The 56232-nt window shown below is 72.5% G+C and carries 51 protein-coding genes, 2 tRNA genes and 3 pseudogenes (2 of these 56 running past the window's edge); 17 read left to right on the forward strand and 39 right to left on the reverse strand.

Annotated features, from left to right (window positions below):
- The 4 genes in view from OOK31_RS30205 to OOK31_RS30220 are tightly spaced (at most 51 nt apart) and all read left to right on the forward strand, a layout consistent with a single transcriptional unit that may run on beyond the window.
- A protein-coding gene (locus OOK31_RS30205) for a metal ABC transporter substrate-binding protein (protein WP_267090559.1) crosses the window boundary here: on the forward strand, window positions 1-420 show its 3' portion. Its footprint begins 576 nt before the window's first position; the window shows 420 of its 996 coding nt (coding positions 577-996); its start codon lies beyond the left edge, outside the window; the stop codon is at window positions 418-420.
- Between the two features lie 26 nt (window positions 421-446).
- The gene (locus tag OOK31_RS30210; RefSeq protein ID WP_267090860.1) at window positions 447-1247 is read left to right on the forward strand and encodes a metal ABC transporter ATP-binding protein; all 801 of its coding nucleotides are present in this window, start codon (window positions 447-449) and stop codon (window positions 1245-1247) included.
- A complete protein-coding gene (locus tag OOK31_RS30215) occupies window positions 1247-2110 on the forward strand; it encodes a metal ABC transporter permease (RefSeq protein WP_267090560.1) in 864 nt (287 codons plus the stop codon). Before OOK31_RS30210 ends, OOK31_RS30215 begins: the two co-directional genes overlap by 1 nt.
- Window positions 2111-2161: 51 nt before the next feature.
- Window positions 2162-2590, forward strand: coding sequence for a transcriptional repressor (locus OOK31_RS30220; RefSeq protein ID WP_323183433.1), 429 nt, complete (start codon window positions 2162-2164; stop codon window positions 2588-2590).
- Here OOK31_RS30220 and OOK31_RS30225 read toward each other — a convergent pair.
- The 5 genes from OOK31_RS30225 to OOK31_RS30245 form a co-directional block, all read right to left on the reverse strand.
- Window positions 2587-3111 carry a YcxB family protein gene (locus OOK31_RS30225; RefSeq protein WP_267090861.1) on the reverse strand — a complete coding sequence of 175 codons (525 nt, stop codon included), beginning with the start codon at window positions 3109-3111 and terminating at the stop codon, window positions 2587-2589. The genes OOK31_RS30220 and OOK31_RS30225 overlap by 4 nt on opposite strands.
- A 29-nt stretch (window positions 3112-3140) precedes the next feature.
- Entirely contained in the window at window positions 3141-3962 is an 822-nt protein-coding gene (locus OOK31_RS30230) for an isoprenyl transferase (protein ID WP_267090561.1), read from the reverse strand.
- Window positions 3963-3973: 11 nt separating this feature from the next.
- On the reverse strand, window positions 3974-4720 hold the full coding sequence (gene recO, locus OOK31_RS30235; RefSeq protein WP_214950820.1) for a DNA repair protein RecO: 747 nt from the start codon (window positions 4718-4720) through the stop codon (window positions 3974-3976).
- Window positions 4721-4818: 98 nt separating this feature from the next.
- The gene (locus OOK31_RS30240; protein ID WP_267090562.1) at window positions 4819-6453 is read right to left on the reverse strand and encodes a nucleobase:cation symporter-2 family protein; all 1635 of its coding nucleotides are present in this window, start codon (window positions 6451-6453) and stop codon (window positions 4819-4821) included.
- 604 nt (window positions 6454-7057) lie between these two features.
- Window positions 7058-7753, reverse strand: coding sequence for a TerB family tellurite resistance protein (locus OOK31_RS30245; protein ID WP_267090563.1), 696 nt, complete (start codon window positions 7751-7753; stop codon window positions 7058-7060).
- Window positions 7754-7919: 166 nt separating this feature from the next.
- Between OOK31_RS30245 and OOK31_RS30250 the strand changes: the two are divergent.
- Window positions 7920-8315: pseudogene (locus tag OOK31_RS30250) on the forward strand (SDR family NAD(P)-dependent oxidoreductase); the annotation flags it as partial.
- A gap of 85 nt (window positions 8316-8400) precedes the next feature.
- Window positions 8401-8709, forward strand: coding sequence for an SDR family oxidoreductase (locus OOK31_RS30255; protein ID WP_267090564.1), 309 nt, complete (start codon window positions 8401-8403; stop codon window positions 8707-8709).
- A gap of 80 nt (window positions 8710-8789) precedes the next feature.
- Here the strand turns inward: OOK31_RS30255 and leuA are convergent, their stop codons facing one another.
- Window positions 8790-10553: a 2-isopropylmalate synthase gene (gene leuA / locus OOK31_RS30260; protein WP_267090565.1), complete on the reverse strand. Its 1764-nt coding sequence runs from the start codon at window positions 10551-10553 to the stop codon at window positions 8790-8792.
- Window positions 10554-10919: 366 nt separating this feature from the next.
- On the opposite strand from leuA, the gene OOK31_RS30265 reads away from it, so the two are divergent.
- The 4 genes from OOK31_RS30265 to OOK31_RS30280 all read left to right on the forward strand — a co-directional run bounded on the left by OOK31_RS30265 (window position 10920) and on the right by OOK31_RS30280 (window position 13949).
- Window positions 10920-11999: a M4 family metallopeptidase gene (locus OOK31_RS30265; protein ID WP_267090566.1), complete on the forward strand. Its 1080-nt coding sequence runs from the start codon at window positions 10920-10922 to the stop codon at window positions 11997-11999.
- A gap of 10 nt (window positions 12000-12009) precedes the next feature.
- Window positions 12010-12282: a protealysin inhibitor emfourin gene (locus OOK31_RS30270; RefSeq protein WP_267090567.1), complete on the forward strand. Its 273-nt coding sequence runs from the start codon at window positions 12010-12012 to the stop codon at window positions 12280-12282.
- Window positions 12283-12322: 40 nt separating this feature from the next.
- Window positions 12323-13135 carry a GNAT family N-acetyltransferase gene (locus OOK31_RS30275; RefSeq protein ID WP_267090568.1) on the forward strand — a complete coding sequence of 271 codons (813 nt, stop codon included), beginning with the start codon at window positions 12323-12325 and terminating at the stop codon, window positions 13133-13135.
- Window positions 13136-13208: 73 nt separating this feature from the next.
- Complete coding sequence (locus OOK31_RS30280; protein WP_267090569.1) at window positions 13209-13949, forward strand: bifunctional 2-polyprenyl-6-hydroxyphenol methylase/3-demethylubiquinol 3-O-methyltransferase UbiG; 741 nt, start codon at window positions 13209-13211, stop codon at window positions 13947-13949.
- 122 nt (window positions 13950-14071) lie between these two features.
- Here OOK31_RS30280 and era read toward each other — a convergent pair whose 3' ends face one another.
- The 4 genes and pseudogenes from era to OOK31_RS30295 form a co-directional block, all read right to left on the reverse strand.
- Complete coding sequence (era, locus tag OOK31_RS30285) at window positions 14072-15013, reverse strand: GTPase Era (RefSeq protein WP_267090862.1); 942 nt, start codon at window positions 15011-15013, stop codon at window positions 14072-14074.
- Between the two features lie 516 nt (window positions 15014-15529).
- Window positions 15530-15937 (reverse strand): annotated as a pseudogene (locus OOK31_RS39460) (DUF916 domain-containing protein); the annotation flags it as partial.
- Window positions 15934-17217, reverse strand: coding sequence for a beta-xylosidase (locus OOK31_RS30290; protein ID WP_267090570.1), 1284 nt, complete (start codon window positions 17215-17217; stop codon window positions 15934-15936). The pseudogene OOK31_RS39460 and the gene OOK31_RS30290, both read right to left, overlap by 4 nt.
- Window positions 17218-17342: 125 nt before the next feature.
- On the reverse strand, window positions 17343-18401 hold the full coding sequence (locus tag OOK31_RS30295) for a GlxA family transcriptional regulator (protein ID WP_267090571.1): 1059 nt from the start codon (window positions 18399-18401) through the stop codon (window positions 17343-17345).
- A gap of 71 nt (window positions 18402-18472) precedes the next feature.
- Between OOK31_RS30295 and OOK31_RS30300 the strand changes: the two genes are divergently transcribed.
- Window positions 18473-19771, forward strand: a complete 1299-nt coding sequence (locus OOK31_RS30300; RefSeq protein WP_267090572.1) for an MFS transporter — start codon at window positions 18473-18475, stop codon at window positions 19769-19771.
- Window positions 19772-19774: 3 nt separating this feature from the next.
- Here the strand turns inward: OOK31_RS30300 and OOK31_RS30305 are convergent, their stop codons facing one another.
- The 12 genes from OOK31_RS30305 to hrcA all read right to left on the reverse strand — a co-directional run bounded on the left by OOK31_RS30305 (window position 19775) and on the right by hrcA (window position 31696).
- On the reverse strand, window positions 19775-20140 hold the full coding sequence (locus OOK31_RS30305) for a cytidine deaminase (protein ID WP_267090573.1): 366 nt from the start codon (window positions 20138-20140) through the stop codon (window positions 19775-19777).
- 179 nt (window positions 20141-20319) lie between these two features.
- Window positions 20320-20673 carry an MmcQ/YjbR family DNA-binding protein gene (locus tag OOK31_RS30310; RefSeq protein WP_267090574.1) on the reverse strand — a complete coding sequence of 118 codons (354 nt, stop codon included), beginning with the start codon at window positions 20671-20673 and terminating at the stop codon, window positions 20320-20322.
- Window positions 20670-21977 carry a hemolysin family protein gene (locus OOK31_RS30315; RefSeq protein WP_267090575.1) on the reverse strand — a complete coding sequence of 436 codons (1308 nt, stop codon included), beginning with the start codon at window positions 21975-21977 and terminating at the stop codon, window positions 20670-20672. Before OOK31_RS30315 ends, OOK31_RS30310 begins: the two co-directional genes overlap by 4 nt.
- Window positions 21974-22471, reverse strand: a complete 498-nt coding sequence (gene ybeY, locus OOK31_RS30320) for an rRNA maturation RNase YbeY (protein ID WP_267090576.1) — start codon at window positions 22469-22471, stop codon at window positions 21974-21976. The genes OOK31_RS30315 and ybeY overlap by 4 nt, the downstream gene beginning before the upstream one ends.
- Before the next feature lie 13 nt (window positions 22472-22484).
- Window positions 22485-24602 (reverse strand): PhoH family protein, encoded by a 2118-nt coding sequence (locus tag OOK31_RS30325; RefSeq protein WP_267090863.1) that lies wholly within the window; start codon window positions 24600-24602, stop codon window positions 22485-22487.
- 140 nt (window positions 24603-24742) lie between these two features.
- Window positions 24743-25840, reverse strand: coding sequence for a PfkB family carbohydrate kinase (locus tag OOK31_RS30330; RefSeq protein ID WP_267090577.1), 1098 nt, complete (start codon window positions 25838-25840; stop codon window positions 24743-24745).
- Window positions 25841-26172: 332 nt separating this feature from the next.
- A complete protein-coding gene (locus OOK31_RS30335; protein WP_267090578.1) occupies window positions 26173-27075 on the reverse strand; it encodes a ribonuclease Z in 903 nt (300 codons plus the stop codon).
- Between the two features lie 3 nt (window positions 27076-27078).
- Window positions 27079-27438 carry a histidine triad nucleotide-binding protein gene (locus tag OOK31_RS30340; protein WP_267090579.1) on the reverse strand — a complete coding sequence of 120 codons (360 nt, stop codon included), beginning with the start codon at window positions 27436-27438 and terminating at the stop codon, window positions 27079-27081.
- A gap of 127 nt (window positions 27439-27565) precedes the next feature.
- Window positions 27566-28309, reverse strand: coding sequence for a 16S rRNA (uracil(1498)-N(3))-methyltransferase (locus OOK31_RS30345; RefSeq protein ID WP_267090580.1), 744 nt, complete (start codon window positions 28307-28309; stop codon window positions 27566-27568).
- Complete coding sequence (locus OOK31_RS30350; protein WP_267090581.1) at window positions 28306-29397, reverse strand: nitronate monooxygenase; 1092 nt, start codon at window positions 29395-29397, stop codon at window positions 28306-28308. The genes OOK31_RS30345 and OOK31_RS30350 overlap by 4 nt, the downstream gene beginning before the upstream one ends.
- Before the next feature lie 145 nt (window positions 29398-29542).
- Entirely contained in the window at window positions 29543-30679 is a 1137-nt protein-coding gene (gene dnaJ / locus OOK31_RS30355; RefSeq protein ID WP_267090582.1) for a molecular chaperone DnaJ, read from the reverse strand.
- Window positions 30680-31696, reverse strand: coding sequence for a heat-inducible transcriptional repressor HrcA (gene hrcA / locus OOK31_RS30360; protein ID WP_267090583.1), 1017 nt, complete (start codon window positions 31694-31696; stop codon window positions 30680-30682). It lies immediately after the preceding gene.
- A 170-nt stretch (window positions 31697-31866) separates the two neighbouring features.
- On the opposite strand from hrcA, the gene OOK31_RS30365 reads away from it, so the two are divergent.
- The 3 genes from OOK31_RS30365 (at window position 31867) to OOK31_RS30375 (ending at window position 34145) form a co-directional block, all read left to right on the forward strand.
- A complete protein-coding gene (locus OOK31_RS30365; protein WP_267090584.1) occupies window positions 31867-32598 on the forward strand; it encodes an MBL fold metallo-hydrolase in 732 nt (243 codons plus the stop codon).
- A gap of 28 nt (window positions 32599-32626) precedes the next feature.
- On the forward strand, window positions 32627-33439 hold the full coding sequence (locus OOK31_RS30370; RefSeq protein ID WP_267090585.1) for a DUF3097 domain-containing protein: 813 nt from the start codon (window positions 32627-32629) through the stop codon (window positions 33437-33439).
- Between the two features lie 94 nt (window positions 33440-33533).
- A complete protein-coding gene (locus OOK31_RS30375; RefSeq protein WP_267090586.1) occupies window positions 33534-34145 on the forward strand; it encodes an ADP-ribosyltransferase in 612 nt (203 codons plus the stop codon).
- An 18-nt stretch (window positions 34146-34163) separates the two neighbouring features.
- On the opposite strand, the gene hemW is transcribed toward OOK31_RS30375, so the two are convergent.
- The 3 genes from hemW to lepA all read right to left on the reverse strand — a co-directional run bounded on the left by hemW (window position 34164) and on the right by lepA (window position 39472).
- A complete protein-coding gene (gene hemW, locus OOK31_RS30380) occupies window positions 34164-35396 on the reverse strand; it encodes a radical SAM family heme chaperone HemW (RefSeq protein ID WP_267090587.1) in 1233 nt (410 codons plus the stop codon).
- A 79-nt stretch (window positions 35397-35475) separates the two neighbouring features.
- On the reverse strand, window positions 35476-37368 hold the full coding sequence (locus OOK31_RS30385; RefSeq protein WP_267090588.1) for a long-chain fatty acid--CoA ligase: 1893 nt from the start codon (window positions 37366-37368) through the stop codon (window positions 35476-35478).
- Between the two features lie 238 nt (window positions 37369-37606).
- On the reverse strand, window positions 37607-39472 hold the full coding sequence (lepA, locus tag OOK31_RS30390) for a translation elongation factor 4 (RefSeq protein ID WP_267090589.1): 1866 nt from the start codon (window positions 39470-39472) through the stop codon (window positions 37607-37609).
- Between the two features lie 224 nt (window positions 39473-39696).
- On the opposite strand from lepA, the gene rpsT reads away from it, so the two are divergent.
- Entirely contained in the window at window positions 39697-39963 is a 267-nt protein-coding gene (gene rpsT, locus OOK31_RS30395) for a 30S ribosomal protein S20 (protein WP_267090590.1), read from the forward strand.
- A gap of 189 nt (window positions 39964-40152) precedes the next feature.
- Here the strand turns inward: rpsT and OOK31_RS30400 are convergent, their stop codons facing one another.
- Complete coding sequence (locus OOK31_RS30400) at window positions 40153-40722, reverse strand: TetR/AcrR family transcriptional regulator (RefSeq protein WP_267090591.1); 570 nt, start codon at window positions 40720-40722, stop codon at window positions 40153-40155.
- 92 nt (window positions 40723-40814) lie between these two features.
- On the opposite strand from OOK31_RS30400, the gene OOK31_RS30405 reads away from it, so the two are divergent.
- The gene (locus OOK31_RS30405; RefSeq protein ID WP_267090592.1) at window positions 40815-42248 is read left to right on the forward strand and encodes an MFS transporter; all 1434 of its coding nucleotides are present in this window, start codon (window positions 40815-40817) and stop codon (window positions 42246-42248) included.
- A gap of 220 nt (window positions 42249-42468) precedes the next feature.
- On the opposite strand, the gene holA is transcribed toward OOK31_RS30405, so the two are convergent.
- Window positions 42469-43461: a DNA polymerase III subunit delta gene (gene holA / locus OOK31_RS30410; protein WP_267090593.1), complete on the reverse strand. Its 993-nt coding sequence runs from the start codon at window positions 43459-43461 to the stop codon at window positions 42469-42471.
- A 61-nt stretch (window positions 43462-43522) separates the two neighbouring features.
- Between holA and OOK31_RS30415 the strand changes: the two genes are divergently transcribed.
- The gene (locus tag OOK31_RS30415) at window positions 43523-43765 is read left to right on the forward strand and encodes a hypothetical protein (RefSeq protein ID WP_267090594.1); all 243 of its coding nucleotides are present in this window, start codon (window positions 43523-43525) and stop codon (window positions 43763-43765) included.
- A 29-nt stretch (window positions 43766-43794) separates the two neighbouring features.
- On the opposite strand, the gene OOK31_RS30420 is transcribed toward OOK31_RS30415, so the two are convergent.
- From OOK31_RS30420 to OOK31_RS30475, 12 genes and pseudogenes are all read right to left on the reverse strand, one after another.
- Window positions 43795-44655 (reverse strand): YceI family protein, encoded by an 861-nt coding sequence (locus OOK31_RS30420; protein WP_267090864.1) that lies wholly within the window; start codon window positions 44653-44655, stop codon window positions 43795-43797.
- A gap of 172 nt (window positions 44656-44827) precedes the next feature.
- Window positions 44828-47158, reverse strand: a pseudogene (locus OOK31_RS30425) (ComEC/Rec2 family competence protein); the annotation flags it as partial.
- Between the two features lie 29 nt (window positions 47159-47187).
- Window positions 47188-47763 (reverse strand): ComEA family DNA-binding protein, encoded by a 576-nt coding sequence (locus OOK31_RS39465; protein WP_323188271.1) that lies wholly within the window; start codon window positions 47761-47763, stop codon window positions 47188-47190.
- 980 nt (window positions 47764-48743) lie between these two features.
- The gene (locus OOK31_RS30435; RefSeq protein ID WP_267090596.1) at window positions 48744-49589 is read right to left on the reverse strand and encodes a DegV family protein; all 846 of its coding nucleotides are present in this window, start codon (window positions 49587-49589) and stop codon (window positions 48744-48746) included.
- Between the two features lie 181 nt (window positions 49590-49770).
- Window positions 49771-50532, reverse strand: coding sequence for a hypothetical protein (locus OOK31_RS30440; RefSeq protein WP_267090597.1), 762 nt, complete (start codon window positions 50530-50532; stop codon window positions 49771-49773).
- A 155-nt stretch (window positions 50533-50687) separates the two neighbouring features.
- On the reverse strand, window positions 50688-53558 hold the full coding sequence (gene leuS, locus OOK31_RS30445; RefSeq protein WP_267090598.1) for a leucine--tRNA ligase: 2871 nt from the start codon (window positions 53556-53558) through the stop codon (window positions 50688-50690).
- 283 nt (window positions 53559-53841) lie between these two features.
- A tRNA-Ala gene (locus OOK31_RS30450) sits at window positions 53842-53914 on the reverse strand.
- A 152-nt stretch (window positions 53915-54066) separates the two neighbouring features.
- Window positions 54067-54300, reverse strand: coding sequence for a hypothetical protein (locus OOK31_RS30455; RefSeq protein WP_008738908.1), 234 nt, complete (start codon window positions 54298-54300; stop codon window positions 54067-54069).
- A 143-nt stretch (window positions 54301-54443) separates the two neighbouring features.
- Window positions 54444-54516 (reverse strand) — tRNA-Ala (locus OOK31_RS30460).
- A 169-nt stretch (window positions 54517-54685) separates the two neighbouring features.
- The gene (locus OOK31_RS30465; RefSeq protein WP_267090865.1) at window positions 54686-55306 is read right to left on the reverse strand and encodes a histidine phosphatase family protein; all 621 of its coding nucleotides are present in this window, start codon (window positions 55304-55306) and stop codon (window positions 54686-54688) included.
- A gap of 74 nt (window positions 55307-55380) precedes the next feature.
- Entirely contained in the window at window positions 55381-55827 is a 447-nt protein-coding gene (gene rsfS, locus OOK31_RS30470) for a ribosome silencing factor (protein WP_267090599.1), read from the reverse strand.
- Window positions 55828-55946: 119 nt separating this feature from the next.
- Window positions 55947-56232, reverse strand: partial view of an LCP family protein gene (locus OOK31_RS30475; protein WP_267090600.1) — the 3' portion only. The gene runs 1367 nt beyond the window's last position; 286 of the gene's 1653 nt are visible here — the last part of the coding sequence; the start codon falls outside the window, past its right edge; the stop codon is at window positions 55947-55949.

The following is a 56232-nucleotide window of genomic DNA, read 5'->3' on the forward strand; positions in this document are numbered from 1 at the left end:
TACCGCAAGAACACCGACGCGCTCGTGGGCCGGCTCGACGCGCTGGACACGGAGTTCAAGAACGGCCTGAAGGACACGGCCTCCAAGACCTTCATCACCACCCACTCCGCCTTCGGCTACCTCGCGGAGCGCTACGGCCTCGACCAGGAGGGCATCTCCGGCGTCGACCCCGAGGCCGAGCCCAGCCCGGCCCGGATGAAGGACCTCCAGGCGGTCGCGAAGAAGGACAATGTCTCCACCGTCTTCTTCGAGACGCTGGCCAGCGACAAGACGGCCAAGAGCCTCGCCCAGGACACCGGCCTGAAGACCGACGTCCTCGACCCCCTCGAGGGAATCAGCGACAAGTCCCAGGGCGCTGACTACTTCGAGGTCATGCGGTCCAACCTCAAGAACCTGCAGAAGGCACTCGGAGCCAAATGATGACAGCAGCAACGGAGGCGCGAGCCATGGAGTCCGCGACAGCTGAAGCCGCCACGGCGGCCGAGCAGCCCGTCATATCCCTGCGCGGGGCCACGGCCTCGCTCGGCTCGCGCCCCGTGCTGCGCGGGATCGACCTCACCGTGCGCCGCGGTGAGGTCGTCGCCCTGCTCGGCGCCAACGGCTCCGGCAAGTCCACGGCCGTCCGCGCCGTGGTCGGCCAGGTGCCGCTCAGCGGCGGCACCCTCTCCCTCTTCGGCACCGACCTGGCGCGCTTCCGCCAGTGGTCGCGCATCGGGTACGTCCCCCAGCGCACCACCGCCGCCAGCGGCGTCCCGGCGACCGTCCGCGAGGTCGTCTCCTCCGGCCGCCTCGCCCGCACCCGCTTCGGTCTCCTGCGCAAGGCCGACCGGGCCGCCGTCGACCGCGCGCTGGCCCTGGTCGACATGGACGGGTACGCCGACGCCTCCGTCAACGCCCTCTCCGGCGGCCAGCACCAGCGCGTGCTCATAGCCCGGGCGCTCGCCGTCGAGCCCGAGATCCTGATCATGGACGAGCCGATGGCGGGCGTGGACCTGGCCAACCAGGAGGTGCTGGCGAACGCCCTGCGCACCCAGGTGGCCGCCGGCGCGACCGTCCTGCTCGTCCTGCACGAGCTGGGTCCCCTGGAGCCGCTGATCGACCGGGCCGTCGTCCTGCGCGACGGCTGCGTCATGCACGACGGCCCGCCCCCGGAGGCCGTGGGGCAGCACGCCCTGCCCGGCCACGACCACGTACACCCCCACGCGGCGCACGACGCCGAACCCCTGCGGACGGGACTGCTGAGCTGATGGGCCTCCTCGACTACCCCTTCATGGTGCGCGCGCTGATCGCCGCCGCGCTGGTCGGCGTCACCGCGCCCGCGATCGGCACCTACCTCGTCCAGCGCCGCCAGGCGGTCATGGGCGACGGCCTCGGGCACGTCGCGATGACCGGTGTGGCACTCGGTTTCGTGCTCCGGACCAGCCCGGTATGGATGGCCACCCTGGTGGCGGTCGTCGGCGCCGTCGGCATGGAGCTGATCCGCTCGCGCGGCAAGACCAGCGGCGACGTGGCCCTGTCAATGCTCTTCTACGGCGGCCTCGCGGGCGGCGTGATGATCATCAACGTCGGGGGCGGCTCCCAGGCCAGCCTGCTGAGCGCCATGTTCGGCTCGATCACCACCGTCGCGTCCGAGGACGTCACCGCGATGGCGATCCTCGCCGCCTTCGTCCTCGCCGTCACCATCGGCCTGCGGCGCCAGCTGTTCGCCGTCTGCCAGGACGAGGAGTTCGCCCGGGTCACGGGCCTGCCGGTGCGCGCGCTGAACCTGCTGCTCGCGGTCACCGCCGCCGTCACCGTCACCGTCGCCATGCGCATCGTGGGCCTGCTGCTGGTCAGCGCCATGATGGTGATCCCGGTCGCGGCCGCCCAGCGGCTCACCCGCGGTTTCGCCGCCACCCTGGGCCTGGCCGTCGCGATCAGCCTGGCCGTGTCACTGACCGGCACGGCCACCACCTACTACGTCAACGCGCCCTCGGGTGCCATGATCGTGCTGATGGCCATCGCCGTCTTCATGGCGATGACGGCCCTCTCGGCGCCGCTGGCCCGGCGCCGGGCGAAGGCCGCCCGCGCGGCCGAGGAGGTCTGCACCCGCGACGACGTGAAGGTCTAGGGTCCGCGGCCGCCTGGCACAATGGGCCGAGGCCGAAACGAGGAGGAACCGGTGGCGACTGCGCCTGGCGAGATGAATACCGCGCCAGTACGAGGACGATCCACCCGGCAGCGGGCCGCCGTGGCGGCGGCGCTGGACGAGGTGGACGAGTTCCGCAGCGCCCAGGAGCTGCACGACATGCTCAAGCACCGCGGTGACTCCGTGGGCCTGACCACCGTCTACCGCACCCTCCAGTCCCTCGCGGACGCCGGCGAGGTCGACGTGCTGCGCACCAGCGACGGCGAGTCCGTCTACCGGCGCTGCTCCACCGGCGAGCACCACCACCACCTGGTCTGCCGCAAGTGCGGCAAGGCCGTCGAGGTGGAGGGCCCGGCCGTGGAGAAGTGGGCCGAGTCCATCGCCGCCGAGCACGGCTACGTGAACGTGGCCCACACCGTGGAGATCTTCGGCACCTGCGCGGACTGCGCGGCCGCCGGCTAGCCGATCCTGGTCAGGTTCCGGTCGAGAACCGACCGGATCCGGTCGATGTCGGCGGGGACCAGGGCGGCCCGCTTGGGGAGCCAGCCGATGTCCCCGGTATAGAAGACGAGGACGAACAGGTTCCGGGTCTCGGTCCAGCCCGTGTACTGGGCCCACCGATAGGTCACCGCCGTCCCGTCGGGGCGGTGGTTGCTCGTGCCGAGCTCCGTGACCACGCACCGGTACTCCGGGTGCTCCGAGGCCCAGGCGTACATCCGGCGCGCCACCCGCCACCGGTCGAGCAGCAGGCCGAGGGCGCCGCAGAGCACCCCGACCCCCACCGCGAAGGCAAGACCGGCCGGGTCCGTCTCCCTGCCGCGCTGGAGCACGATCAGCGCGGCGGGCACAAGGGGAAGCAGCACCAGGTACAGCAGCAGCTGCTTGCGCCCCCCGGGTGCCCTGACCGCGCGCCGGCGCAGCACTTCCCGTACGTCACGGCGCTCCGCGGTGTAGTACAGCTCCACCGCCCGGTCATCAGTCATGTCCACGGCGGCAGAGCGTACCGGCAGGCTCAGCCCGTGCCGCCCTCGCCCTGGTTCGGGACGGCGCCGCCGAAGCGGCGGTCGCGCTGGGCGTACTCCAGGCAGGCGTCCCAGAGGTTGCGGCGGTCGAAGTCGGGCCACAGCACGTCCTGGAAGACCATCTCGGCGTACGCGCTCTGCCAGAGCAGGTAGTTGGAGGTGCGCTGCTCACCGCTGGGGCGCAGGAACAGGTCCACGTCCGGCATGTCCGGGTAGTAGATGTACTTGGCGAAGGTCTTCTCGTTCACCTTCGACGGGTCCAGCTTGCCGGCCGCCACGTCGCGGGCGATGGCCTGCGCCGCGTCCGCGATCTCCGCGCGGCCGCCGTAGTTCACGCAGAAGTACAGGGTCATCGCGTCGTTGTCGACGGTCTGCTCCTGGGCGACCTGGAGCTCCTGGACGACGGACTTCCACATCTTCGGCATGCGGCCGACCCAGCGGATCCGGATGCCCAGCTCGTTCATCTCGTCGCGGCGGCGGCGGATGACGTCGCGGTTGAAGTTCATGAGGAAGCGGACCTCGTCGGGCGTGCGCTTCCAGTTCTCCGTCGAGAAGGCGTACAGGGAGAGGTTCTTGACGCCCATCTCCAGGCAGCCCTTGAGCACGTCGAGCACGACGCCCTCGCCGACCTTGTGCCCCTCGGTGCGCGGCAGGCCCCGCTCCTTGGCCCAGCGGCCGTTGCCGTCCATGACGACGGCGACGTGGTTCGGGACCAGCTCGCCGGGGATCTTCGGCGGGCGCGCACCGGACGGGTGCGGCTCGGGAACCTTGTACTCGCGGCGAGAGCGTCCCAGAATCCCGCGTCGTGCCATGTGCCCAGCTCCTATTTCTCGACGTAACGCAGGGAGCGTAGCCCGCGTTCCAGATGCCAGTGCAAATAGGCGGAGACCAGCCCGCTGCCCTCCCGCACGTGGCGTGCCTCGCAGGCGTCCGCATGCCCCCAGTCCCCCGTCAGCAGCGCGCTGAGCAGGGCGATGGCCTCAGACGAGGGTACGACGGAGCCCGGCACCCGGCAGTCGCCGCATATGACCCCGCCCGCTCCGACGGAGAAGTGCCGGTTGGGGCCGTGGATCCCGCACTTCGCGCAGTCGTCGAAGCTGGGCGCGTAGCCGTTGACGGCGAGGGAGCGCAGCAGGAAGGCGTCGAGGATGAGGTTCGGCGCGTGCTCGCCGCGCGAGAGGGTGCGCAGGGCGCCGACGAGCAGCAGGTACTGCTGTACGGCGGGCTCGCCCTCGTGGTCGGTGAACCGCTCGGCGGTCTCCAGCATCGCGGTGCCGGCGGTGTAGCGGGCGTAGTCGGTGACGATGCCGTTGCCGTACGGGGCGATGATCTGGGTCTGCGTGCAGAGCGGCAGGCTGCGGCCGATCAGCTCGTTGCCGCGGGCGAAGAACTGCACGTCGGCGTGGGAGAAAGGTTCCAGCCCGGCGCCGAACTTGGACTTGGTGCGGCGGACTCCGCGGGCGACGGCCCGCACCCGGCCGTGGCCCCGGGTGAGCAGCGTGATGATGCGGTCCGCCTCACCCAGCTTCTGGGTGCGCAGCACGATGCCGTCGTCGCGGAACAGACTCATGGGCCCATTGTCTCCTGCGCGGGACCCCGTCCGGGGCCGCACAGCGCTCGCCCCCGCCCGGACCGTGGTCCGGACGGGGGCGGCACCCCTTGGGAGGATCAGGAGGCGGGAGTTCCCGCTTCGTCCGCCTTCGCGGCGGCGGCCTTCTCGGCGGTGGCCTCCTCGGCACCGGCCGTGGCCGCGATGGCGACACCGACGGCGGCCTCGGCGACCGTCTCGGCGTCATCCGCCGTCTTCGCCTCGGCCTGCGCGGACGCGTCGGCCGCCTCGGGTGCCTCGGACGCCTCGGACGCCTCGGGTGCCGGCGCGGTCTCGTCCGGGGCGGCAGCCGCCTGGGCGGGCAGCTCGACCGCGACGACGGCGGTCTGGGCGTCGTCCTTCGCCAGGCCGTTGAAGACCAGGTTGAGGACGATGGCCGCGGTGGCACCGAGGGTCACACCGCTGTTGAGGAGCGAGGCCGTGTCCGGGCTGACGTGCTTGTCGAAGTAGACCGGCACGGTGGCCGGGAAGAGCGCGAAGGCCAGCGAGACGCCGACGATCAGGGCGTTCTTCTCCTCCTTGAGGTCCACCTTGGCGAGGGTCTGGATACCGGCCAGGGCGACCATGCCGAACATCACGGTGGCGGCGCCGCCGAGGACGCCCGGCGGGACGGAGGCGACGATCGCGGCGGCCTTGGGGATCAGACCGAGGACGATCATGAACACACCGGCGGCGACGACCACGAAGCGGCTCTTGACCTTGGTCATCCGCACCAGGCCGACGTTCTCGGCGAAGGCCACGTACGGGAAGGAGTTCAGGACGCCGCCGAGGGCGGTCGCGGCGCCGTCGGCACGCAGGGCGCGGGCCACGGTCTCGCTGTCGACGTCCTTGCCGACGATGTCGCCGACCGCGTACGTGTCACCGGTGGTCTCGACCATGGTGATCAGCATGACGATCAGCATCAGGACGATCGGGAACCATTCGAACTTCGGGGCGCCGAAGTGGAAGGGCGTGGTGACGCCGATCCAGTCGGACTGGCCGACGCTGGCGAACTTGGCGTCGCCGAGCAGGAACGCGGTGGCGGTACCGCCGACCAGGCCGAGCAGGATGCCGATGCTGCGCAGGAACGGTCCGCCGAACTTCATCAGGACGAGGATGAAGAGCATGGTGCCGCCGGCGTAGGCGAGCTGCGTCGGGACGCCGCCGTCGCCCACGGTGGGGGCGCCGCCGACCGCGTCCTTGAGGCCGACCGGGATCAGGACGATGCCCAGGACCGTGATCACCGTGCCGGTGACCACCGGCGGGAAGAGCCGCATGACCGCCCGGAACGCCTTGGGGGGCAGCCAGGCGAAGGCGAAGGTGGCGATGCCGGCGGTGATGACGGCGCCGTAGATGACCAGCAGGGCGGCGGTCCCGCCGCCGGCGCCGAGGCCGATGGCGATCATCGGGGAGACGGCCGTGAAGGTCACGCCCTGGATCAGCGGCAGCCGCGCGCCGACCCGGCCGATGCCCCAGGCCTGGATGATCGAGGCGATACCGCAGGTGAAGAGGTCTGCGTTGATCAGGTAGACGAGCTGTTCAGGGCTCAGCTTGAGTGCGCTGCCCACGATGATCGGAACGATCACCGCGCCGGCGTAGAACGCGAGTACGTGCTGGAAGCCGTACAGCGCGAGCTTGGGGAGGGGGAGCACCTCGTCGACCGGGTGCGTGCTCTGCTCTCCGTTGGCGGAAAGCCGGGCGGCGACACGTGCCATCTCTGCCTTGCCCTTCAATGAGGTAGGTAACCGAGAGGAATCTGGTTGTCCCTGGTCGAAGTGGGTCGCTAACCCGTTGGTTCGCCAGGGTTGTCAGTGAGAACACGGAGATCGAAGCCGCACCGTGTTTCCGGCGGCGTCTCCTCGTGTGACCGGAATTGAACGCCTGTGGGTGGGCTCACAGATATCGTCGACTTCTACAAAGTGTTGACGTTCCGGGACATCCGATCTGGAGGTTTCTCCAGTGGTGAAGGCGCGGGAGTAGGAGTATGTGCCAAGGCTCCGAAATTGCCGGTTCCGCCTGCGCGCATGCGAAGTCCCGACCCCTCGACCTGCCCGGATGGCGCGTTCCGGCCTTCGGCCGCGCAAACAGAAGGGCATGGTTTCAGCCGTCCGCATGCTGGATGGCTGGATCTGGAGGGGCCACCTCCAACCTCTTGCACGGCTCCCGGAGCGCCCCGGTTCACCCCCGTGAGGCCGGATCGTTACCTCGATCCCGGCCGGTTCCGTACCCCGGGCGGGGCTCCGGGGCCCGGGAACGGGTCCGGGCCCGGCGGATTCCCCCGCCGGGCCCGGACCTGCGTACGCGTGACGACGTACGCCCCTAGGGCGCGCGTACCGCCGACAGCAGCCCCGCCACCTCGTCCGAGCCCATCCGCAGCGCCGCGCCGACGGTGGCCAGGACCTCGCGCTCGGCGGGGATGTACGGCCCGTCCGCGAGGGCGATCCGGGCGCCCTGGAGCAGGATCGACTCCCGGCCCGGCCCCGCCAGGTGCGGGGCGAGCGGCTCCAGCGCCTCGTGCAGCTCGATCGACAGCGCGGCCCCGCAGCACTCGGGCCCGTCGTACAGCCCCAGCCGGCCCTCGTCGGTGGCCAGCGCCTCCACGAGGGACTCCAGCTGCTCCTCCGAGCAGTCCTGGAAGCCCGCGGCCCGTACGGCGGACGCGGCGGCCTCCAGGGCCCCGCGCGAGGAGGTCCCGCCGGCCGCGAGCACGGCCAGCGCCACCGTGTGCACGGCGTCGCGCAGCAGCGTCGAGAAGCGGGTGGTGGTCAGATGGTCCAGCACGTCGGTGTCGAAGCGCTCGCGGCACGCCTGGCACTCGACGACGGGCCCGGCCTCGCCGCGCGGCAGCAGCGGTACGCCGAGCACGGTGAACCTCCGGCGGCCGGTGCGCCGACGGTAGTTGCGGTCACCGCCGCAGCCGGGGCAGAAGAACTCCCCGTCGCCCACGGTGCTCCAGGTGGTACGGATGCCCCAGACCGTCAGCTTCCGGCCGTCCCCACCCCGAACTGGCAGCACGTCGCACCTCCGTAACCTTCCGGCAACATCGCCGGGTTGGCGTGATGTTAGCCACATCGGTGAGGCCGCGTCAGTCGTGTGACAAGACAACATCGGGCGGGGCGCGGACTTGGCCGAAGTGCGCCCCCGGCTCCGCGCGGCCCGCGCCTTCCCTAACCTCGGCCGCATGAACGACACGTCCTGCCTGGTGACCGGTGCCGCGAGCGGCATCGGCCGGGCCACCGCCCTGCTGTTCGCGCGCTCCGGGGCCCGGGTGACCGCGTCCGATGTCAACGGCCCCGGCCTGGAGGCCCTGCGGGGGCAACTGGCCGACGAGGGGCACACGGTCACCGTCGTGACCGGTGACGTCTCCGATCCGGGGGCCAACCGCGCGATGGTGGAGGCCGCGGTCGGCGCGTACGGGCGGCTCGACGTCGCCGTGGCGAACGCCGGGGTGCTCCCCCTTTCGGATGTAAGGGAGACCAGCCCCGAGGACTGGGACCACGTCATGGCCGTCGACGGCCGGGGCATGTTCCTCACCTGCAAGTACGCGATCGAGGCGATGACCGCGCAGCCGCGGCCGGGCGGGGCGCTGGTGTGCGTGTCCTCGATCTCGGGGGTGGCCGGACAGGCGCGCCAGGCAGGGGGCACCTCCCACGCCGAAGGCTGTGGGGGACTACGGGCCGGCGAAGTTCGTGGCCTCGGGGCTGACGAAGCACCTCGCGGTGGAGTGGGCGGCGCACGGGATCCGGGTCAACGCGGTGGCACCCGGGACCATCCGTACGGAGCGGGTGCTGGCGCTGGACGGGGAGCCGGGCGGGCCGCAGTACCTGGCGGAGATCACGGCGGCCCATCCGATGGGCCGGCTCGGCGAGCCGGACGAGGTGGCCCGGGTGATCGCCTTCCTCGCCTCGGACGCGGCCTCGTTCGTGACGGGGGTGGTCCTGCCGGTGGACGGCGGCTACCTGGCCCGCTGAGGGGCCCTGGGGGCGCTCCGGGAACGGCGGAGCCCCGCCGCTGCCGTTCCCGGAGGGGCGGGGCTCTCACACGTACGGGGTCAGCGGCCCGCGCGGTTGACGGCGGAGATGACCGCCTTCAGGGAGGCGCGGGTGGTGTTGGCGTCGATGCCGATGCCCCACAGGACGCGGCCGTCGATCGCGCACTCGATGTACGAGGCGGCGACGGCGGAGGCGCCCTCGCTCATCGTGTGCTCGGTGTAGTCCAGCAGGCGGGCGTCGACGCCGATGCCGGCCAGGGCGTCGAAGAAGGCCGAGATCGGACCGTTGCCGGTGCCGTTCAGGACGGTGTCCACGCCGTCCACGACCGCCTCGACGGTCAGCGTGTCCGTGCCGTCCTTGTCGGTGGTGGTCTGGCCGGAGCGCAGCTGGATGCGGCCCCACGGGTTCTCGGGGTTGGGCAGGTACTCGTCCGAGAAGACGTCCCAGATGGCCTTCGGCGTGACCTCGCCGCCCTCGGCGTCGGTCTTGGCCTGGATGATCCGGGAGAACTCGATCTGCATGCGGCGCGGCAGGTCCAGCTTGTGGTCGTTCTTCAGGACGTACGCGATGCCGCCCTTGCCGGACTGCGAGTTGACGCGGATGACCGCCTCGTAGGAGCGGCCGACGTCCTTCGGGTCGATGGGCAGGTACGGGACCGCCCACTCGATGTCGTCGACGGTCTTGCCCTGGGCGGCCGCGTCGGCCTCCATGGCGTCGAAGCCCTTCTTGATGGCGTCCTGGTGGGAGCCGGAGAAGGCGGTGTAGACCAGGTCGCCCGCGTAGGGGTGGCGCGGGTGGACCTCCATCTGGTTGCAGTACTCGCTGGTGCGGCGGATCTCGTCGATCTGGGAGAAGTCGATCTGCGGGTCGATGCCCTGGGAGAACAGGTTCATGCCCAGGGTGATCAGGTCGACGTTGCCGGTGCGCTCGCCCTGGCCGAACAGGCAGCCCTCGATGCGGTCGGCGCCGGCCATCAGGGCCAGCTCGGCGGCGGCGACGGCGGTGCCGCGGTCGTTGTGCGGGTGCACGGAGATGCAGATGTGCTCGCGGCGGGTCAGGTTGCGGGCCATCCACTCGAAGCGGTCCGCGTGCGTGGAGGGCGTGGAGCGCTCGACGGTGGCGGGCAGGTTCAGGATGATCTCGCGGCCCTGGGACGGCTGCCACACGTCACAGACGGCCTCGCAGACCTCCAGGGCGAAGTCCAGCTCGGTGTCGGTGAAGATCTCCGGGCTGTACTGGTAGCCGAAGGTGGTCTCGGGGCCCAGCAGCTTCTCGGCGTACTCGATGACCAGGCGGGTGCCGTCGACGGCGATCTGCTTGATCTGCTCCTTCGAGCCGCGGAAGACCACGCGGCGGAAGGTGGGGGCGGTCGCGTTGTACAGGTGCACGGTGGCGCGCTTGGCGCCGACCAGCGACTCCACGGTCCGCTCGATCAGGTCCTCGCGGGCCTGGGTCAGTACGGAGATGGTGACGTCGTCCGGGATCGCGCCCTCTTCGATGATGGAGCGCACGAAGGCGAAGTCGGTCTCGCCGGAGGAGGGGAAGCCGACCTCGATCTCCTTGTAGCCCATGCGCACCAGCAGGTCGAACATCTCGCGCTTGCGGGCGGGGGTCATCGGGTCGATCAGCGACTGGTTGCCGTCGCGCAGGTCGGTGGAGAGCCAGCGGGGGGCCTTGGTGACGCGGGCGTCCGGCCAGGTGCGGTCGGAGATGTCCACCTGCTCGTACCGGCCGTACTTGTGGATCGGCATCCCGGAGGGCTTCTGGGTGTGGGTCGCGTTCGTGATGGGCGTGGGGCGACCGACAAAAGGCTGCTGGCTCATGGCGTTGGGCTCCTCGCGTGTCCGCGTGTAGTTCGCTGGGACGGCCGACGGCGGTCGTAAAAACCGCAACACCAAACTCCGCGGGGAGGGGGTCGGCCTACGACTACAGACCCTCGCCGCGGCAGCTAAGGAGAAGCAGCCCGAAACGCATGATGGGCCGAGCCTAACCGAGCCGCGCCGTATCGCGAGGACCTGTTTCAGTATGCAAGACCCCCACGTCCGATTTGCACCCTTTGTGAGCTACGCCTCCATCCCTCCGCCCAGGTCCGGTCGATCCGTCAACGCGGCGTGACGGCTTTCAGACAGTCGAATGAATCATGGTTGCGGGTAGTGACATCGCGGTGACCCACTGCCAGATTTCCGGGCATGGATGCCTTCCTCACCCCTGACCGCACCCGCCTCCACCCCGTCTTCTGCACCGTCGTGCCCCCGCACCTCCTCGACAAGGCCGCCCGCTCCGGGAACACCGCGCGGGCCGACGCCGCCCAGCGCACCCTCGAACAGGACGCCTCCCTGCGCACCCGCCGCCGGATCAGCACGGTCCGCGGCATCGCCCCGGCCGCCCTGGACGCGCCCGGCCCCGACGGGCCCGCACGGACCGTCTACGACGCGCAGCACCGCACCCGGCTGCCCGGGAAGAAGGTCCGCGCGGAGGGGCAGGAGCCCGTCAAGGACGCCACCGTCAACCGCGCCTACGCCGGGCTCGGGGCCACGTACGAGCTGTTCCTCAAGGGCTTCGGGCGGCGCTCGATCGACGGCTCGGGGCTGGCCCTGGACGCGAGCGTGCACTACGGCGAGGACTACAACAACGCCTTCTGGGACGGGCAGCAGATGGTCTTCGGCGACGGGGACGGCGACCTGTTCCTCGACTTCACGGTGTCGGTGGACGTCATCGGGCACGAGCTGACCCACGGGGTCACCCAGTACACCGCCAACCTCGACTACCACGGCCAGTCCGGGGCGCTCAACGAGTCCATGTCGGACGTCTTCGGCTCGCTGATCAAGCAGTACTCGCTCGGGCAGACCGCCGACCAGGCGGACTGGCTGATCGGGGCCGGACTCCTCGGCCCGAACGTGAGCGGCGTGGCGCTGCGCTCCATGAAGGCGCCCGGCACCGCCTACGACGACGACGAACTCGGCAAGGACCCGCAGCCGGCCACGATGGACGACTACGTGCAGACCTCCCGCGACAACGGCGGCGTGCACATCAATTCCGGCATCCCCAACCACGCCTTCTACATCGCGGCGAGCGAACTGGGCGGCAAGGCCTGGGAGCGGGCCGGGCAGATCTGGTACGACACCCTGACGGGCGGGGAGCTGGGCTCGGACGCCGACTTCGCGGACTTCGCCCGGCTGTCGACGGCGGCGGCGGTCGCCCGCTACGGGGACGGCGGCGCGGAGCACCAGGCCCTCCAGAAGGCGTGGTCGGCCGTCGGCCTGGGGTAGGACTCGGGTCATGCGCATCGAAGTGGTGAGGACGGGCGGTTTCGCGGGCATCGAGCGCCGGGCCGAGGTGGACACCTCGGGCCGGCCCGACGAGGACGAGTGGCGGGCGCTGGCCCTGCTCGCGCTGCGGCCCGACCCGCGGGGCGCGGCGGGCCCGGGCGGGGTCCGGGACGGCTTCTCGTACCGGATCACGGTCGACGGCCGGACGGTGTCCTGCCACGATCCGCACCTGTCGGACGCCCAGCGGAGCCTGGTCTCGCGCGTCCTCAAGGAGGGCGCGTAAACCAGGTGTCCGGGCGGGGCGGCTTTGCTTGGATGACCGGATGACGACTACGACGATCCTGGCCGCACTGGAGCAGTACTACGACACCGTCCCCCGCCGGGGCGGCGCGCGCGGCGAGGACTTCGGCCCGCTGACCCTGTTCGTGCAGGAGGGTCAGGGCTGGCAGTACTACGCGCGGCCCGCGCTCGGGGGCGGTGCGGCGGCCGCCTCCGACGTGGAGCGGGTCCTGGCCCGGCAGCGGGAGCTGAAGGTGCCCGAGTCCTTCGAGTGGGTGGCCGAAACCAGCCCCTCCCTGCGGGCCGCGGTGGAGGCGGCCGGGCTGCACGTGCACGCCCACCCGCTGATGGTGCTCGACGCGGAGGCCGAGCCGCTCCCGCCGCACCCGGAGGTGCACGTCCTCGACGCCCGGGACCCGCTGCTCCGGGCGGCGGTGACGGTGCCGGCGCTGGCCTTCGCCGATCCGGGGACGGCCCTGGGCCAGGCGGGCCCCGCCGAGCTGGCGGTGGCCGCGGCGGATCCGAACGCGGCGGAGCGCCGGGACCGCGTGGCGTCGATGCTCGCGGACGGGCGTACGGGGATGGCCGCGGCCGTACGGGACGGGGTGGTGCTGTGCGCCGGCCAGTACAACCCGGTCGGGGACGTGGCCGAGATCGTCGGGGTCGGCACCCTGCCCGCCGCCCGGCGCCAGGGCCTGGCCCTCGCGGTGACGGCGGCGCTGGTCGCCGACGCCCGGGCGGCCGGGGTGCGGACGGTGTTCCTGTCGGCCGGTGACGAGGCCGTGGCCCGGATCTACGCCCGCGCCGGGTTCCGCCGGGTGGGGACGGCCCTGATCGCGGAGCCGCCGGCCGCGTAGCCGCAGCCTTGGCCGGTTTGCCGGAACGGCAAGGATGTTTGCCCGGCGGGCGCGGGTGGGCGGAGCATCGGCGGTGTCCGTACGGGTACCCGTCGAGGAGGCCACCACCGTGTCCGACCACCAGCACCAGGCACACCACCAGCACCAGCCGCACGAGCACAGCGAGCACGACCACGCGCGCCACCAGCCGGACCCCGACCAGGCCCCGCAGGACTACTGGGACGGCCGCTACCTCGAGAGCGACCGCATGTGGAGCGGCGAGCCCAACCCCGCCCTGGTGCGCGAGGTGTCCGAGCTGCCGCCCGGCCGCGCCCTGGACCTGGGCTGCGGCGAGGGCGCCGACTCCGTCTGGCTGGCCCGGCAGGGCTGGCGGGTGACCGGTACCGACATCTCCGGGGTCGCCCTGGAGCGGGCGGCCCTGCACGCCGCCGAGGCGGGGCTCGCCGACCGGGTGGAGTGGCAGCGCCACGACCTGGCGGAGTCCTTCCCGGAGGGGGAGTTCGACCTGGTCTCGGCCTGTTTCCTGCACTCGTTCGGGGATTTCCCGCGCGAGAAGATCCTGCGGGCGGCGGTCACGGCCGTGGCCCCCGGCGGGGTGCTGCTGGTCGTCGGCCACGGCGGCTGGGCGCCCTGGCAGGAGGACAAGCCCGAGCTGGACTTCCCGACCGCGGACGAGGTCCTCGCGCAGCTGGAGCTGCCGGACGGCGCGTGGGAGGTCCTGGTGGCCGAGGAGTACGAACGGACCCAGTGCCGGCCCGACGGCCGGCCCGGGACCCGCACGGACAACACCCTGAAGGTCCGGCGCCGGGCCTGAGCCGTGGTCCACGGATCCTGCCGGTCAGGCCCGCGCCCGCCGGACGGAGTCCGGCGCAGCGCCCCCGAAGCCGGAGCGGCCCGCCAGGGCCGATCCGTGCGAGGGGCGCGTCAGGAAAGGGGTCAGAAGCCGAGCTTGCGCAGCTGCTTGGGGTCGCGCTGCCAGTCCTTGGCGACCTTCACGTGCAGGTCGAGGAAGACCGGCGTGCCGAGCAGCGCCTCGATGTGCTTGCGCGACTTCATGCCGACCTCCTTCAGGCGGGCGCCCTTGGGGCCGATGATGATGCCCTTCTGGCTGGGCCGCTCGATGTAGACGTTGGCGTGGATGTCCAGCAGCGGCCGGTCGGCGGGCCGGTTCTCCCGCGGGATCATCTCCTCGACCACGACGGCGATGGAGTGCGGGAGCTCGTCGCGCACGCCTTCGAGGGCGGCCTCGCGGATCAGCTCCGCGACCATCACCATCTCGGGCTCGTCGGTGAGGTCGCCCTCCGGGTACAGCGGCGGGCTCTCCGGCAGCATCGGCGCGATCAGGTCCGCGAGCAGCTGGACCTGGGTGTCGCCGACCGCCGAGACGGGGACGATCTCGGCCCACTCGAAGCCCAGTTCCTGGGCGAGCTGGTGGACGGCGATGAGCTGCTCGCCCACCACCTTGGACTCGACCAGGTCGGTCTTGGTGATGATGGCGATCTTGGGGGTCTTCTTGATCCCCGCGAGCTCCTTGGCGATGAACTTGTCGCCGGGGCCGAGCTTCTGGTCGGCGGGCAGGCAGAAGCCGATGACGTCGACCTCGGCCCAGGTGGTCCGTACGACGTCGTTCAGGCGCTCGCCGAGCAGGGTGCGCGGCTTGTGCAGGCCGGGCGTGTCCACCAGGACGAGCTGCGCGTCCGGGCGGTGCACGATGCCGCGCACGGTGTGGCGGGTGGTCTGCGGCCGGTTGGAGGTGATCGCGACCTTGGTGCCCACGAGCGCGTTGGTAAGGGTCGACTTGCCCGCGTTGGGACGGCCGACGAAACAGGCGAAGCCCGCGCGGTGCGGGGCGGTGGGCTCGGGGGAACGATCGCTCATACGGGCCATTCTCCCCGATGCGGGTCCCAGCGCCGACCAGACTGCCGCCAGGAGGGCCGATACGAGTGCCAGAGCGGGTCCGAGCCGGGGGTTCGCGGCATGGTCGACGCCCGCGGAGGCCCGGGCTCCGGAGGCTTCGGCGCGCACCGTGAGCCGGGTCCGCTCCAGGGCGGGCGGCCGGTCCCAGCGGGTGCTGAGCCGGACCTCCCGGCCGGGGAGCAGCTCGGCGGGCAGTCCGGTGAGATCGCGGCGCAGGACGGTGCGGCCGAGGGTGCCGGAGGCGGTGAGGGTGGCGCGGGGGCGGAGGGTGACGTTGCCGAGGTTGCGCAGGGTGTACGAGACCACCGCGCCGCCGTCGGCGCCCGCCTCGGCCCGGACGTCCTCGACGGCGAGGGCGGGGGCCGTCGGGCCGGTGACCCTCAGGTACACGCGGGCGGCGACGGCCTGCCGTACGTCGATCCCCGGGCCGGTGGCGGGCGCCTCGGGCCGCTCCTCCAGGGCCACGACGGCGCCGGGGTGGTCCCCGGGTTCGGCCCGGTCGGGGACGGTGACGGTGAGGCCGACGTCGACCGCTCCCCGGGCCGGTACGGTGACCCGTTCCTGCGCGAGCCGCGCCCAGGCGGCGGTGGCGCGGCGCGGCTCGTCGGGGCCGCGGAGGGCGAAGCCGCCGTCGCGGGCGGTGTTGTGGGCGTCGGCGGTGTAGAGCCGGAAGGTGCGGGGCCGGTCGGTGCGGTTGGCGACGGTGACGGTGTCGTGGACGGCGGTGCCGGGCGCTGCGGAGAGGTAGAAGTAGGGGCGCTGTCCGACGGCGGTGGCGGCGGGGAGCACCGACCACTGGCCGTTGTCGGCGGCGGCGGCCCTGCCGGCGGGCCCGAGCAGGACGAGACCGAGCAGGAGCACCTGCGCGAGGACGGCCCGGCTCACGACAGGGTCAGGGTCAAGGTGGCCGTGTAGGCGCCCGGCGGGGTGTAGGGCGGGACCCGCAGGGTGACGGCGGCGTCGAGGGTGAAGGTGCCCCCGGTCAGCGGGGCGTCCGCCGTCGAGGCGAGTACGGCGCCGTCCGGGCCGACCGTCCCGGCGCTGCCCGCCGTGCAGGCGCTCGGGCTGCCGGCCGCCGCCACGCAGCTGGGGGTCCAGGCCAGTGAGCCGGCGGGGATGCGGACGCCGCCCGGGCCCGTGAAGTCGGTGACCTTGCCGACCAGCGACCAGCCCGCGGGCCCGCCCCGGGCGTCCTTGACGGTGACGGTGCCGATGCGGCCGGGGGCCGCGCCGCCGTCCCCGTACGGGACCGCACCGAGGGTCACGGCCTCCCCGGTCTGGGTCATGGCCAGCGTGCCCGGCTCGACGGTGGCGGTGACCCGCCGGGCGGCGGGCACCGCCGGGGCCGGTCCGACGACGGTGTACGCGGCGGGGCCGGTGCCGCGCTGCGCGGACCAGTCGGTGCCCTCGTACGCCACCACCCCGGTCGTGGCCCGGTCGGTGACGGGCAGTTCCGCGGTGAGCTGCCCGAGCCGGTCGGCGGTGGCGGTCACCCGGTCGGCGGTCCCGGCGGCGCCGGCGCGCCCGGTGACGGTGACGGCGGCGCCCGGTACGAAGCCGGCGCCGGTGACGTGGACCCGGGCGCCCGGTTTCCCGTGGGCGGCGCCGAGCGAGATGCCGCGCAGGTTGGCGGTGGGCAGCGGGGCCGCCTCGATCCGCGCGGCGGCGGGGGCGCCGTCGGCGGTGCACACGGTGTCCAGGTCGGCGAGGTGCGCGGTGTGCAGGGTGTAGCCGCCGGGGGTGAGGGTGATGCCGCCGGGCGCGGTGACGGTGAAGGTGCCGGTCATGGTGACGGCGGGCAGGGCGGCGCCCGCCGGGACGGGCTCGTTGCGCGCGGCGCCGACGACGGTGACCTCGCCGCTCTGCGCGCCCCCGAGCAGGATCCGGCCGGCCGGGGTGAGGACGTCGGCGGGGAGTTCCCCGCCGACGGGGTTCGGGGCCGGGGTGCGGGTCACCTGGTAGGTGACGGTGACGGTGTCCCCGACGCGGGGCGCCGGGTCGTCGACGGTGATCCGGGCGGTGGTGGGCCCGTCGGCGGGCGGGAGCCCGGCCTCCTGCGGCGGGAGGCAGTGCGTGGGGAACTCCACCCGCCCCGGAGGCGTTTCCCCCTCGGCGGAGGCCGGCGCGGCGAGCGCGCCCCCGGCCGCGGCGGCGAGTACGGCCATGCCGACGGCCGCCGACCGACAACTCCTGCTGCGCGCCCGTGTCCGCACTGCCCGCCCCCCGCTGCCGCCTCGCCCGGGACCCGGCCCCGCGCCGGGGGCCATTGACGAGCGGGCGGCGGGAGAAGTCAATGCACGGAACCCGCACGAACTGATGGCCCATCAGAAGATGTCGGGGTGCCGCCCCCGCCGCCCCCGCCGCCCAGCGCCGCCGCCTCCCGGAAGGTCCGCCGGTAGGCGGTCGGGCTCACGCCCAGCGCCGCCCGTACGTGCTTGCGCAGCGACTGGGCGGTGCCGAAGCCCGTCTCCCGGGCCACCACCTCCATCGCCAGCTCCGTGCGCTCCAGCAGCTGCCTGGCCCGCTCCACCCGCTGCGCGGTGATCCACTCCCCCGGGCTGACCCCGGACTCCTCACGGAAACGGCGCGTGAAGGTCCGTACCGACACGCACTCCTGCCGGGCCAGGTCGCTCAGGCGCAGCGGCTCGTGCAGCCGGTCCAGCACCCAGGCCCGGGCCGCCGTGGTGCTGGCCTGCTGCGTCTCGGGCACCGGGCGTTCGATGAACTGCGCCTGCCCGCCGTCCCGGTGGGGCGGTACGACGGTCCGCCGGGCCACCTCGTTGGCGACGGCCGCGCCGTGGTCGCGGCGGACGATGTGCAGGCACAGGTCGATGCCGGCGGCAACCCCGGCGGAGGTCAGGACGTCCCCGTCGTCGGTGTAGAGGACCCCGGCGTCGACCAGGACGGCCGGGAAGAGCCGTTGGAAGTGCTCGGCGGAGGCCCAGTGGGTGGTGGCCCGCCGGCCGTCCAGATAGCCCGCGGCGGCCAGGACGTAGCCGCCGGTGCAGATGGAGACCAGCCGGGTGCCGGGCCGGATGTGCGCGAGGGCGGCGGCGAGCTCGTCGGTCAGCGTGCCGTGTTCGTGCACCGGGCCCAGCTCGTACGAGGCCGGTACCACCACCGTGTCGGCGGTCGCCAGCAGCTGCGGGCCGTGCTCGACGTGGACCGCGAAGTCGGCGTCGGTGCGCACCGGTCCGGGGGCGAGCCCGCAGGTGAGGATCTCGTAGAGCGGGCGCCCGGCGGGGTCCTTGGCGCGGCCGAAGATGCGGTGCGGGATGCCGAGCTCGAAGGGCAGCAGGCCGGTGAGGGCCAGGACGACGACGCGGTGGGGCTCCGGGGAGGACTCCATGGCCCGATCGTAGCGAAGCATGACGGTCAGGCCACTGTCGTACGGGTGCCCGTGGGCCGGAAGCTGTCGGCGTGACGCAGACAGCCCCCACCTCCACGGCCGCTTCCCCGCAGGCCCCCCGCCGGCCCGGCCGCATCCACCGGGCGTGGTTCGCCGCCGCGGTCGGCTTCGTGACGATCATCGGCGCCGCCGCCTCCGCCTCCCTCCCGGGACTGCTCATCGAGCCACTGCACGAGGAGTTCGACTGGTCGCGCGGCACGATCGGCTTCGCGGTCTCGGTGAACCTGGCCCTCTACGGGCTCACCGCCCCCTTCGCCGCCGCGCTGATGGACCGTTTCGGCATCCGCAAGGTCGTCGCGGTGGCCCTGACCGTCATAGCGGGCGGCTCGGCGGCCACCGTGTGGATGACGACGTCCTGGCAGCTGGTGCTGTTCTGGGGCGTGCTGGTGGGCCTCGGCAGCGGTTCGATGGCGCTGGCCTTCGCGGCGACGGTCACCAACCGCTGGTTCACCGCCCGGCGCGGCCTCGTCACCGGCGTCCTGACGGCTGCCGGAGCCTCCGGGCAGCTGGTGTTCCTGCCGCTGCTGTCCTGGCTGGTGGAGCACCACGGCTGGCGCCCGGCCTCGGTGACGGTGTCGCTGGCCGCGCTGGCCGTCGTCCCCTTCGTGTGGCTGCTGCTGCGGGACCACCCGGCGGACGTGGGCCTCGCCCCGTACGGGGGCACGTACGCGCCGAAGCCCGCGCCGGTGCCGGGTGCGGCCCGGCGGGCCGTGACGGTGCTGTTCAAGGCGGCCAGGACGGGACCGTTCTGGCTGCTGGCGGGCACCTTCGCGATCTGCGGGGCCTCGACGAACGGCCTGGTGCGGACCCACTTCACGCCCGCGGCCCACGACCACGGCATGCCGGTGACCACGGCGGCCGGTCTGCTCGCGGTGATCGGCGTGTTCGACGTGGTCGGCACCATCGCCTCGGGCTGGTTCACCGACCGCTTCGAGGCGCGCCGCCTGCTGGCGGTGTACTACGCCCTGCGCGGGGTGTCGCTGCTGTTCCTGCCGATGCTGCTGGCGCCGTCCGTGCACCCGCCGATGCTGTTCTTCATCGTCTTCTACGGCCTGGACTGGGTGGCGACCGTCCCGCCGACCATCGCCCTGTGCCGTGAGCACTACGGGCAGGACAGCCCGATCGTCTTCGGCTGGGTCCTGGCCTCGCACCAGATCGGCGCGGCACTGGTGGCGTTCCTGGGCGGGGTGGCCCGGGACGCCTTCGGCTCGTACGACCTGGTCTGGTACGCCTCGGGGGGCCTGTGCGCGGTGGCGGCCCTGATGGCGATGGTCATCCGCCGCCGCACCCCGGCCCCCGTGGCGGCGTAGGGATCAGGCTCCGGCGGGGGTGGTGGACTTCAGGGTGCCGTCGGGGCCGGCCAGCAGGACCGGGGTGGACGGGCCGCCGAGGTCGCGGACCGCGGCGCGGTCGGCGTCGGCGGGGGCATCGGCGGCGCTCACCACGGCGGCGGCCTCCAGGGAGCGGGCGCCGCTGGCCACTGCCATCGCGACGGCCGTCTGGAGCGCGCTCAGCTTGAGGGAGTCCAGCTCCACCGTCCCGGCGACGTACGTCCGGCCGGTCTCGTCACGCACCGCCGCGCCCTCGGGCACACCGTTGCGGGCCCGGGCGCTGCGCGCCAGCGTGATGATCTTGCTGTCCTCGGGGTCGATCCCGGTGCCCACGGTGCTCTCGGTCATAGGCGAAAGCATAGGGAGCGCCTCGGCGCGGCCGTGCAACGACCCCGCCGAGGCGCCCTCCCCTCCGTCCCGGGTCTCCCCGGGGCCAGAACAAACCTAAGCGGCGGGTAAGCGGTTCCTGAGATCCGAAGGTCACACCCTGACATGACCTTCGGCCCGATCCCATTTCATCCGACGACCTAGGGCCGGTCGAGCCGCAGCCGCTCCGCCCTCGGCAGCCCCGCCACGACCAGGTCGTACGAGTCCTCCACCAGCTCCCGCACCAGCGCGTCCGGCAGCTCCCCGACCGTGACCGTGTTCCAGTGCCGCTTGTTCATGTGCCAGCCCGGGACCACCGCCGCATGCTCGGCGCGCAGCCGCACCGCGGCCTCCGGATCGCACTTGAGGTTGACCTTCAGCGGCTCGCCGTCCAGCGCGCTCAGCGCGAACACCTTGCCCAGCACCTTGAACACCGAGGTCTCCGGCGTGAAGGGGAACTCCTCCACCGCCGCGTTGAAGCCCAAACAGAACGCACGCAGCTCCGCCGGGGTCATTCCCCCTCCTCACCCTCGCCGGGCGCGGGGAGCACCGGCTCCACGAGCACCGTCACGATCTTGTTCCGGCGGCCCGCCGGGGACTCGGCGGTCATCCGCAGCGGACGCCCGTCCGGCAGCTCCACCACGGCCGAGGCACCCGCGATCGGCACCCGGCCCAGGGCCTTCGCCAGCAGCCCGCCGACCGTCTCGACGTCCTCGTCGTCGAAGGCCTCCACCCCGAAGAGCTCACCGAGGTCGGTGATGTCGAGGCGCGCCGTGACCCGGTAGCGGTCGTCGCCCAGTTCCTCGACGGGCGCGATCTCCCGGTCGTACTCGTCGGTGATCTCGCCGACGATCTCCTCCAGGATGTCCTCGATGGTGACGATGCCGGCCGTGCCGCCGTACTCGTCGATGACGACGGCCACGTGGTTGCGTACCGACTGCATCTCGCGCAGCAGGTCCCCGGCGTTCTTCGTGTCGGGCACGAACACCGCCGGCCGCATCACCGTCGAGACCAGGTCGACCTCCGCCTCCCGGCTGATGTGCGTCCGGCGGACCAGGTCCTTGAGGTACACCATGCCGACGATGTCGTCCTCGTTCTCCCCGGTGACCGGGATGCGCGAGAAACCCGACCGCAGTGCGAGCGTGGTCGCCTGACGGATCGTCTTGTACCGCTCGATGCAGACCAGGTCGGTGCGCGGCACCATCACCTCGCGCACCAGCGTGTCGCCCAGCTCGAAGACCTGGTGCACCATCCGGCGCTCGTCGTCCTCGATCAGCGATTCCTTCTCCGCGAGGTCCACCATCGCGCGCAGCTCGGCCTCGGAGGCGAACGGCCCCTTGCGGAAGCCCTTCCCGGGCGTGAGCGCGTTGCCGACGAGGATCAGCAGCTGCGGGATCGGCCCCATCACCCGCGCCAGCGGCACGAGGACGTACGCGGCCGCCGTCGCGGTGTTCAGCGGGTGCTGGCGGCCGATGGTGCGCGGGGACACCCCCACCGCCACGAACGACACCAGCACCATCACGGCGATCGCCACGAGCAGCGCGGTCCAGTTCTCGCCGAACTCGTCGAGGCACACGTACGTGACGAGCACGCCCGCCGCCATCTCGCAGGTCACCCGCACCAGCAGCGCGACGTTCACGTAGCGGGTGGGGTCGCCGGCGACCTGCGCGAGCTTCTCGCTGCCGCGCCGGCCCTCCCGTACGGCCTGCTCGGCGCGGAAGCTGGAGACGCGGGCGATCCCGGACTCGGCGCACGCCGCGAACCAGGCCACCACGACCAGCAGGACCGCCCCGGTGATCAGCTGCGGGGCGCTGGTCACGAGACGGTCGGGGCCGGGGACGGGCCGGTGATGCCCCGCTCGCCGCGCCAGCCGTCGACGATGGCCGCCTGGAGGCCGAACATCTCGGCCTTCTCGTCCGGCTCCTCGTGGTCGTACCCGAGCAGGTGGAGCACTCCGTGGACGGTCAGGAGCTGGAGCTCCTCGTCCATGGAGTGCCCCGTCGGAGCTTCCTCGCCCTGCCGCTTGGCGACCTCGGGGCAGAGCACGATGTCGCCGAGGAGCCCCTGCGGGGGCTCCTCGTCGTCCTTCGACGGCGGACGCAGCTCGTCCATCGGGAAGGACATGACGTCGGTGGGTCCGGGCAGGTCCATCCACTGGATGTGGAGCTGCTCCATGGCGTCCTCGTCGATGACGATGACGGAGAGCTCGGACAGCGGGTGGATCCGCATCCGGGTGAGCGCGTAGCGGGCGATGTCGAGGATCGCCTGCTCGTCGACCTCGGTTCCGGACTCGTTGTTGACGTCGATCGACATGGTGCGCTGAGCTCTACTTCCGCTGGTGGCCGTTCACGGCCTGCTGGCCGTCGTACTTCTCGTACGCGTCGACGATACGGCCGACCAGCTTGTGCCGGACGACATCCTCGGACGTGAGCCGCGAGAAGTGGATGTCCGGCACCCCTTCGAGGATGTCCTGCACCTGCCGCAGACCACTGCGGGCACCACCGGGCAGGTCGACCTGCGTGACGTCACCCGTGATCACGATCTTCGAATCGAAGCCGAGACGGGTCAGGAACATCTTCATCTGCTCGGTGGTCGTGTTCTGCGCCTCGTCAAGAACGACGAAGGCCTCGTTCAGGGTGTTGTGCGTCAGCAGGTAGTCCTGGGTGACGTACAGCGAGTCCTCGGCGGCCACCTGGATGCACACGGCCTCCTCGCGGCCCGCGGGCTCGATGGAGTCGATGAAGCGCATGGGGCGCCCACCGCCGCCGGCCGCGTGGTACGCGTCCCGCTTGCGGGTGAGGCGGAAGGGCTCGATGCCCTCGGGGAGGCGGATGTCGACGATGTGGCTGTCGCGAATGAACGGGACGTCGCGGCCGTTGACCCTGCCGGGCTTACGGCCCGCCGCAGCCCGGCGGCGCGTGTACGCCACGCCCCCCAGCGACTGAACCAGCGCGATCACGTCGTCTCGGAGCAGGATCGACGTAGTCGTGAACTGAACGCGGCAGGTGCGGTCCGTCTGAGTGACCGGACCGCCATCGGTGTCGAGCAGCCCCTGGAGTACCGCGAGACGTACCTCAGCCGAGTTGTAGAGGTAGTCGTCCGGCACCAGCTTCGAACACGACCGAGTGCCCAGCAGATCCATGGAGCGAAGCATCGTCGTGACCGGGTTCGCCACCCCGCTGCCCGGTTCACCTGGGATTGGCACGCGGTTCAGGAAGTAGTCATAGCGCCCCTTATGCCGCAGTCTGACCCCCGGCAGCGCCGTTTCCAGCGCGGACGAGAGCTCGGGGTCCGCGGTGGTGAAGGAAGGCGTGATGCTTCCCGTGATGCAGCCGTCACCCAGCAGCAGACCCAGCGCATACGGATCCATGGGAACCTCGCGCTCAGGGAACTCGACGGGCGCGGTGAGCAGCGGCAGCTCATAGCGGCGGGCGTGCGCCGCGCGGAGGTTGCCGATCATCTCCCTGGTCTCCAGAACCCGCCACGGCTTGTCGCGCCGCTTGTCCGAGGCCGTACGGACCGTCCACAGGTGCTCACCGCAGCACAGGGTCCAGGAGCCGTCCTGGGCGGTGACCCGGTAGATGTCCTTCTCGCCCTGCGGGTAGACACCCAGTACAGGGGTCGGCTCACCGTTCGACCCGACGACCAGGTCGCCCACCTGGAGGTCACCGATGGGACGCCAGCCGTCGGGCGTCAACACCTTGGTGAAGAGTGGTTGCGCTCTTCCCCTCATGTAGGCCAGGGGCGCGACTTCGATCGTCCCGGCCGCCATCAGCCGCGGAATGGAATCAGGGTCGATCATGTCGTGCAGCGCGTCGTAGAGCGGTCGCAGGTACGGGTCGATCTTGTCGAAGAGGGTGCCCGGCAGGAAGCCGAGCCGCTCCCCCGCCTCGACGGCCGGCCGGGTCAGGATGATCCGGCTGACCTGCTTCGACTGGAGCGCCTGGACGGCCTTGGCCATGGCCAGGTAGGTCTTGCCGGTACCCGCGGGGCCGATGCCGAAGACGATCGTGTTCTTGTCGATCGCGTCGACGTACCGCTTCTGGTTGAGGGTCTTGGGGCGGATCGTGCGGCCACGGCTGGAAAGGATGTTCTGGGTGAGCACCTCGGCCGGGGTCTCCTCGGGACCGCCCCCGTTGCCATTCGCCTTGAGCATGGCGATCGAGCGTTCCACCGCGTCCTCCGTCATCGGCTGCCCGGTGCGGAGCACCAGCATCATCTCGTCGAACAGGCGCTGGATCAGGGCGACTTCCGCCGCCGCCCCGACCGCGCTGACCTGATTGCCCCGAACATGGATGTCGGCCTTCGGGAAAGCCTTTTCGATCACGCGCAGCAGCGCGTCGCCCGAGCCGAGCACCGTCACCATCGGGTGCGTCGCCGGAACGGTGAAGTGGGCTCGCGCCTGGCCCGGCGCGGGGGTGTGGGCTGTCGGTGTCTGAGTCATGGGCCGGCACTGTGGCCTGCGCATACCTCCCGCTGAGGGGCCGCGCCGATCGTCGACCTCCGGAATACCAAGGGTACGTCCACCCCGTGGCATCCCCGAGGGGTTTTACGGCCCGGCCCCCGGACGTTCTCCGTACGTTCCTACACGGGGTGGCGGAACCCGATCGTCGGGACGGCCCGGCGGCGCGGGGAGAGGGCGCCGCCCGGCGGTACCAGGTCGTCCAGGAACCCGTAGCGCCCCCGCAGGGCGTCCGGGGCGGAACGCCACCAGTGGGCGACCTCGGGCCAGCCCGGCGCGGAGAGGGAACCCCCGAACTCCTGCACCGACAGCGCGGCCGTCAGCCCGGCGAAGGCCAGCCGGTCGGCCAGCGGCCACCCCGCGAGGCTGCCCGTGACGAAGCCGGCCACGTACACGTCGCCCGCGCCCGTGGGATCCAGGGCCTCCACCGCGATCCCCGGGACCTCGGCGGTCTCCCCGGTCCGCCCGTCCACCGCGTACGAGCCTTCGGCCCCCATGGTCACCACCGCGACCGGCACCCGCTCCGCCAGGGCCCGGGCCGCGGCGCGCGGACAGTCGGTGCGCGTGTACCGCATCGCCTCGCCCGCGTTGGGCAGGAACGCCTCGCAGTGCTCCAGGTCGGCCAGGGCCCCCAGGTCCCAGCGCCCGGTGTCGTCCCAGCCGACGTCCGCGAAGATCCGCGAGCCCCGGCGGGCCGCCTCCGCGATCCACCCCTCGCCCGGCCCTGCACCCAGCGAGGCCACCGCCGCGCGGGCCTTCGGCGGGCAGCTCGGGAAGGGCCCGGGACCGGCCGGCGGCGGGGCCTCGTGGCCGTGGGAGACCATCGTGCGCTCCCCCTCGTACGCCATCGAGACGGTGACGGGGCTGTGCCAGCCGGGGACGGTCCGCGACATCGACAGGTCGATCCCCTCGCCCTGTTCGAGCGCGTCCCAGCAGTACTCGCCGTAGTGGTCGTCCCCGAACGCGGCGGCCAGCGAGGTCCGCAGGCCGAGGCGGGCCAGGGCGGTGGCCATGTTGGCGACGCCGCCGGGGCTGGAGCCCATGCCGCGCGCCCAGGACTCCGTACCGCGGACGGGGGCGGAGTCGAGGCCGGTAAAAATGATGTCGAGGAACACCGTGCCGGTCAGGAAGACGTCGCAGCCCGGCTCGTGGGGATCGCGCAGCGGACCCAGTGGGTCCAGCTGTCCCGGGCGGACGCTGCGGCTGCTTCGACTTGTCACGGTGTACTCCCCGGGGAAGTGTCGTTTCTGCGGGTGGAAAGCTGCCAGCCCTTCCCTCTCGGGGAGGAACCAAACCCAGTGTGACGTACCTCACCTGAGGACGGCTCGCCCGTCACCAGAACCCCACCCGCTGCAACGCCGGCGGGGCTGGAATTGGCGGGACCGGATCACAGACGTGAGGGGTCGGGGACGGGGTGGGGTGTCGTCCGGGATGTAAAACGTGATTTGTTGGCGCGCGGTACCGCCCCACCCAACGCAGCTCCGGATGGGGCGCCATAAATCATGCCCATCCCGGACGGCACCCCACCCCGTCCCCGACCCCGCCCCCACCACTAGCGCTTCGGGAGCGCCACCCGCCCCAGGTCCGCCGCGATCGTCAGCTCCCCCTCGAACCCCGCCCCACGCGCCTCGCGTTCGAACTCCGACGGATCCGAGTACCGCTGCGAGAAGTGCGTCAGCACCAGGTGCCGGACGCCCGCCTCCCGCGCCACCCCCGCCGCCTGGCCTGCGGTGAGGTGCCCGTGGTCCCGCGCCAGCCGCACATCCGCGTCGAGGAACGTCGACTCGATCACCAGCATGTCGCAGCCCTCGGCCAGCTCCGTCACCCCGTCGCACAGCCGCGTGTCCATCACGAAGGCGAACCGCTGCCCCGCCCGGTGCTCGCTGACCTCCTCCAGCGTGACCCCACCGAGGCTCCCCTCGCGCTGGAGCCGCCCCACGTCCGGCCCCTTGATCCCGTGCCGCGCGAGCAACCCCGGGACCATCCGCCGCCCGTCCGGCTCCGTCACCCGGTACCCGAAGGACTCCACCGGGTGCGAGAGCCGCCGCGCCTCCAGCGCGTACGAGGGCCCGCGCGCCAGGATCCCGTCCTCGGCCACCGGCTCCTCCGCCAGCTCCACCGTCTCCCGGTAGGCGGTCGCGTACCGCAGCCGGTCGAAGAACTTCTGCCCGGACGCCGGGTAGTGCGCGCTCACCGGGTGCGGAACCTGGTCGAGGTTGATCCGCTGGATCACCCCGGCCAGCCCGAGGCTGTGGTCACCGTGGAAGTGGGTGACACAGATCCGGTTGATGTCGTGCGCGGCGACCCCGGCCCGCAGCATCTGCCGCTGCGTGCCCTCTCCCGGGTCGAAGAGGATGCCCTCGCCGTCCCAGCGCAGCAGGTAGCCGTTGTGGTTGCGCTGCCGGGTGGGCACCTGGCTGGCGGTGCCCAGGATCACGAACTCCCTGACCGACACGGCTTATCCGGGGGGCCACTCGAGGCCACGGCCCCCGAGGAGGTGCGCGTGCGCGTGGAAGACGGTCTGGCCGGCGCCGGCGCCGGTGTTGAAGACGACCCGGTAGCCGTGGCCGTCGATCTTCTCCTCGGCCGCGATCTCCCCCGCCTCGCGCAGCAGATCGGCGGCGATGCCCGGCTCGGCGGCGGTCAGGGAGGCCGCGTCGGGGTAGTGGACCTTCGGGATGATCAGGATGTGCGTCGGCGCCTGCGGGTTGATGTCCCGGAAGGCGACGGTCGTCCCGGTCTCCCGGACCACCGTCGCGGGAACGGTCCCGGCGACGATCTTGCAGAACAGGCAGTCCGCCTGCGGTTCCCCGGCCATGACTGGCCTCCCATGACATTGACGTTGATCGGTCGGGGCATCGTATCGACCCGCCCCACCGACGGCCCGCCCCGCCAACCGCTCCACCTCACCCCACGACCCACCCCGCCCCAGCCCACCGCCAGGGCTACGCCCACCGCCCGGTGCGCGCGAGCAGCACCGCCGTGGCCGCCGTCCCCGCCGTCGACGTACGCAGCACCGAGCGGCCCAGCCGGTACGGCCGGGCCCCGGCCTCCGCGAAGGCGGCCAGTTCCTCCGGCGAGACCCCGCCCTCGGGGCCGACGACCAGCACCACGGACCCCTTCTCCGGCAGCGGCGCCGTCGCCAGCGCCTCCGAGGCGGTGTCCCGGTCCTCGTGCAGCACCATCGCCAGGTCGGCCTGCGCGAGCAGCGCGGCCACCTGCTTCGTGGACAGCGCCTCGGCCACCTCCGGGAACCGCACCCGGCGGGACTGCTTGCCCGACTCCCGGGCGGTGGCCCGCCACTTGGCCAGGGACTTGGCCCCGCGCTCGCCCCGCCACTGGGTGATGCACCGCGAGGCCTGCCACGGCACGACGGCGTCGACGCCGGTCTCCGTCATCGTCTCGACGGCCACCTCGCCGCGATCGCCCTTGGGCAGCGCCTGCACGACGGTGATCCGGACGTCGGGCTCGGGCTCCTCGAAGACCCCGGTGACGGAGACGGCCAGGCGGTCCTTGCCCTCGGCCGCCGTGACCACGGCCTCGGCCCAGCCGCCCCGGCCGTCCGTGAGGACGAGTTCCTCTCCGGGGTTCAGCCGCTTCACCGACACCGCGTGCCGGCCCTCGGGGCCGTCCAGCACGAACTGCGGCCCCGCGGGGACCTCTTCGACCACGAACACGGGGGCCGTCATGACGCTCTCCTCATCTGCAACACCTGCAACGCGTTCTGCGCCTCGGCCAGTTCGGCCACCAGCACCTCCACCAGCTGCCCGGCCGGCAGCGCCCGCGCCAGCCGGTGCCCCTGGCCCGCCCACAGCGCCATCCCCTGCGGGTCCCCGGCCGCCCCGGCGGCCTTGCGCAGGCCGGAGGTCATGTGGTGGATCTGCGGGTACGCGGCCGGGGCGTACGGCCCGTGCTCGCGCATGAACCGGTTGACCAGGCCCCGGGCGGGGCGGCCCGAGAAGGCCCGGGTCAGCTCCGTGTGGGAGAACAGCGGGTCGGTCAGCGCCTTCTTGTGCAGGGGGTGCGCGCCGGACTCCGGGCAGGCGAGGAAGGCCGTACCGAGCTGGGCCGCCTCCGCGCCCGCCGCGAGCAGCGCCGCGATCTGCGCGCCGCGCATCACACCGCCCGCCGCGACGAGCGGGAGCGCCACGGCTTCGCGTACCTGCGGGAGCAGCGCGAGCAGGCCCATGCCCGCCGTGCCGTCCGTCTGCGGGTCGTCGCGGAAGGTGCCCTGGTGGCCGCCGGCCTCGACGCCCTGGACGCAGAGCGCGTCGGCGCCCGCCACCTGTGCGGCGCGGGCCTCGTCGACGGAGGTCACGGTGACGATGGTGCGCGTACCGGCCTTGCGCAGCCGGTCCAGGACGGCGGGCGCGGGGCAGCCGAAGGTGAAGGAGACCACCGGGACGGGGTCCTCGACGAGGATGGCGAGCTTGGCCTCGTAGCCGTCGTCGCAGGTGCCGATGATGTCCTCCTCGGCGAGCGAGACCTCGTACCAGCCCGCCTCGCCGGCGAGCTGCCCGCGGTAGGCCTCGACGGCGGCGGGGTCCACGTAGGCGGTCTGCGGCAGGAAGAGGTTCACGCCGAAGGGGCGCCGGGTGAGACCGCGGGTCTGTTTGATCTCCTGGTACATGCCGTCGGCGGTTTTGTAGCCGCCGGCGAGGAAGCCCAGCCCGCCGGCCTCGCACACGGCGGCGGTGAGCGGCGGGCAGGAGGCGCCGCCCGCCATGGGAGCCTGCACGATCGGGTACTGGGGGAGACCGTTCGGTGCGGTGGACATGGACTGCATCGTGCCATGTCCCGCTCACCGGGCCGAATCACCGCATTCGCCTGGCATAGTCCGCTTCCCGGCGCCCCCGGGAATGCGCGGAGCCCGGTCCGGGATCTCCCCGGACCGGGCTCCTGCGGTACTGCCGGCGCGCGGGTCAGCGGCCGTTGAAGGCGTCCTTCAGGCGGCTGAAGAGACCCTGCTGGCCGGGCGCGAACTGGCCCGTCGGGCGCTCCTCGCCGCGCAGCTTGGCGAGCTGGCGCAGCAGCTCCTCCTGCTGGGCGTCCAGCTTGCTGGGGGTGGTGACCTCGACGTGCACGATGAGGTCACCGCGGCCGCCGCCGCGCAGGTGGGTGACGCCGCGCCCGTGCAGGGGGATCGCCTGGCCGGACTGGGTGCCGGGCCGGATGTCGATCTCCTCCAGGCCGTCCAGCGTCTCCAGCGGGCACTTGGTGCCCAGGGAGGCCGCCGTCATGGGGATGGTGACCGTGCAGTGCAGGTCGTCCCCGCGCCGCTGGAAGGTCGGGTGCGGCAGTTCGTGGATCTCCACGTACAGGTCGCCGGCGGGGCCGCCGCCGGGGCCGACCTCGCCCTCGCCCGCGAGCTGGATCCGGGTGCCGTTCTCGACGCCGGCGGGGATCTTGACCGTCAGGCTGCGGCGGGAGCGGACCCGGCCGTCGCCCGCGCACTCGGTGCACGGGGTCGGGACGACGGTGCCGAAGCCCTGGCACTGCGGGCAGGGGCGCGAGGTCATGACCTGGCCCAGGAAGGACCGGGTGACCTGCGAGACCTCGCCGCGGCCGCGGCACATGTCACAGGTCTGGGCGGAGGTGCCGGGGGCGGCGCCCTCGCCGGAGCAGGTGGTGCAGACGATCGCCGTGTCGACCTGGATGGGCTTGGTCGTCCCGAAGGCCGCCTCGTCCAGTTCCAGGTCCAGGCGGATCATGGCGTCCTGGCCGCGGCGGGTCCGCGAGCGCGGTCCGCGCTGCTGGGACTGGCCGAAGAAGGCGTCCATGATGTCGGAGAAGTTGCCGAAGCCGCCCGCTCCGAAGCCGCCGGCTCCGCCGCCGCCCGAGGAGGACAGCGGGTCGCCGCCGAGGTCGTAGACCTGCTTCTTCTGCGGGTCCGAGAGGACCTCGTAGGCGGCGTTGATCTCCTTGAAACGCTCTTGCGTCTTGGGATCGGGGTTCACGTCCGGGTGGAGCTCGCGGGCGAGCCTCCGGAAGGCCTTCTTGATCTCATCCTGGGATGCGTCGCGGCGCACGCCGAGAACGGCGTAGTAGTCCGTGGCCACTTACGACTCCGCCAGGATCTGTCCGACGTAACGTGCCACTGCGCGTACCGCTCCCATCGTTCCGGGGTAGTCCATGCGGGTCGGTCCGACCACGCCGAGTTTGGCGACTGCTTCGCCGCCCGAACCGTAGCCGACGGACACGACCGACGTGGAGTTGAGCCCCTCGTAGGCGTTCTCGTGCCCGATCCGTACGGCCATCCCCGACTCCCCGGCCTCGCCCAGCAGCTTCAGGAGGACGACGTGCTCCTCCAGCGCTTCGAGCACCGGCCTGATCGTCAAGGGAAAATCATGTCCGAAGCGAGTGAGGTTGGCGGTGCCGCCGATCATCAGCCGCTCCTCCGCCTCCTCGGCCAGCGTTTCGAGAAGGGTCGCGAGGACGGCCTTGACGGTCGCCCGGTCGTCGATCTCGAACGACTCCGGAAGGTCCTGCACGAGCTGCGGCACGTCCGTGAAGCGCCGGCCGACGACCCTGGCGTTGAGCCGTGCCCGCAGGTCGGCGAGCGAGGCGTCGCCGAAGGGGGTCTGGGTGTCGACGAACCGCTGCTCGACCCGTCCGGTGTCCGTGATCAGTACGAGCATCAGCCGGGCCGGGGCCAGCGACAGCAGCTCGACGTGCCGGACGGTGGAGCGGGTCAGTGAGGGGTACTGGACGACGGCGACCTGCCGGGTGAGCTGCGCCAGCAGCCGTACCGTGCGGCCGACCACGTCGTCGAGGTCGACGGCGCCGTCGAGGAAGTTCTGGATGGCCCGGCGTTCGGGCGTGGACAGGGGTTTGACCCCCGCCAGCTTGTCGACGAAGAGCCGGTAGCCCTTGTCGGTGGGGATCCGGCCGGCGCTGGTGTGGGGCTGGGCGATGTAGCCCTCCTCCTCCAGCACGGCCATGTCGTTGCGCACGGTGGCGGGTGAGACGCCGAGCCGGTGCCGTTCGGTGAGGGCCTTGGAGCCGACGGGCTCCTCCGTCCCGACGTAGTCCTGGACGATGGCGCGCAGCACCTCGAGTCTGCGTTCACTGAGCATCGCGCACACCTCCGGATGCGATCGGTCGGGCGGGCGGCCGTCAGGGCGCCGCGCTTCTTCGGTCTTCGTCGTTGGCACTCCGGGCGTCCGAGTGCCAGAGATCCCCCGGTCAGTGTACGGCCGGGTGGTACGCCGCGGGCAAGGGCGGCCCGCCAGGGTAGCGTCGCGGCATGGACCTGCGTTGGGAAGAGGCGGGCTGGGAGCGGCTGACCGGACGGACCGGGCGGCGGCGGCTTCCGGTGTGGGACTGCACGGTGGGACTGGTGGTGGGGGACGAGTCGGTCCTCCTGATCGATCCCGGTTCGTGCCTGCGGGAGGGTGCGGGGGTACGGGCCGAGGCGGAGCTGCTGACGGGCCGGCGCGTGACCCATATCGCATTCACCCACGGACATTTCGACCACGTCCTGGGCGGCCCGGCCTTCGCGGGCGCCGAGTTCTACGGGGCGGTCGGGCTGGACCGGCTGCTGGGCACCCCCACGGGCCGCGAGGAGGTGCGCGCGAGCGCGGTCGGGCACGGCCTGGACGCGGCGGAGGCGGCCGGGGCGGCGGAGCTGCTCCGGGCACCGAAGCACCTGGTGTCGGGCGAGTGGACGCTGGAGCTGGGCGGGGTGCAGGTGCTGCTGGCCAACGTCGGTCCGGCGCACTCGCAGTACGACCTGACGGTGCTGGTGCCGGGCGAGCGCGAGGTCGTCTTCTGCGGGGACCTGGTCGAGGAGTCGGGCGAGCCCCAGGCGGGCCGGGACGCGGTGCCGGGGCAGTGGCCGGCCGCCCTGGACCGGCTGCTGTCGCTGGGCGGGGACGACGCGCTGTACGTGCCGGGTCACGGAGCGGTGGTCGGCGCGGGCTTCGTCCGTGAGCAACGCGACACTCTGGCGGCCCTGTTCGGCGTGTCGGGGGCGTGAGCGGGGCGGCTCTCCTAGTGTCGGCCGGATGCGTGAGTACTCCCCCGACCTGACCCCGCAGTGGAAGCGCGCCAAGGCCGTGCCGCAGGTGCCCGCCGATCCCGATCTGGTGGTCGAGGTGGCCGGTACGGACTTCTGCGGGGCGGTGGTGGCCTGCGAGGCGGGCACCGTGACCCTGGAGGACCGCTTCGGCAAGCGGCGGGTGTTCCCGCTGGAGCCGAGCGCCTTCCTGCTGGACGGCGCGGTGGTGACGCTGGTCCGCCCGTCGCGGGCGGCGGCCGCCGGGCCTGCCCGTACGGCTTCGGGTTCGCTCGCCGTGCCGGGGGCGCGGGCCCGGGTGGCGCGGGCCGGGCGGATCTACGTGGAGGGCCGGCACGACGCCGAGCTGGTGGAGCGGGTCTGGGGTGACGACCTGCGCATCGAGGGCGTGGTGGTGGAGTACCTGGAGGGCGTCGACGACCTCCCGGCCGTGGTGGCGGAGTTCGGCCCGGGGCCCGACGCCCGCCTGGGCGTGCTGGTGGACCATCTGGTGGCGGGCTCGAAGGAGTCCCGGATCGCCGCGTCGGTGACCTCGCCGCACGTGCTGGTGGTGGGCCATCCGTACGTGGACGTCTGGCAGGCGGTGAAACCGTCCGCGCTCGGCATCCCGGCCTGGCCGGTGGTGCCGCGCGGCCAGGACTGGAAGACGGGCGTCTGCCGGGCCCTGGGCTGGCCGGAGAACACCGGGGCCGCCTGGCAGCACATCCTGTCGCGGGTGGGCTCGTACCGGGACCTGGAGCCGGTCCTGCTGGGGCGGGTGGAGGAGCTGATCGACTTCGTGACGGCCCCGGCCGGCCCCTGACCCGTCGGGCCCGGCGTCAAGGACGGTCCGGCACACACTCACCTTCGGGTGACGTTACGCGTACGCGGGGCGACCCCGGGCAAGGGTGACCTCCATGATCACCTTTGCCTTCCGGCAGCGGATCGTCGTGCTCGCGACCGTCCTCGCCGCCGCCCTGCTGCCGCCCGCCTCCGCCTCGGCGGCCGTGCACGCCGCCGCCCCGGCGAACTCCTGCCCGCTCGTCGGGGACCGCCTCTTCGCCGCCGCCGACCAGCGGGCCGAGCTGGACCGCATCACCCCGACGCCGTCCTGGCGCACCAACTGCAAGCAGCTCTACCGCGCGGACGGCCGCCCGCCGGCGATCGTGTTCGCGGAGGGCTTCCACCCCAAGGACACCGTCGGCGGGCAGTACGACATCGAGCAGTACGTGCTGGTCAACCAGCCCTCCCCGTACGTCTCCACGACGTACGACCACGACCTGTACAAGACCTGGTGGAAGAGCGGCTGGAACTACTACATCGACGCCCCGGGCGGGGTCGACGTCAACAAGACCATCGGTGACACCCACAAGTACGCGTCCCAGGCCGAGGTGGCCTTCCCCGGCGGCATCGACCGCTCCTTCATCGTCGCGGTCTGCCCGGTCGACAAGGTGCTGAAGATCGAGATCATGAACGAGTGCCAGGACAACCCGTACTACCAGCCCTGGCGCGAGAACTACCCGGGCTGACCCTCCCCCGGGACCTGGTCAGTCCACCAGGTCCCGGACCACCGCGTCGGCCAGGAGCCGCCCGCGCAGGGTCAGCACGGCCCGCCCGGCCGCGTACGGGCCCGGCTCCAGCAGCCCGTCGGCGAGGGCCTTCCCGGCCGCCGCGAGCCCGGCCGGGGCCAGCAGCGACAGCGGCACCCCGTCCACCAGGCGCAGCTCCAGCAGGATCCGCTCGACCCGCCGGTCCTCCTCGGACAGCAGCTCGCGCCCCGCGCCCGGGGAGCGGCCCTCGGCGAGGGCGGCCGCGTAGGCGCCGGGGTGCTTGACGTTCCACCAGCGGACCCCGCCGACGTGGGAGTGGGCGCCCGGTCCCGCGCCCCACCAGTCGGCGCCGCGCCAGTACAGCTCGTTGTGCAGGCACCGGCCGGCCTCGGTGGTGGCCCAGTTCGACACCTCGTACCAGTGGTAGCCGGCGTCGGCCATGACGGAGTCGGCGATCAGGTACCGGTCGGCGTGCACGTCGTCGTCGGTCATCGGGACCTCGCCGCGGCGGATCCGGCGGGCCAGCTGGGTGCCCTCCTCGACGATCAGGGCGTACGCCGACACGTGGTCGGGCCCCGCTCCGATGGCCGCGGCGAGGGAGTCCCGCCAGTCCTGGTCGGTCTCGCCCGGGGTGCCGTAGATCAGGTCCAGGTTGACGTGCTCGAAGCCGGCCGCGCGGGCCTCGGCGACGCAGGCCTCGGGGCGTCCGGGGGTGTGGGTGCGGTCCAGGACCTTCAGGACGTGCTGCTTGGCGCTCTGCATGCCGAAGGAGATCCGGTTGAAGCCGCCGGCCCGCAGTTCGGCCAGGTACCGCGGGTCCACCGACTCCGGGTTGGCCTCGGTGGTGATCTCCGCGTCCTCGGCCAGCCCGAACTCGTCGCGGATCGCGGCGAGCATCCGCACGAGGTCGGCGGCGGGCAGCAGGGTGGGCGTGCCGCCGCCGACGAAGACGGTGCGCACGGCCCGGGGGTCGTCGCCGAGCACCTTGCGCGCGAGGCGGACCTCGTCGATCAGGGTGTCGGCGTAGTTCTCCCGGGAGGCGAGCACGCCGCCGGTCCCCCGCAGCTCGGTGGCCGTGTAGGTGTTGAAGTCGCAGTACCCGCAGCGGGTGGCGCAGTACGGGACGTGCAGGTAGAACCCGAGCGGCCGGTCCCCGGCACCCGCCAGGGCGTGCGACGGCAGCGAGCCGTCTTCGGGCATGGGTTCACCGTCGGGCAGTGCGGAAGGCATGGATCCATTGTCCCGCACTGCCCCATGGTCGTTTACGCGCCGGACCGGGCCCCTGTCAGGGGTCCGGCCCGGGCCGCGGTCAGGCCTCGCGGGAGCCCGCGTACATCTCGTCGATGAGGTACTTGAACTCGCGCTCGACGACCGGGCGCTTCAGCTTGAGGCTGGGCGTGAGGTCGCCGTGCTCCACGTCCAGGTCGCGGGGCAGGAGGCGGAACTTCTTGACCGTCTGCCAGCGCTGGAGGCCCTCGTTGAGGGTCTGGACGTAGGTCTCGATCAGGCGGCTGGTCTCCGGCGCGGCCAGGACCTGGGCGTACGTCTTGCCCTCCAGGCCGTTCTCGGCGGCCCAGACCAGGATCGACGGCTCGTCGAGGGCGACCAGGGCCGAGCAGAAGTTCCGGTCGGCGCCGTGCACGACGATCGTCGACACGTACGGGCAGATCGCCTTGAACTGGCCCTCGATCTCGGCCGGCGCGACGTACTTGCCGTTCGAGGTCTTGATCAGGTCCTTCTTGCGGTCGGTGATCCGCAGGTAGCCGTCGGGCGAGAGTTCGCCGATGTCGCCGGTGTGCAGCCAGCCGTCGGACTCCAGGACCTCGGCGGTCTTCTCCGGCTGCTGGTGGTAGCCCTGCATGATGCCGGGGCCGCGCAGCAGGACCTCGCCGTCGTCGGCGATGCGGACCTCGGTGCCGGGGAGCGGCTTGCCGACGGTGCCGGTGCGGTAGGCCTCGCCGGGGTTGACGAAGGAGGCCGCGCTGGACTCCGTCAGGCCGTAGCCCTCCAGGATGTGGATGCCGGCGCCGGAGAAGAAGTAGCCGATCTCGGGGGCCAGGGCGGAGGCGCCGGAGACGGCGGCGCGCAGCCGGCCGCCGAAGGCCTCGCGGAGCTTGGAGTAGACGAGCGCGTCCGCGATCTTGTGCTTGGTGGTGAGGCCGAAGGGGGCGGTGGCCCGGCCGGTGCGGCGGAAGTTGTCCTGGGTGACCTTGGCGTACTCGCGGGCGACGCCGACGGACCACTGGAAGATCTTGTACTTGGCCCCGCCGCCGGCCCTGGCCTTGGCGGCGACGCCGTTGTAGACCTTCTCGAAGATGCGCGGGACGGCCGCCATGTAGGTGGGCTGGACGACCGGCAGGTTCTCGATGATCTTGTCGATCCGGCCGTCGACGGCGGTGACGTGCCCGACCTCGATCTGGCCGGAGGTCAGCACCTTGCCGAAGACGTGGGCGAGCGGCAGCCACAGGTACTGGACGTCGTCCGAGTGGATCATGCCGGTGGCCACGGTGGCCTTGGCCATGTACGACCAGTTGTCGTGCGGCAGCCGGACGCCCTTGGGGCGGCCGGTGGTGCCGGAGGTGTAGATGAGGGTGGCGAGCTGGTCGGCGGTGATGGCCGCGATCCGCTCCTTGACGGCCTCGGGGTGCTTGGCGAGGTACTCCTTGCCGCGCGCCTCCAGGTCGGCGAGGGAGAGCACCCAGTCCTCGGCGTCCCCGTCGGCCGCGATCGCGTCGGCCGCCTCCAGGACCACCACGTGGGCCAGGTTCGGCAGGTCGGCGCGGCGCTCGCGGGCCTTCGCCAGCTGCTTGCCGTCCTCGGCGATGAGCACCCGGCTCTCGGAGTCGGCGAGGATGAACGCCGACTCCTCGGCGTTGGTGCTGGGGTAGATCGTGGTGACCGCACCGCCCGCGCACATCACGCCGAGGTCCGAGAGGATCCACTCGACCCGGGTGTTGGAGGCGAGCGCGACCCGTTCCTCCGGCCGCAGCCCGAGGGTGATCAGTCCGGCGGCGATGGCGAAGACCCGATCGGCCGCCTGCCCCCAGCTGAGCGACTTCCAGTCGTCGGGGCCGCCTTCCGGGCCGGCCGCGGGCACGGGGAAGCGGTAGGCCTCCGCGTTCGGCGTGGCGGCGACGCGGTCAAGGAAGAGGGCCGCCACGGTGGGCGGGCGGTTCTCGATCAAGGTCTGTGTGTCGCTCACGACATCCTCCGGACCGGTCCACGACGGGGCGTGGTGCGTGGGGCGCTTGGCACTGGCGGGTTTATCAGACTGGCGGGTTTTTAAACTGGCGAGTAACCATCGAGCAGTGATCAGACTAGAGGCCGTCCGCCCGGCGCGTAAGGGCCCCCGAGCGGCCGCTTCATAACGAAAAGGGCCCCCATGCGTCAGCATGTGGGCCCTTTCGCGCGACTTGGGGCAGCGGTGCGGCCCCTCGCCGCTACTTCTTCTTGGCGCCGGACTCGTCGCTGGAGAGGACGGCGATGAAGGCCTCCTGCGGGACCTCCACGGAGCCGACCATCTTCATCCGCTTCTTGCCTTCCTTCTGCTTCTCCAGCAGCTTCCGCTTACGGGAGATGTCACCGCCGTAGCACTTGGCGAGGACGTCCTTGCGGATGGCGCGGATGGTCTCGCGGGCGATGACGCGCGAGCCGACGGCCGCCTGGATCGGGATCTCGAAGGCCTGCCGCGGGATGAGCTCGCGCAGCTTGGCGACCAGGCGCACGCCGTAGGCGTACGCCGCGTCCTTGTGGGTGACGGCCGAGAAGGCGTCGACCTTGTCGCCGTGCAGCAGGATGTCGACCTTGACCAGGCCGGAGGCCTGCTCGCCGGTGGGTTCGTAGTCCAGGGAGGCGTAGCCGCGCGTCTTGGACTTCAGCTGGTCGAAGAAGTCGAACACGATCTCCGCGAGAGGGAGCGTGTAGCGGATCTCGACGCGGTCCTCGGAGAGGTAGTCCATCCCGAGGAGCGTGCCGCGGCGCTGCTGGCAGAGCTCCATGATCGCGCCGATGAACTCGGAGGGCGCGAGCAGGGTGGCCCGTACGACCGGCTCGAACACGTCCCTGATCTTGCCCTCGGGGAACTCGCTCGGGTTGGTGACGGTGACCTCCTTGCCGTCCTCCAGGACGACGCGGTAGACCACGTTCGGCGCGGTGGCGATCAGGTCGAGGCCGAACTCGCGCTCCAGGCGCTCGCGCACCACGTCCAGGTGGAGCAGGCCGAGGAAGCCGACGCGGAAGCCGAAGCCGAGCGCCGCCGAGGTCTCGGGCTCGTAGACCAGCGCGGCGTCGTTGAGCTGGAGCTTGTCCAGGGCCTCGCGCAGGTCGGGGTAGTCCGAGCCGTCGAGCGGGTAGAGGCCCGAGAAGACCATCGGACGCGGGTCCTTGTAGCCGCCGAGGGCCTCGGTCGCGCCGTTGTTCAGGCTGGTGATGGTGTCACCGACCTTGGACTGACGGACGTCCTTCACGCCGGTGATGATGTAGCCCACCTCGCCGACGCCGAGGCCGTCGGAGGGGGTCATCTCCGGGGAGGAGACGCCGATCTCCAGCAGCTCGTGGGTGGCGCCGGTGGACATCATCCGGATGCGCTCGCGCTTGTTGAGCTGGCCGTCGACGACACGGACGTAGGTGACCACGCCGCGGTACGAGTCGTAGACCGAGTCGAAGATCATCGCGCGGGCCGGGGAGTCCTTGGGGCCGACCGGGGCCGGGACCGTGGCGACGATCTTGTCGAGCAGCGCGTCCACGCCGAGACCGGTCTTCGCCGAGACGCGCAGGACGTCCTCGGGCTGGCAGCCGACCAGGTTCGCGAGCTCCTCGGCGAACTTCTCCGGCTGGGCGGCCGGCAGGTCGATCTTGTTCAGGACCGGGACGATCGCGAGGTCCTTCTCCATCGCCAGGTACAGGTTGGCGAGGGTCTGGGCCTCGATGCCCTGGGCAGCGTCCACCAGGAGGACCGTGCCCTCGCACGCGGCGAGGGAGCGCGAGACCTCGTAGGTGAAGTCGACGTGACCGGGGGTGTCGATCATGTTCAGGATGTGCGTGCTGCCCTGGCCCTCGCCCTCCGTGGGGGCCCAGGGCAGGCGGACCGCCTGCGACTTGATCGTGATGCCGCGCTCACGCTCGATGTCCATGCGGTCGAGGTACTGGGCGCGCATCTGCCGCTGGTCGACGACACCGGTGAGCTGGAGCATCCGGTCGGCGAGGGTCGACTTGCCGTGGTCGATGTGCGCGATGATGCAGAAGTTGCGGATCAGCGCCGGGTCGGTACGGCTCGGCTCGGGCACGTGGCTGGGGATCGCGGGCACGCAGTGTCCTGGTTCTCGGTCGCAGTCGGAAGCGTCGGTCGGTCGGTCCTGGTCGGATCCTTCGGATCTACACGCAGACTCCCATGGTCCCATGGACGGGGCAGTGCGCTCGGTTTGGGCCGGTCGGAGCGCGCCTGGTAGCCTGGGCAGCTGTGTCTCGTATGCCCTCTCAGCTGTCGGGACACAATCCGAAGATCAAACTCTGAACCTGAAAAGGCTCTTTCGTGGCGAACATCAAGTCCCAGATCAAGCGGAACAAGACCAACGAGAAGGCGCGCCTGCGCAACAAGGCCGTCAAGTCGTCGCTCAAGACCGCGATCCGCAAGGCCCGCGAGGCCGTCCTCGCCGGTGACGTCGAGAAGGCCACCGTGGCTTCCCGCGCCGCCGCGCGTGCGCTCGACAAGGCTGTCTCGAAGGGTGTCATCCACAAGAACGCCGCCGCCAACAAGAAGTCGGCGCTGGCTGCCAAGGTTGGCTCCCTGCAGGGCTGAGCCCCTGATGTGAAACGCCGGTAGGGACCCAGCGGGCCCTCTCTCCCGCTCCTTCACCGGCACCTCGCGCCGCACGCGGCCTGCGTTCGCCACGCGGGTGCGGCGCACACCAGCAGTAGTCGAAGGCCCCGGCCACCACCCTTCCCCAGGGTGGCGGACGGGGCCTTCGTCATGCCCGGGGCGCGGCCGTCAGCCGGTGGCGGGCGGGGCGGCCAGTGCCCCCAGGACCGTCGGGGTGAGGACGTCGGGGGCCCGCTCGGGGTCCAGCCGGCCCGCCTGAACCTCGGCGGCGGCCGCGTGGACGAGGCTGTAGACGACGGTCACGAGCCAGTCGACGGACAGGTCGCCGCGCACCTCCCCCGCCTCCTGACCTCGTACGACGAGGCTCCGCAGGGGAGCCAGGACCCGGTCGTGGCGCTCGCGCAGGGCCTCGGGCGGCAGGGCGGCCGAGGCGGCGGCGAAGACGGCGGAGTGCCGGTCGAGGAGCCGCCAGGAGGTGCGGACGAGGTGCGCGAGGTCCCGTTCGCCCTCCAGGGCGGCGGCGGCCTCCGTGACGGCCCGGTCGAGGGCGGCGTCGAGGAGTGCCTCGCGGGTCGGGAAGTGGGAGTAGAGCGTGACCCGACTGACTCCGGCGGCGCGCGCGATGGCGGCCATGCTCGCCTGCGGGTCGGCGAGGAAGCAGTCCAGGCCGGCGTCGACGATGGCGGCGCTGTTGCGCTCCGCGTCGGCGCGGCGGGGGCGGTGGGCGGCGGTGACCATGGAGCCAAACTTAACAGTTCTGTTCACATTTCAAGGGGAGGCCCGCATACTCAATCCCTGACACCACTGTTAACTTTAGGAGCGGCTTCGCCATGCCCCCGCACGCCCCGCACTCCCCGAAGTCCCCGCATCCCGGGCACCCGTCGCACTCCGGGCACCCCGCGCACTCCGGGCACCCCGCGCACCCCGCGCCGCCGGACGGTACGCAGCACCCGCACCGCTGGCGGCTGCTCGTCCTCCTCTGCCTGGCCCAGTTCATGCTCATCGCCGATGTGACCGTGGTGAACGTGGCGCTGCCCGCCATCGCCTCCGACCTGGACCTGTCCCCGTCGGGCCCGGCCTTGGTGGTCACCGCGTACGCCCTGTTCTTCGGGAGCCTGCTGCTGGCCGGCGGGCGACTGGCCGACCGGTTCGGGGCGTCCCGGATGTTCCTGACCGGGCTGACCGTGTTCACCGCGGCCTCGGTGGCCTCGGGGCTCGCCGCCGACGGCACCACCCTGATCGTGGCGCGCGCGGCCCAGGGCGTGGGGGCGGCGCTGCTCTCCCCGGCGGCGATGGCCCTGGTCATGGCGCTGTTCCAGGGCCCCGCCCGACACCGCGCGCTGGGCGTCTGGGCAGCGGTCGGCGGCGCCGGCGCGGCTGTCGGGGTGCTGCTCGGCGGGATCCTGACCGACGGCCCCGGCTGGCGTTGGATCTTCTACGTGAACCTCCCGGCCGGGCTGCTGGCACTGATCGCCGTCCCCCTGCTGCTGGGCCGGTCGCTGCGCACGCCCCCTGACCGCCCCGCCCGGCGGCAGCCCCTGAACGTGGCGGGGGCGGTCCTGCTGACCCTCGCCTCCGCCGGGCTGGTCCAGGGCCTCTCGGAAGGTTCCTGGCTCTGGACGGCCGGAGCGCTGGCGGCCGTCGCCGCCCTGGCGGTGCTGGAACGCCGCACCGGCAACCCCCTGCTGCCGCCCGCCCTGCCCGGCCGCCGCGCCCTGCTGGGCGGCAGCGCGGTGATGCTGGGGGCGGCGGGCCTGCTGGTCGCGGGCTTCTACCTGAGCTCCCTGCACATCCAGCACACCCTGGGGCGGAGCCCGCTCGTCACCGGGCTGGCGTTCCTGCCCGTCGCGGTGGCGGTCACCGCGGGCGCACACCTGGGCTCGGTCGCGGTCGCCCGCTTCGGCTGGCGCCCGACCGGCGTGGCGGCCTTCGCCCTGGCTGCCGCCGGCGCCGCCCTCGCCTGGACCGGCGGGCTCTGGACGGGCCTGGTACCCGGCTTCGCGGTGCTGGCCTTCGGACTCGGCGCGGCCTTCGTCTGCGCGACGACGGCCGCCATGGCCGAGGTCCCGCCGGAGCACAGCGGGCTCGCCTCCGGCCTGATCGGCACCGCGCACGAACTCGGCGCCGCCCTCGGCGTGGCCGCCCTCACCTCGGCGGCGTTCCCCACCCTGGCCCTGCCCGCCCTGGCCCTGGCCGCAGCCGCCGCCTTCCTGCTCCCGCAGGGCCGCCCGGACCCCACCGCGGCCCGCGCCATGGCGCACTGATCTTTTGGGGGCTCCTTCGCCTCCGGGGCGCTGGATGCCGTGCTCTCAGCCCGTCCGTGCTCGAAAACCGCTCGTTCCTCGCGGTTTCCTCCGCGCGCACGGGCTGAGAGCACGGCGCGCCCCTTCGGCTCAGGAGCCCCGTGCGAGCTGCGAGCGGGGCTCTTGGGCGGGGTTCCCGCGCGGGTTGGGCGGGTTCCAGCGTGCAGCCGGTTTGGGCTGCCTACCTCCGGCTGGGCCTGGCGGCTCTGGCCACCGCCACGACGGCCTTCTCCAAGGCGTATTCGGGGTCGTCGCCCCCGCCCTTGACGCCCGCGTCGGCGGCGGCCACCGCACGCAGCGCGTCGGAGACGGCATCCGCGGACCAGCCCCGCATCTGCTGCCGGACCCGGTCGATCTTCCACGGCGGCATCCCGAGGTCCCGCGCCAGATCACCGGGGCGGGCCCCGCGCGGGGCGGAGGCCAGCTTGCCGATGGCCCGGACCGCCTGCGCGAGGGCGCTGGTGATGAGGACCGGGGCCACTCCGGTGGACAGGGACCAGCGGAGGGCTTCGAGGGCCTCGGCGGCCCGGCCTTCCACGGCCCGGTCGGCGACGGTGAAGCTGGAGGCTTCGGCCCGGCCGGTGTAGTAACGGCCCACCACGGCCTCGTCGATGGTGCCCTCGACGTCCGCGCACAGCTGCGCGGCGGCGCTGGCCAGCTCCCGCAGGTCGCTGCCGATCGCGTCGACCAGGTTCTGGCAGGCCTCGGGGGTGGCCGAACGCCCCAGCGTCCGGAACTCGCCCCGCACGAACGACAGCCGGTCGGCGGCCTTCGTCATCTTCGGGCAGGCGACCTCCCGGGCACCCGCCTTGCGTGCCGCGTCCAGTACGCCCTTGCCCTTGACCCCGCCCGCGTGCAGGAGGACCAGGGTGATCTCCTCGTACGGTGCCGCGAGGTAGGCCTTGACCTCCTTGACGGTGTCCGCGCCCAGGTCCTGGGCGTTGCGCACGATCAGGACCTTGCGCTCGGAGAACAGCGAGGGGCTCGTCAGCTCGGCCAGCGTGCCGGGCTGCAGCTGGTCGGAGGTGAGGTCCCGCACGTCGGTGTCGGTGTCGGCCGCGCGGGCGGCCGTCACCACTTCCCGCACTACGCGGTCGAGGAGGAGGTCCTCCTGCCCCACCGCGAGGGTGATCGGGGCGAGCGGATCGTCGGTGGAAGTCTTCTTGGCGGCCATCGCCTCCAGCATCCCACGCCGCACCGACAGTCCCCCGCGCCCGGTACCGGAGAATGGTCGGGTGAACGTGCGACATGTACTGGTCCTGCCCGACCGCGACGCCGCCGAGGAAGTGGCCCAGGAGCTCCTCGACCGCTTCGGCCTCCCGGAGGAGCCCCAACTGGTCCGCGACGCCCTCGCCGGTGAGGACGACGCCGAGGACGCCCAGTGGCTGGTGGTCGTCGAGGACCCGCGGGAACGGCTCGACACCACGTCGCTGGACGACCTCGCCGCCGAGTACGAAGGCTGGCTGGAGGCCCCGTAACGGTCCCTGCCGCCCTCGCCCCCGCCCTCCTAGGCCTTGTGGACGATCTGCACGTCGAGTGCCACTTCCACGTTCGACCCGATCGCCGCGATGCCCTGGGCCAGCATCGACTGCCAGTTCAGGGCGAAGTCCTCGCGGTGCAGTTCGGCCGTGGCCCGGCAGGCCGCCCTGGGTTCGCCCTCCAGGCCCGTTCCGTTGCCCAGGTACTGGGTGTCCAGGGTGACGGAACGGCTGACGCCGTGGAGGGTGAGGGCGCCCGCGACCGCCCAGCGGCTGCCGCTGCGGTGGATGAAGCGCTCGCTGTAGAACTCCACGGTCGGATGCCTGGCCGCATCGAGGAAGTCCGCGGAGCGCAGGTGGTCGTCCCGCATCCGCAGTCCCGTGTCGATGCTCGCCGCGTCGATGATGACGTGCATGGAGGAGTCCTCCATGCGTTCCGCGATCCGCACCGCTCCGGCGAAGGTCGTGAACCGGCCGTGGATCCGGGCGAAGCCGATGTGCCGGGCCGTGAACGCGATCGACGAGTGCGTCGGGTCGAGCTCCCAGTGCCCGGGCTGCGGCAGCAGCGGCGGCTCCACCGCGTCCAGGATGATCTCCGCGGTGCCGGGCTGCGCCGGGTCCCCGACGAGCGTCGCCCCGTGGAACGGCGCGTAGCCCTCGGCGGTGACGGTGAGCCGGTACTCCCCTTCCGGCATGGCGGCGGTGAAGCCCCCGTACGGGTCCGTCTCCCCGCTGACGACCCGCCTGCCGATCGGGTCGGTCACCTCGAACTTGGCCTGGCGGACCGGCTGATGGACCGTGTCGAGCACCCGACAACTCAACAGCCGTGCCGTAGGCGGCAACGTCAGAGTCGCGGATGTGTGTGAGCTGGCACTCCCGGCCGTCTCCATCCCCCGTCGGCGACCGAACATGGCTGATGCACCCCCGTGCTGTGTGGACTTGGACCGTTCTGGCGAAGACGCATTCGATCATGCTGTCGGGTTGTGGGCAAACAGAAGGGTCGCGCCCGGTATGCCCGCGCCGTTTCCGGCGCCGTCCGGCCGGAAAGGCACGGGTCCGCGGACCACTGCCCACGATGGCCACGGAACCGTCCGTGTCGGTGCGCAGTACGGCCGTCCCCCGCTCCCTGAGCCGTGCGAGCGTGCTCGGCGCGGGGTGCCCGTAGCGGTTGCCGGCCCCTACGGGGACGAGGGCGATCCTGGGCCGGATCCGGTCCTGGAGGCCGGGGTCCTGGTGCGCCGAGCCGTGGTGGGCGACCTTCAGCACATCGACGGGTCCCAGCTCCGGATGCTCTCTCAGCAGGGCTTGCTGCGCGGGCGGTTCGAGATCCCCCAGCAGCAGGAGCGTCAGCCCGGAGGTGCGCACCAGCAGGGCGACGCTCGCGTCGTTGGGCCCCTCCGGCACGGGGCCCACGGCCGACGGCCACAGCACCTCCCACTCCAGCTGCCCGGCCCGCCGCCGCTCGCCCGGGGCCGCCGGCACGACGGGCACCCGGGCGGCCGCCGCGCTGCGGCGGACCGCCTTCGCCTGCGCGGACGGCTCCTCCAGCGTGGTGGTCTGAATCACAGCCACGGACCGGCCCCGCAGCACCCCGGAGAGCCCTCCGACGTGGTCTGCGTGAAAGTGCGTCAGCAGGAGCAGCGGGACCCGGCTGACGCCCAGGGCGCGCAGGCAGGCGTCGACCGGCCCGGGCTCAGGCCCGGTGTCCACCACGATCGCCGTCCCCAGCCCGACGGCGATGACGCCGGCGTCGCCCTGCCCGACGTCGCACTGGACGTAGCTCCAGTCGGGCGGCGGCCAGCCGGTGAGCGTGCGGGTCAGCTGCGGCGGCCGCAGCACGGCGATCAGCAGCAACAGCGCGAGGGCGGCGCAGACCCCGCGCCGTCGGCCGAACCGGGCCCCGAGCAGTACGACGGCCACCGTGACCGCGCCCAGCAGCAGCCCGCCCGTGAGCCCGCCGGGCCAGGGCAGCTCCGCCCCCGGCAGTCGCGCCCCGGCCCGCGCCACGGCGGCGATCCACCCCGCCGGTACCCCCGCGCACCAGGCGAGCGCCTCCGCGACGGGCATGCACAGCGGGGCCGCGGCGAGCGCCGCGAAGCCCAGCACGGTGGCCGGGCCCGCCGCGAGCTCCGCCAGCAGGTTGCACGGCACCGCTACGAGGCTCACCCGGGCGGAGAGCACCGCCACCACCGGCGCGCACACCGCCTGCGCGGCGGCGGCCGCCCCCAGCGCGTCCGCGAGGCGCGGCCTCGTCCCGCGCGCCTGCAGTGCCGCGCTCCAGCGGGGTCCGAGGGTGAGCAGGGCCCCGGTGGCCAGTACCGAGAGCAGGAACCCGTAGCTGCGGGCCAGCCACGGGTCGTAGAGGACCAGCAGCAGCACGGCCCCGGCCAGCGCCGGGACGAGGGACCTTACCCGGCCGGTCGCGAGCGCGAGCAGGGTGACCGCCCCGCAGGCGGCGGCCCTCAGCACGCTCGGCTCGGGCCGGCACACCACGACGAAGGCCAGCGTGAGCGCCGCCCCGCACAGGGCGGTGGCCCGCAGCGACAGCCCCAGCCGGGGCGCGAGCCCGCCCCGCTCGACGTGCTGCGCGCGGGACGGGGGCCCGATGAGCAGGTACAGCACCACCGTCAGGTTGGAGCCCGAGACGGCCAGCAGGTGCAGCAGGTCGGTGGCCCTGAACGCCTCGCGCAGGTCGGCCGGGACCCGGGAGGTGTCCCCGACCACCAGCCCCGGCAGCAGCGCCCTGGCGTCCGGCGGGAGCCCTTCGGTGGCCGCCCGCAGCCCGGCGCGCAGCCTCCCGGCGAGGCGCTGCGCGGTGTCCGGGCCGCCCGTCACCGTGGGCGGGGTGTCCCCCGCCGGACGGAGCAGCGCGACGGCCCGCTCCCCCGCCTCGGCCGGTGCCAGCCGGGCCACCACCTCGACCCGCGTCGAGGGCTGCAGCTCGGCCCATCCGGGATGCCCGGCCAGCACCCGCACGGGCGTCCCCACCCGGGTCCGCGTCCCGTCGGGGCCGCTCACCCCGGTCACCACCGCGTCCAGGACCACCACCGGCGGCCCGCTCCCGCCCCGGCTGACCCGGGGGTCGGAGCCGACGGTGAGCTCGGCACGTACGCGGGCGTGTTCCCCGGCGAGTACGGCCACGGGCCCCGCCCGCGCCTCGGCCCGCTCCAGCCCGGCCACTCCCGCCGCGGCGGCCGCGCACAGCAGGGCGGCGGCCACTGCCGTGCCGGCCTGCCGCAGCGCCTGCGGCCGACGCCGGCCGGCCGGCAGCAGCACCCCCGCCACGGCCACCGCGAGCCCGGCCCCGACGGCGGTCCACGCGCCCGGCGCCCCGAGGGCGAGGGCGGCCGCGGCCCAGGCGGCCACCGCCGGCACCGCGAGCCGCAGGTCCATCGGCCCGGCCTCCTGCGGCCCGGCGGCGCTCACGGCCGCACCAGCTCGCGCAGCTCGGCGAACCTTCGCTCGCCGATCCCGTCGACCTGCCGGAGGTCCTCCACGGACCGGATCCCGCCCCGGGCCGTACGGAACTCCACGATGTGCCGGGCGAGCACCGGGCCGACCCCCGGCAGCCCGTCCAGCTGCTCGACGGTCGCACTGGCCAGGCTCAGCGGTCCCGGACCGGCACCGCCCGGCCCGCCGGGGGGCGGCGGCTGCGCCGTGGCCCCCACCAGCACCTGTTCCCCGTCGACCAGCACCCGGGCCCGGTTGAGCCCGGTGGTGTCGGTACCCGGCCGCACTCCCCCGGCGGCCTCCAGCGCGTCCTGCACCCGCGAGCCACTGGGCAGCCGCCGCACGCCGGGGTCCCGGACCTTGCCGCTGACGTCCACCACGATCCGGGCACCCCCCGGCGCGGCCGAGCCGCCCGGGAGGGGGGCCGGAGCCGGTACCGAGGCCGGGGCGACCACGGCGGGCGCCGTCACCGGCCGGGGCCGGCCCGACCAGTACTGCTGGGCGGCGAACCCCACGGCCACGACCAGCACCACCGCCACGGCAGCCACCGTCCGGGGCTCCACCCCGCACCGCACCTGCACCCACACCGGCAACCGCTCCCGCACAACCCCCCACCGAACCCCCGAACCCCCCACCCCACCCCCCGACACCCTCTCCACCCCGGGCCCCGACTCCGCCCCCACCTCCAGCCCCGACCCCGAGCCCGACCTCGGCTCCGGCCTCCGCCTCGACCCCAGCTCGGCCCCCTGCCCCTGGACCTTCCCCGGCCCCTGCTCGGGCCCCGACCTCTGCTCCGACCCCACCCCAGGCCCAGGCCTCGAGTTCGACCTCGCCCCCAGCTCAGGCCCCACCTCCCGCCCCGACCCCGACCCAAACTCCGGCCCCGGCCCCGGCTCCCGCCCTGTCCCCGTATCGGGATCCGGCCCGAGCTCCGGCTCCTGTCCCGGCCCAGGCTCCGGCCCCCGCCCTGGTACCGGGCCCGGCCCCGGTCCCCGCTCCGGCGGCGGGACGCCCCCGGCCAGCAGGGCCTCGGCCCGGCGCCGCAGGACGGCGGGGTCGGGGCGGGCCCTGGCCCGGGAGCGGAGTCGGCGCCCGCCCCGCAGCCGTCCCTCGGAACCCGGCGGCCGCCCGGGACCACTGGCGGCACCGCCGCCACGCCCACCACCGCGCCCACCGACCCCGCCCACGGCATCGGACCCGACGGATGCCTCGGATCCAACGGGCCCGGGGGTCCCGACAGGCCCAGGGGGTCCAACGCGGCCGGACGGGCCGACTGCCTCTGAGAGGCGCTGCGCATCATGCGTTCGAAGAGTCATGCCACGACGCTAGGGGCGAACCCGGACCACCGCTCGGAGCCCCCAATTCCGGTGGACAGACCGCCCATTGTGGATAACCCCGCCACCCCTTCCGGTGACGGCCCACCCACGCCGCCCACCCGCGACCAACGGCCGCCGACCGACAGCCGGCAACGACGCCCGGGGCAAACCGGGCAACCGCAACCGCCCCCGACCTCAGCCGGCCCCCGACCTCAGCGCGGCGAGACGACCGCCGCCAGCAGGCCCGGTCCGGTGTGCGCGCCGATCACCGCGCCGACCTCGCTGACGTGCAGTTCGACCAGCCCCGGGATGCGCTCGCGGAGCCGCTGCGCGAGCTTCTCGGCCCGCTCGGGGGCGGCGAGGTGGTGGACGGCGACGTCGACGCTGCGCGAGCCCGCGCGCTCGACGGCCAGCTCCTCCAGCCGCGCGATGGCTTTGGAGGCCGTGCGCACCTTCTCCAGCATCTCGATCCGGCCGCCGTCCAGCGTGAGCAGCGGCTTGACCGCCAGCGCGGAGCCGAGCAGGGCCTGCGCGGCCCCGATCCGTCCGCCGCGCCGCAGGTAGTCGAGGGTGTCGACGTAGAAGTACGCCGACATCTCCGCCGCCCGCTTCTCCGCGGCGGCCACGGCCTCGTCGACGGAACCGCCGGCCTCGGCCACCTCGGCGGCGGCGAGGGCGCAGAACCCGAGGGCCATCGCCACCATGCCGGTGTCGACGACCCGGACCGGGACGGGTGCGGTCTTCGACGCGACGACGGCGGCGTCGTAGGTGCCGGAGAACTCGGCGGAGAGGTGCAGGCTGACGATGCCCGTCGCACCGGCGTCCACGGCGGCCTGGTAGGCCCGTACGAACTCCTCCGGGCCCGGGCGGGAGGTGGTGACGGGGCGGCGCTTCTGGAGGGCCACGGCGAGGCTGCGCGCCGAGATCTCGGTGCCTTCCTCCAGGGCCTCGTCCCCCAGGACGACGGTCAGGGGGACGGCCGTGATCCCGTGCCGCGCCATCGCCGCTGGGGGCAGGTAGGCCGTGGAATCGGTGACGATCGCGACATGGCGGGACATGAGCCGGAGGTTACCGGCAGCGGGGGTGATCCGGCAGCCCGGGCCTCCCCGTCCGCCTCCCCGCCCACCTCTCCACCCGCCCCGGAGCCCGCCTCCAGGCCGCTCCCGACGGCCCTCCAGTCCCCCGACCGGCCACCCACGCGCCCGCGGCCGCGCCAGGCCCCCAGCACCCCGACGCCCCTCAGGTCGTCGTCTCGGGCCTCGGTGCCTTCTGCCAGGGATACCGCGCGGCCGGCGCGGCGGGATTCAGCGCGGCCGGCCGGGACTCCCCGCCCCGCGCCGCCTGTCCCTGCCCGGCCTCCGGAGCGGCCCCGGCCGCCCCCGGGACGGCCCCCTGAGCCCCCTGCTGCGCGTCCCACGCGGCCGCGGCGGCCGTCAGGTCGTCCACCGACTGCCGGGACCAGTCCCGCAGCGCGCCCGACTCGACCTCGATCTGCGCCGACAGGACGTCCAGGTCGTCTTCCGAGAACTGCCGGGCACGGTCCCGCGCCGCCCATCGCAGCGAGTCCGCGGCCTGCGTGATCTTGGCGGTGCGCTCCCGCAGGTCCGGGAGGCTGTCCGCTATGCGCTTGCGGTCGGGTTCCTGCTCCAGCCGCTTCAGCTCGTCGTCGAGCTCGTGGCCGTGCGCGCTCAGCCGCTCGAAGAGCCCGATCGACTCCCTCAGCGAGCTGTCCGTCTGCACCCCTTGGTAGAGCGCCTGCTGCGTGGCCCGCATCGAGGTGCGCAGGTCCAGCCTGAGCTGCGCCAGCGCGCCCGTGACCCCGACCTGGCCGATGCTCTTGGCCTTCAGGGTGGTGTCCTCCACGGTCCGGCGGGCCTGCGTGATCGTACGGTCCACGCCGCGCTTCGCCGCGCCGACCACCTTCACCGTGGCCCACACGCCCAGCCCCAGGAAGGCGAACAGCACCAACAGGGCAAAGATGAGCAAAGCGCCCGCCTCCATGAGGTTCCCTTCCTCGGCCTACTGCGTCCTCTCCACCGTAAACGCCACGGGCAGGCCAGGGGTTCCAATCGAACCCCCAACCTGCCCGTACGGGATCACCCCTACTCGGCGCCGAAACCTCGACCCCGAAGCTCCGGCGCCGGAGCCGGGACCCCTCAGATGACGATGTTCACCAGCTTCGGCGCGCGCACGATCACCTTGCGGATCTCGGCGCCGCCCAGCGCGGCGACGACGCCCGCGTCGGTGACCGCCAGCTGCTCCAGCTCCGCGTCGGAGATGCCCGGCGCCACCTCCAGCCGCGCCTTGACCTTGCCCTTGACCTGCACCACGCACGTGACGGTCTCGTCCACGACGTACGCCGGGTCCGCGACGGGGAAGTCCTGGTGGACCACCGAGTCGGTGTGGCCCAGCCGGTGCCACAGCTCCTCCGCGATGTGCGGCGCCAGCGGCGCCACCAGCAGGACCAGCCGCTCGGCGACGGAGCGCTCCAGCGGGCGGCCCGCCTTCGTCAGGGTGTTGTTCAGCTCGGTGATCTTGGCGATGGCGGTGTTGAACCGCAGCCCCGCCATGTCCGCGCCGGCCCCGTCGATGGCCTTGTGCAGGGCGCGCAGGGTGGCCTCGTCGGGCTCCCCGTCGACGACGGTGACGGCGCCCGTCTCCTCGTCGACGATGTTGCGCCACAGGCGCTGCAGCAGCCGGTACTGGCCGACGACGGCGCGGGTGTCCCAGGGACGGGAGACGTCCAGCGGGCCCATCGCCATCTCGTACAGGCGCAGGGTGTCGGCGCCGTACTCCTCGCAGATCTCGTCGGGCGTGACGGCGTTCTTCAGGGACTTGCCCATCTTGCCGTGCTCACGCTTGACCGGCTCGCCCTGGTGGAAGTAGCCGCCGTCGCGCTCCTCGACCTCGGCCGCCGGGACGTACACACCGCGCGCGTCGGTGTAGGCGTACGCCTGGATCATGCCCTGGTTGAAGAGCTTGTGGAACGGCTCGACCGAGGAGACGTGGCCCAGGTCGAACAGCACCTTCGACCAGAAGCGCGCGTACAGCAGGTGCAGCACCGCGTGCTCGGCGCCGCCGACGTACAGGTCGACGCCGCCGTGCGGCGCGCCCTCGCGCGGGCCCATCCAGTACTGCTCGATCGCCGGGTCGACCAGCGCGGCGGCGTTGTTCGGGTCCAGGTAGCGCAGCTCGTACCAGCAGGAACCGGCCCAGTTGGGCATGGTGTTGGTCTCGCGGCGGTACTTGCGCACGCCGCGGCCGTCGCCCAGGTCCAGTTCGACGTCGACCCACGCCTCGTTGCGCGACAGCGGGGTCTCCGGCTTGGAGGTGGCGTCGTCGGGCTCGAAGGTGCGCGGCGAGTAGTCCTCGACCTCGGGCAGCTCCAGCGGCAGCATCGACTCGGGCAGCGGGTGCGCGACGCCGTCCTCGTCGTAGACGATCGGGAAGGGCTCGCCCCAGTACCGCTGGCGGCTGAACAGCCAGTCGCGCAGGCGGAAGTTGACGGTGCCCTCGCCGATGCCGCGCGCGGTCAGCCAGTCGGTGATGGCGGCCTTGGCGTCGACGACGCCCAGGCCGTCCAGGGAGATGCCCTCGCCCGTCGAGTTCACGATGGTGCCGTCGTACGAGGAGAACGCGTCGTCCCACTCGGCCGGGTCGGCGTCGCGGTCGTCCGAAGGCTCCACGACGCAGCGCACCGGCAGCTCGAAGGCGCGCGCGAACTCGAAGTCGCGGCTGTCGTGCGCCGGTACGGCCATGATCGCGCCGGTGCCGTAGCCCATCAGCACGTAGTCCGCGATGAAGACGGGTACCTGGTCGCCGCTGACCGGGTTGGTCGCGTACGCGCCGGTGAAGACGCCGGTCTTGTCCTTGGCCTCGGCCTGGCGCTCGACGTCCGACTTCGCGGCGGCCTGCTTGCGGTACGCGTCCACGGCCTCGCGGGGGCTGGCGGAGCCGCCGGTCCACACCTGGTGCGTGCCCTCGGGCCACTCGGCCGGGACGATCTTCTCGACCAGCTCGTGCTCGGGCGCCAGCACCATGTAGGTCGCGCCGAACAGGGTGTCGGGACGCGTGGTGAACACCGTGATGGCGTCGTCGCCGACGGCGAAGTCGACGCGCGCGCCCTCGCTGCGGCCGATCCAGTTGCGCTGCTGCAGCTTGATGGCCTCGGGCCAGTCCAGCGCGTCCAGGTCGTCGATCAGCCGGTCGGCGTACGCGGTGATCCGCATGTTCCACTGGCTCAGCTTGGCCTTGAAGACCGGGAAGTTGCCGCGCTCGGACCGGCCGTCGGCGGTGACCTCCTCGTTGGCCAGTACGGTGCCCAGCCCGGGGCACCAGTTCACGGGCGCGTCCGAGGCGTAGGCCAGGCGGAAGCCGTTCAGGACGTCGGCGCGCTCGCCGGCCGTCAGGCCGGCCCAGGCGCGGCCGCCGGGGACCTCACGGGTGCCGTCCTCGAAGGCGGCGACCAGCTCGGCGATGGGGCGGGCCTTCTTCGCGTCGGCGTCGTAGAAGGAGTTGTAGATCTGCAGGAAGATCCACTGCGTCCACTTGTAGTACTCGGGGTCGATCGTCGCGAACGAGCGGCGCTTGTCGTGGCCCAGGCCCAGACGGCGCAGCTGGACCTTCATGTTCTCGATGTTCGCCTCGGTCGACACGCGCGGGTGCGTGCCGGTCTGCACGGCGTACTGCTCGGCCGGCAGGCCGAAGGCGTCGAAGCCCAGGGTGTGCAGGACGTTGTGGCCGGACATCCGCTGGTGGCGGGCGAAGACGTCGGTGGCGATGTACCCGAGCGGGTGGCCGACGTGCAGTCCCGCACCGGAGGGGTACGGGAACATGTCCATGATGAACTTCTTGGGCCGTGCGACGACCGCGGGGTCGCCTGCCAGGTCACCGGTGGGGTTCGGGGCCTCGTACGTGCCCTCCGCGTCCCATACGTCCTGCCAGCGTGCCTCGATGTCGGCGGCCATGGCAGCCGTGTAACGGTGCCCCTCGGCCGCCTCGGGGGCCGGGGTGTTCGTCTCGCTCATGATTTCTGAAGCTCCATCGATCGTCTCTGCCGTCTCTGCCTGCCCAAACGAAAAAGCCCCTCGCACAGGAGGGGACGCCGCGCCGATGCCGACCGTCTCGAAGGGTCGGTACTGATCAGCGCGGCTCGGTAAGCAGAAGGCGTACGGCACGCATGGCGTCAGGGTACCGCAGCGGCCCCTACACCTGCCCGGCCGTTCCGTACAGCGGTCACGACGGGAAGACCGGCACTGCGGGTACGACGAGAAGCGGGCCACCCGATCCGGGTGGCCCGCTTCTTCACTGTGGAGCTAAGGAGAATTGAACTCCTGACCTCCTGCATGCCATGCAGGCGCTCTACCAACTGAGCTATAGCCCCTTGTTCCTGCTGTTCCTGCTTGCCGCTTCGGTTTCCCTTGCCGGTTCCCCTTGGCGACGTCCCAAACATTACACGGTCATGGCCCTGGTCCAAAAATCGGTTTCCACGCGACCCGAGCCATGCCCGTTTTGCCCTGCTCCGCTACCGCTTCGTCAGGCTCTGGCGAACTGATAGAACCGCTTCAGCGTGCAGTGCTCGTCGAGCAGCCGACCATAGATCGGCTCTCCCTCCAGCTCCCGGTACGTCTCGATCGGGTCGCCTTTTATGATCAGCGCCCGCGCGCATTCCTCGCACCAGTACTGGTAGTCGGGATTGACCGGGTCCATGTCCCGCACGATCGGCGTGCCGTTGTTGCACCAGTCGCACCGCCGCCGGTGTGCACCCATCCGTCAGCGACTCCCTCCCGCGTCGGGCCGTCGTGTCCCCCTCCGGCCGTCCGATTCTGCCATGACGGTAGCGGCCGGGTCAGCAAGCACAAAAGGAACAAACGCAAGGATCCCGCCCCCTGTTGGGGACGGGATCCTGATTGTGGAGCTAAGGAGAATTGAACTCCTGACCTCCTGCATGCCATGCAGGCGCTCTACCAACTGAGCTATAGCCCCGCTCTCCGCTGCGCTTCCCCCCGTTTCCGGTGTTCTTCGCTGCGAACAAGAAGAACTCTAGCCTGTGACCAGCCGGAAAGTGAAATCCGGGTCCGAGCCGCCCCGCGACGCTCCGCGCGAGGGCTCGGACGGCGCCCGGCCGGTACGCGGCCGGCGCCCGGTCAGGGGCTCAGTCGTCGTCGCCGAGCACCGGTTCCGGCAGGGTGCCGGCGTTGTGTTCCATCAGCCGCCAGCCGCGCGCGCCCTCACCGAGGACGGACCAGCAGCAGTTGGAGAGCCCGCCGAGGCCCTCCCAGTAGTACGCCTCCAGGCCCAGCAGGCGGCCGATCGTCGTACGGATGGTGCCGCCGTGGCTGACGACGACGAGGGTGCCGCCCTCGGGCAGCCGGTCGGCGTGGCCGAGCACCACCGGAGCGGCGCGGTCGGCGACCTCGGTCTCCAGTTCACCGCCGCCACGGCGGACGGGCTCGCCGCGCTTCCACGCCGCGTACTGCTCGCCGTACTTCGCCAGGATCTCGTCGTGCGTGAGGCCCTGCCACTCGCCGGCGTAGGTCTCGCGCAGTGCCTCGTCGTGCTCGACGGACAGGCCCGTGACGGCCGACAGCTCGGCCGCCGTGGCGGAGGCCCGCTTCAGGTCGGAAGCCACGATGGCGTCCGGCTTCAGCGAGGCGAGCAGCCGGGCGGCGCGGCGCGCCTGCGCCACGCCCGTCTCGGTCAGCTCGATGTCCGTGGAGCCCTGGAAGCGGCGCTCCAGGTTCCACGAGGTCTGGCCGTGCCGCCAGAGGACGATCTTCCTGCCTGACGTGCTGGACTTGCCGGCGCCGGAATCGGCGGCGGCGCTGGTCTTGCCCGTGTCGGTCGCGCTCAGAACAGATCACCGTCCAGTTCGTCGTCGCCCTGCGCCTCGCGCAGCTTGGCGTGCTCCTCGGCCTTGCCGAGGGTGAGCTTGGCGTCCTCGGGGAGCTCGATCTCGGGGCAGTCCTTCCACAGGCGCTCCAGCGCGTAGAAGACGCGCTCCTCGCTGTGCTGGACGTGGACGACGATGTCGACGTAGTCGAGCAGGATCCAGCGGGCGTCGCGGTCGCCTTCGCGGCGCACCGGCTTGGCGCCGAGCTCCTTGAGCAGCCGCTCCTCGATCTCGTCCACGATCGACTTGACCTGGCGGTCGTTGGGCGCGGAGGCGAGCAGGAAGGCATCGGTGATCGACAGCACATCGCTGACGTCGTACGCGATGATGTCGTGCGCGAGCCGGTCGGCCGCGGCCTGGGCGGCGGCGGTGATGAGCTCGATGGAGCGGTCCGTGGCGGTCACTGGCCATGCTTTCGGGTTGGCGGGCAGATCCTTACAAGGGTCTCATGTACCGCCGACACCGCCCGCGCGGAACGTCCCGCGCGGGCGTATCCCCTGTTCACGGCCCTGACCGAAGGTGGTCAGGACGCCTTGTAGTCCTTGCCCAGGGTGACCACGACGTCCGCGTTCACGGTGTTCTCCGCCTTTTTCACGGCGCTCTCCGCGAGCCCGAGGGTCTTGGCGACCTCGAGCGCCCGGTCCCGCTGGGCGTCGTCCTGGTAGGTGATCTGCGAGGTGGCCGCGGTCCGGTCGGACCTGCCGCCGTCGACGAATCCGTAGCCGCCGTTGAGCAGGGCCGCCTTCGCCGCGATCCGGGTCTTCTCGTCGCCGGTGGCGTCCTTGAGGCCCACGCGGAGGGCGGCTCCG

The organism is Streptomyces sp. NBC_00249 (genome assembly GCF_026342355.1).
In the GTDB taxonomy this organism is placed as follows: Bacteria; Actinomycetota; Actinomycetes; order Streptomycetales; family Streptomycetaceae; genus Streptomyces.

What these genes read in the sequence shown, in the direction of transcription:
- OOK31_RS30210 (WP_267090860.1), top strand. Translation starts at nt 447, where the DNA reads ATGGAGTCCGCGACAGCTGAAGCCGCCACGGCGGCCGAGCAGCCCGTC.
- OOK31_RS30215 (WP_267090560.1), top strand. Translation starts at nt 1,247, where the DNA reads ATGGGCCTCCTCGACTACCCCTTCATGGTGCGCGCGCTGATCGCCGCC.
- OOK31_RS30225 (WP_267090861.1), bottom strand. Translation starts at nt 3,111, where the DNA reads ATGACTGATGACCGGGCGGTGGAGCTGTACTACACCGCGGAGCGCCGT.
- OOK31_RS30230 (WP_267090561.1), bottom strand. Translation starts at nt 3,962, where the DNA reads ATGGCACGACGCGGGATTCTGGGACGCTCTCGCCGCGAGTACAAGGTT.
- recO (WP_214950820.1), bottom strand. Translation starts at nt 4,720, where the DNA reads ATGAGTCTGTTCCGCGACGACGGCATCGTGCTGCGCACCCAGAAGCTG.
- OOK31_RS30240 (WP_267090562.1), bottom strand. Translation starts at nt 6,453, where the DNA reads ATGGCACGTGTCGCCGCCCGGCTTTCCGCCAACGGAGAGCAGAGCACG.
- leuA (WP_267090565.1), bottom strand. Translation starts at nt 10,553, where the DNA reads ATGAGCCAGCAGCCTTTTGTCGGTCGCCCCACGCCCATCACGAACGCG.
- OOK31_RS30265 (WP_267090566.1), top strand. Translation starts at nt 10,920, where the DNA reads ATGGATGCCTTCCTCACCCCTGACCGCACCCGCCTCCACCCCGTCTTC.
- OOK31_RS30270 (WP_267090567.1), top strand. Translation starts at nt 12,010, where the DNA reads ATGCGCATCGAAGTGGTGAGGACGGGCGGTTTCGCGGGCATCGAGCGC.
- OOK31_RS30275 (WP_267090568.1), top strand. Translation starts at nt 12,323, where the DNA reads ATGACGACTACGACGATCCTGGCCGCACTGGAGCAGTACTACGACACC.
- era (WP_267090862.1), bottom strand. Translation starts at nt 15,013, where the DNA reads ATGAGCGATCGTTCCCCCGAGCCCACCGCCCCGCACCGCGCGGGCTTC.
- OOK31_RS30290 (WP_267090570.1), bottom strand. Translation starts at nt 17,217, where the DNA reads ATGGCCGTACTCGCCGCCGCGGCCGGGGGCGCGCTCGCCGCGCCGGCC.
- OOK31_RS30295 (WP_267090571.1), bottom strand. Translation starts at nt 18,401, where the DNA reads ATGGAGTCCTCCCCGGAGCCCCACCGCGTCGTCGTCCTGGCCCTCACC.
- OOK31_RS30305 (WP_267090573.1), bottom strand. Translation starts at nt 20,140, where the DNA reads ATGACCGAGAGCACCGTGGGCACCGGGATCGACCCCGAGGACAGCAAG.
- OOK31_RS30310 (WP_267090574.1), bottom strand. Translation starts at nt 20,673, where the DNA reads ATGACCCCGGCGGAGCTGCGTGCGTTCTGTTTGGGCTTCAACGCGGCG.
- ybeY (WP_267090576.1), bottom strand. Translation starts at nt 22,471, where the DNA reads ATGTCGATCGACGTCAACAACGAGTCCGGAACCGAGGTCGACGAGCAG.
- OOK31_RS30325 (WP_267090863.1), bottom strand. Translation starts at nt 24,602, where the DNA reads ATGACTCAGACACCGACAGCCCACACCCCCGCGCCGGGCCAGGCGCGA.
- OOK31_RS30340 (WP_267090579.1), bottom strand. Translation starts at nt 27,438, where the DNA reads ATGGCCGGGGAACCGCAGGCGGACTGCCTGTTCTGCAAGATCGTCGCC.
- OOK31_RS30345 (WP_267090580.1), bottom strand. Translation starts at nt 28,309, where the DNA reads ATGACGGCCCCCGTGTTCGTGGTCGAAGAGGTCCCCGCGGGGCCGCAG.
- OOK31_RS30350 (WP_267090581.1), bottom strand. Translation starts at nt 29,397, where the DNA reads ATGTCCACCGCACCGAACGGTCTCCCCCAGTACCCGATCGTGCAGGCT.
- hrcA (WP_267090583.1), bottom strand. Translation starts at nt 31,696, where the DNA reads ATGCTCAGTGAACGCAGACTCGAGGTGCTGCGCGCCATCGTCCAGGAC.
- OOK31_RS30365 (WP_267090584.1), top strand. Translation starts at nt 31,867, where the DNA reads ATGGACCTGCGTTGGGAAGAGGCGGGCTGGGAGCGGCTGACCGGACGG.
- OOK31_RS30370 (WP_267090585.1), top strand. Translation starts at nt 32,627, where the DNA reads ATGCGTGAGTACTCCCCCGACCTGACCCCGCAGTGGAAGCGCGCCAAG.
- OOK31_RS30375 (WP_267090586.1), top strand. Translation starts at nt 33,534, where the DNA reads ATGATCACCTTTGCCTTCCGGCAGCGGATCGTCGTGCTCGCGACCGTC.
- hemW (WP_267090587.1), bottom strand. Translation starts at nt 35,396, where the DNA reads ATGCCTTCCGCACTGCCCGACGGTGAACCCATGCCCGAAGACGGCTCG.
- OOK31_RS30400 (WP_267090591.1), bottom strand. Translation starts at nt 40,722, where the DNA reads ATGGTCACCGCCGCCCACCGCCCCCGCCGCGCCGACGCGGAGCGCAAC.
- OOK31_RS30405 (WP_267090592.1), top strand. Translation starts at nt 40,815, where the DNA reads ATGCCCCCGCACGCCCCGCACTCCCCGAAGTCCCCGCATCCCGGGCAC.
- holA (WP_267090593.1), bottom strand. Translation starts at nt 43,461, where the DNA reads ATGGCCGCCAAGAAGACTTCCACCGACGATCCGCTCGCCCCGATCACC.
- OOK31_RS30420 (WP_267090864.1), bottom strand. Translation starts at nt 44,655, where the DNA reads ATGGAGACGGCCGGGAGTGCCAGCTCACACACATCCGCGACTCTGACG.
- OOK31_RS30435 (WP_267090596.1), bottom strand. Translation starts at nt 49,589, where the DNA reads ATGTCCCGCCATGTCGCGATCGTCACCGATTCCACGGCCTACCTGCCC.
- OOK31_RS30440 (WP_267090597.1), bottom strand. Translation starts at nt 50,532, where the DNA reads ATGGAGGCGGGCGCTTTGCTCATCTTTGCCCTGTTGGTGCTGTTCGCC.
- leuS (WP_267090598.1), bottom strand. Translation starts at nt 53,558, where the DNA reads ATGAGCGAGACGAACACCCCGGCCCCCGAGGCGGCCGAGGGGCACCGT.
- OOK31_RS30455 (WP_008738908.1), bottom strand. Translation starts at nt 54,300, where the DNA reads ATGGGTGCACACCGGCGGCGGTGCGACTGGTGCAACAACGGCACGCCG.